At 72.1% G+C, this 57,671-nt stretch carries 49 protein-coding genes and 1 riboswitch (1 of these 50 cut by a window edge); of the genes, 17 read left to right on the top strand and 32 right to left on the bottom strand.

Annotated elements, in window-relative coordinates:
• The 3 genes from AZE13_RS17535 to AZE13_RS17525 form a co-directional block, all read left to right on the top strand.
• Positions 1-670 carry the 3' portion of a thioredoxin domain-containing protein gene (locus AZE13_RS17535; protein WP_066932291.1) on the top strand. The gene continues 188 nt to the left of window position 1, outside the view, so 670 of the gene's 858 nt are visible here — the last part of the coding sequence; its start codon lies off the left edge, out of view; the stop codon is at positions 668-670.
• Positions 671-813: 143 nt separating this feature from the next.
• Entirely contained in the window at positions 814-1,761 is a 948-nt protein-coding gene (locus AZE13_RS17530) for a thioredoxin domain-containing protein (RefSeq protein WP_066932288.1), read from the top strand.
• A gap of 141 nt (positions 1,762-1,902) precedes the next feature.
• Entirely contained in the window at positions 1,903-3,546 is a 1,644-nt protein-coding gene (locus AZE13_RS17525; RefSeq protein WP_066932286.1) for an alkaline phosphatase D family protein, read from the top strand.
• 70 nt (positions 3,547-3,616) lie between these two features.
• Here AZE13_RS17525 and AZE13_RS17520 read toward each other — a convergent pair whose 3' ends face one another.
• The 5 genes from AZE13_RS17520 to AZE13_RS17500 form a co-directional block, all read right to left on the bottom strand.
• Entirely contained in the window at positions 3,617-4,186 is a 570-nt protein-coding gene (locus AZE13_RS17520) for a dienelactone hydrolase family protein (protein ID WP_066932710.1), read from the bottom strand.
• A gap of 98 nt (positions 4,187-4,284) precedes the next feature.
• The gene (locus tag AZE13_RS17515) at positions 4,285-5,883 is read right to left on the bottom strand and encodes a Na+/H+ antiporter (RefSeq protein WP_066932159.1); all 1,599 of its coding nucleotides are present in this window, start codon (positions 5,881-5,883) and stop codon (positions 4,285-4,287) included.
• 79 nt (positions 5,884-5,962) lie between these two features.
• Positions 5,963-6,904 (bottom strand): RluA family pseudouridine synthase, encoded by a 942-nt coding sequence (locus AZE13_RS17510; protein ID WP_066932156.1) that lies wholly within the window; start codon positions 6,902-6,904, stop codon positions 5,963-5,965.
• Between the two features lie 87 nt (positions 6,905-6,991).
• On the bottom strand, positions 6,992-7,600 hold the full coding sequence (gene lspA, locus AZE13_RS17505) for a signal peptidase II (RefSeq protein ID WP_066932151.1): 609 nt from the start codon (positions 7,598-7,600) through the stop codon (positions 6,992-6,994).
• Positions 7,601-7,733: 133 nt separating this feature from the next.
• The gene (locus AZE13_RS17500) at positions 7,734-8,492 is read right to left on the bottom strand and encodes a TraR/DksA family transcriptional regulator (RefSeq protein ID WP_066932149.1); all 759 of its coding nucleotides are present in this window, start codon (positions 8,490-8,492) and stop codon (positions 7,734-7,736) included.
• Between the two features lie 548 nt (positions 8,493-9,040).
• Between AZE13_RS17500 and ileS the strand changes: the two genes are divergently transcribed.
• Complete coding sequence (gene ileS, locus AZE13_RS17495) at positions 9,041-12,202, top strand: isoleucine--tRNA ligase (RefSeq protein WP_066932147.1); 3,162 nt, start codon at positions 9,041-9,043, stop codon at positions 12,200-12,202.
• Between the two features lie 271 nt (positions 12,203-12,473).
• On the opposite strand, the gene AZE13_RS17490 is transcribed toward ileS, so the two are convergent.
• The 16 genes from AZE13_RS17490 to rsmH all read right to left on the bottom strand — a co-directional run bounded on the left by AZE13_RS17490 (position 12,474) and on the right by rsmH (position 30,422).
• Complete coding sequence (locus tag AZE13_RS17490; RefSeq protein ID WP_066932145.1) at positions 12,474-13,571, bottom strand: DivIVA domain-containing protein; 1,098 nt, start codon at positions 13,569-13,571, stop codon at positions 12,474-12,476.
• Positions 13,572-13,620: 49 nt separating this feature from the next.
• Complete coding sequence (locus AZE13_RS17485; protein ID WP_030415214.1) at positions 13,621-13,914, bottom strand: YggT family protein; 294 nt, start codon at positions 13,912-13,914, stop codon at positions 13,621-13,623.
• A 73-nt stretch (positions 13,915-13,987) separates the two neighbouring features.
• On the bottom strand, positions 13,988-14,608 hold the full coding sequence (locus AZE13_RS17480) for a cell division protein SepF (protein ID WP_066932143.1): 621 nt from the start codon (positions 14,606-14,608) through the stop codon (positions 13,988-13,990).
• 123 nt (positions 14,609-14,731) lie between these two features.
• Positions 14,732-15,457 (bottom strand): YggS family pyridoxal phosphate-dependent enzyme, encoded by a 726-nt coding sequence (locus AZE13_RS17475; RefSeq protein WP_066932141.1) that lies wholly within the window; start codon positions 15,455-15,457, stop codon positions 14,732-14,734.
• Complete coding sequence (gene pgeF, locus AZE13_RS17470; RefSeq protein WP_066932140.1) at positions 15,454-16,194, bottom strand: peptidoglycan editing factor PgeF; 741 nt, start codon at positions 16,192-16,194, stop codon at positions 15,454-15,456. The genes AZE13_RS17475 and pgeF overlap by 4 nt, the downstream gene beginning before the upstream one ends.
• Before the next feature lie 13 nt (positions 16,195-16,207).
• A complete protein-coding gene (gene ftsZ, locus AZE13_RS17465; protein ID WP_066932138.1) occupies positions 16,208-17,455 on the bottom strand; it encodes a cell division protein FtsZ in 1,248 nt (415 codons plus the stop codon).
• Between the two features lie 282 nt (positions 17,456-17,737).
• Complete coding sequence (locus AZE13_RS17460) at positions 17,738-18,553, bottom strand: cell division protein FtsQ/DivIB (protein WP_066932136.1); 816 nt, start codon at positions 18,551-18,553, stop codon at positions 17,738-17,740.
• Positions 18,554-18,575: 22 nt separating this feature from the next.
• Entirely contained in the window at positions 18,576-19,667 is a 1,092-nt protein-coding gene (gene murG / locus AZE13_RS17455; RefSeq protein WP_066932133.1) for an undecaprenyldiphospho-muramoylpentapeptide beta-N-acetylglucosaminyltransferase, read from the bottom strand.
• Positions 19,668-19,673: 6 nt separating this feature from the next.
• Positions 19,674-21,062: a putative lipid II flippase FtsW gene (gene ftsW / locus AZE13_RS17450; protein ID WP_066932131.1), complete on the bottom strand. Its 1,389-nt coding sequence runs from the start codon at positions 21,060-21,062 to the stop codon at positions 19,674-19,676.
• Between the two features lie 57 nt (positions 21,063-21,119).
• Positions 21,120-22,595: a UDP-N-acetylmuramoyl-L-alanine--D-glutamate ligase gene (gene murD / locus AZE13_RS17445; RefSeq protein ID WP_066932129.1), complete on the bottom strand. Its 1,476-nt coding sequence runs from the start codon at positions 22,593-22,595 to the stop codon at positions 21,120-21,122.
• The gene (mraY, locus tag AZE13_RS17440; RefSeq protein ID WP_066932705.1) at positions 22,592-23,656 is read right to left on the bottom strand and encodes a phospho-N-acetylmuramoyl-pentapeptide-transferase; all 1,065 of its coding nucleotides are present in this window, start codon (positions 23,654-23,656) and stop codon (positions 22,592-22,594) included. Before mraY ends, murD begins: the two co-directional genes overlap by 4 nt.
• 5 nt (positions 23,657-23,661) lie before the next feature.
• On the bottom strand, positions 23,662-25,104 hold the full coding sequence (locus tag AZE13_RS17435; protein ID WP_066932128.1) for a UDP-N-acetylmuramoyl-tripeptide--D-alanyl-D-alanine ligase: 1,443 nt from the start codon (positions 25,102-25,104) through the stop codon (positions 23,662-23,664).
• 98 nt (positions 25,105-25,202) lie between these two features.
• The gene (locus tag AZE13_RS17430) at positions 25,203-26,963 is read right to left on the bottom strand and encodes a UDP-N-acetylmuramoyl-L-alanyl-D-glutamate--2,6-diaminopimelate ligase (protein WP_066932126.1); all 1,761 of its coding nucleotides are present in this window, start codon (positions 26,961-26,963) and stop codon (positions 25,203-25,205) included.
• An 18-nt stretch (positions 26,964-26,981) separates the two neighbouring features.
• A complete protein-coding gene (locus AZE13_RS17425; RefSeq protein ID WP_066932124.1) occupies positions 26,982-28,991 on the bottom strand; it encodes a peptidoglycan D,D-transpeptidase FtsI family protein in 2,010 nt (669 codons plus the stop codon).
• A 7-nt stretch (positions 28,992-28,998) separates the two neighbouring features.
• On the bottom strand, positions 28,999-29,457 hold the full coding sequence (locus AZE13_RS17420; protein WP_079124101.1) for a septum formation initiator family protein: 459 nt from the start codon (positions 29,455-29,457) through the stop codon (positions 28,999-29,001).
• A complete protein-coding gene (gene rsmH / locus AZE13_RS17415; protein ID WP_079124100.1) occupies positions 29,454-30,422 on the bottom strand; it encodes a 16S rRNA (cytosine(1402)-N(4))-methyltransferase RsmH in 969 nt (322 codons plus the stop codon). Before rsmH ends, AZE13_RS17420 begins: the two co-directional genes overlap by 4 nt.
• 447 nt (positions 30,423-30,869) lie before the next feature.
• Here rsmH and AZE13_RS17410 point away from each other — a divergent pair, with 447 nt between their 5' ends.
• The 4 genes from AZE13_RS17410 to AZE13_RS17395 all read left to right on the top strand — a co-directional run bounded on the left by AZE13_RS17410 (position 30,870) and on the right by AZE13_RS17395 (position 36,801).
• The gene (locus tag AZE13_RS17410; RefSeq protein ID WP_066932119.1) at positions 30,870-31,442 is read left to right on the top strand and encodes a beta-class carbonic anhydrase; all 573 of its coding nucleotides are present in this window, start codon (positions 30,870-30,872) and stop codon (positions 31,440-31,442) included.
• A gap of 339 nt (positions 31,443-31,781) precedes the next feature.
• Complete coding sequence (locus AZE13_RS17405; protein ID WP_066932117.1) at positions 31,782-32,792, top strand: AAA family ATPase; 1,011 nt, start codon at positions 31,782-31,784, stop codon at positions 32,790-32,792.
• Complete coding sequence (locus AZE13_RS17400) at positions 32,792-34,390, top strand: DUF58 domain-containing protein (RefSeq protein ID WP_066932702.1); 1,599 nt, start codon at positions 32,792-32,794, stop codon at positions 34,388-34,390. Before AZE13_RS17405 ends, AZE13_RS17400 begins: the two co-directional genes overlap by 1 nt.
• On the top strand, positions 34,387-36,801 hold the full coding sequence (locus tag AZE13_RS17395) for a transglutaminaseTgpA domain-containing protein (RefSeq protein WP_066932115.1): 2,415 nt from the start codon (positions 34,387-34,389) through the stop codon (positions 36,799-36,801). Before AZE13_RS17400 ends, AZE13_RS17395 begins: the two co-directional genes overlap by 4 nt.
• A gap of 307 nt (positions 36,802-37,108) precedes the next feature.
• Here the strand turns inward: AZE13_RS17395 and AZE13_RS17390 are convergent, their stop codons facing one another.
• The 3 genes from AZE13_RS17390 to AZE13_RS17380 all read right to left on the bottom strand — a co-directional run bounded on the left by AZE13_RS17390 (position 37,109) and on the right by AZE13_RS17380 (position 39,253).
• On the bottom strand, positions 37,109-37,534 hold the full coding sequence (locus AZE13_RS17390) for a DUF3040 domain-containing protein (RefSeq protein WP_066932113.1): 426 nt from the start codon (positions 37,532-37,534) through the stop codon (positions 37,109-37,111).
• A gap of 269 nt (positions 37,535-37,803) precedes the next feature.
• Positions 37,804-38,559 (bottom strand): methyltransferase, encoded by a 756-nt coding sequence (locus AZE13_RS17385; protein ID WP_066932111.1) that lies wholly within the window; start codon positions 38,557-38,559, stop codon positions 37,804-37,806.
• A gap of 208 nt (positions 38,560-38,767) precedes the next feature.
• Positions 38,768-39,253 carry an SAV_6107 family HEPN domain-containing protein gene (locus AZE13_RS17380; RefSeq protein WP_066932109.1) on the bottom strand — a complete coding sequence of 162 codons (486 nt, stop codon included), beginning with the start codon at positions 39,251-39,253 and terminating at the stop codon, positions 38,768-38,770.
• A gap of 215 nt (positions 39,254-39,468) precedes the next feature.
• Here AZE13_RS17380 and AZE13_RS17375 point away from each other — a divergent pair, with 215 nt between their 5' ends.
• The 3 genes from AZE13_RS17375 to AZE13_RS17365 all read left to right on the top strand — a co-directional run bounded on the left by AZE13_RS17375 (position 39,469) and on the right by AZE13_RS17365 (position 42,764).
• Positions 39,469-40,083, top strand: coding sequence for a TetR/AcrR family transcriptional regulator (locus AZE13_RS17375; RefSeq protein ID WP_066932698.1), 615 nt, complete (start codon positions 39,469-39,471; stop codon positions 40,081-40,083).
• 383 nt (positions 40,084-40,466) lie between these two features.
• Positions 40,467-41,090 carry a DUF4126 domain-containing protein gene (locus AZE13_RS17370; protein WP_066932106.1) on the top strand — a complete coding sequence of 208 codons (624 nt, stop codon included), beginning with the start codon at positions 40,467-40,469 and terminating at the stop codon, positions 41,088-41,090.
• Between the two features lie 153 nt (positions 41,091-41,243).
• Positions 41,244-42,764 carry a phytoene desaturase family protein gene (locus AZE13_RS17365; RefSeq protein WP_079124099.1) on the top strand — a complete coding sequence of 507 codons (1,521 nt, stop codon included), beginning with the start codon at positions 41,244-41,246 and terminating at the stop codon, positions 42,762-42,764.
• A gap of 126 nt (positions 42,765-42,890) precedes the next feature.
• On the opposite strand, the gene AZE13_RS39280 is transcribed toward AZE13_RS17365, so the two are convergent.
• The 5 genes from AZE13_RS39280 to AZE13_RS17340 all read right to left on the bottom strand — a co-directional run bounded on the left by AZE13_RS39280 (position 42,891) and on the right by AZE13_RS17340 (position 47,843).
• Complete coding sequence (locus AZE13_RS39280; protein ID WP_066932104.1) at positions 42,891-44,240, bottom strand: hypothetical protein; 1,350 nt, start codon at positions 44,238-44,240, stop codon at positions 42,891-42,893.
• Positions 44,241-44,292: 52 nt separating this feature from the next.
• Positions 44,293-45,210 (bottom strand): methylenetetrahydrofolate reductase [NAD(P)H], encoded by a 918-nt coding sequence (metF, locus tag AZE13_RS17355; protein WP_066932102.1) that lies wholly within the window; start codon positions 45,208-45,210, stop codon positions 44,293-44,295.
• A gap of 124 nt (positions 45,211-45,334) precedes the next feature.
• Positions 45,335-46,009, bottom strand: a complete 675-nt coding sequence (gene thiE / locus AZE13_RS17350) for a thiamine phosphate synthase (protein ID WP_066932100.1) — start codon at positions 46,007-46,009, stop codon at positions 45,335-45,337.
• A 118-nt stretch (positions 46,010-46,127) separates the two neighbouring features.
• Entirely contained in the window at positions 46,128-46,493 is a 366-nt protein-coding gene (locus AZE13_RS17345) for an Rv2175c family DNA-binding protein (RefSeq protein ID WP_066932098.1), read from the bottom strand.
• Positions 46,494-46,577: 84 nt separating this feature from the next.
• Positions 46,578-47,843, bottom strand: a complete 1,266-nt coding sequence (locus AZE13_RS17340; protein ID WP_066932096.1) for an NAD(P)/FAD-dependent oxidoreductase — start codon at positions 47,841-47,843, stop codon at positions 46,578-46,580.
• Between the two features lie 259 nt (positions 47,844-48,102).
• Positions 48,103-48,215, top strand: a riboswitch (TPP riboswitch).
• Positions 48,216-48,359: 144 nt separating this feature from the next.
• Here AZE13_RS17340 and thiO point away from each other — a divergent pair.
• The 5 genes from thiO (at position 48,360) to AZE13_RS17315 (ending at position 54,004) form a co-directional block, all read left to right on the top strand.
• On the top strand, positions 48,360-49,622 hold the full coding sequence (gene thiO / locus AZE13_RS17335; RefSeq protein WP_066932093.1) for a glycine oxidase ThiO: 1,263 nt from the start codon (positions 48,360-48,362) through the stop codon (positions 49,620-49,622).
• A gap of 8 nt (positions 49,623-49,630) precedes the next feature.
• A complete protein-coding gene (gene thiS, locus AZE13_RS17330; protein WP_258527851.1) occupies positions 49,631-49,852 on the top strand; it encodes a sulfur carrier protein ThiS in 222 nt (73 codons plus the stop codon).
• A gap of 48 nt (positions 49,853-49,900) precedes the next feature.
• Positions 49,901-50,740 (top strand): thiazole synthase, encoded by an 840-nt coding sequence (locus AZE13_RS17325; protein ID WP_066932090.1) that lies wholly within the window; start codon positions 49,901-49,903, stop codon positions 50,738-50,740.
• A gap of 68 nt (positions 50,741-50,808) precedes the next feature.
• Positions 50,809-52,806, top strand: a complete 1,998-nt coding sequence (gene pknB / locus AZE13_RS17320; protein ID WP_066932088.1) for a Stk1 family PASTA domain-containing Ser/Thr kinase — start codon at positions 50,809-50,811, stop codon at positions 52,804-52,806.
• Positions 52,807-53,104: 298 nt separating this feature from the next.
• A complete protein-coding gene (locus AZE13_RS17315; protein ID WP_066932086.1) occupies positions 53,105-54,004 on the top strand; it encodes a deoxyribonuclease IV in 900 nt (299 codons plus the stop codon).
• Between the two features lie 281 nt (positions 54,005-54,285).
• Here AZE13_RS17315 and AZE13_RS17310 read toward each other — a convergent pair whose 3' ends face one another.
• On the bottom strand, positions 54,286-54,909 hold the full coding sequence (locus AZE13_RS17310; protein WP_066932084.1) for a sulfite oxidase-like oxidoreductase: 624 nt from the start codon (positions 54,907-54,909) through the stop codon (positions 54,286-54,288).
• Positions 54,910-55,065: 156 nt separating this feature from the next.
• Here AZE13_RS17310 and bfr point away from each other — a divergent pair, with 156 nt between their 5' ends.
• Complete coding sequence (gene bfr, locus AZE13_RS17305) at positions 55,066-55,542, top strand: bacterioferritin (RefSeq protein ID WP_066932082.1); 477 nt, start codon at positions 55,066-55,068, stop codon at positions 55,540-55,542.
• A gap of 205 nt (positions 55,543-55,747) precedes the next feature.
• On the opposite strand, the gene AZE13_RS17300 is transcribed toward bfr, so the two are convergent.
• Both AZE13_RS17300 and AZE13_RS17295 read right to left on the bottom strand, forming a co-directional pair.
• Positions 55,748-56,035, bottom strand: a complete 288-nt coding sequence (locus AZE13_RS17300; RefSeq protein WP_066932080.1) for a bacterioferritin-associated ferredoxin — start codon at positions 56,033-56,035, stop codon at positions 55,748-55,750.
• Positions 56,036-56,292: 257 nt separating this feature from the next.
• Positions 56,293-57,642: a class II 3-deoxy-7-phosphoheptulonate synthase gene (locus AZE13_RS17295; protein ID WP_066932078.1), complete on the bottom strand. Its 1,350-nt coding sequence runs from the start codon at positions 57,640-57,642 to the stop codon at positions 56,293-56,295.
• Positions 57,643-57,671 lie beyond the last annotated feature (29 nt).

The raw sequence follows: 57,671 nt of genomic DNA, 5'->3' as shown, positions 1-57,671 counted from the left end.
GGCGGCGAACGCCGCGGGCGGTGACGCCGCCTGGACGAAGGCCGCCAAGGCCGAGCTGGTCAAGCCGGCCCACACCACCGGGGACAAGGGCACCACCATCGTCGTCGGCAAGGCGGACGCCAAGAACACCGTCAGCTTCTTCGAGGACCTGCGCTGCCCCGGCTGCGCGAGCCTTGAGCAGAACATCGGCGGCACCGTCGAGAAGGACCTCAAGGACGGCAAGTACAAGGTCTCGTACCACCTGGGCACGTTCCTCGACGCCAACCTCAAGGGCACCGGTTCCAAGAACGCGCTGAGCGCACTGGGCGCCGCCCTCAACGTCAGCACGGACAGCTTCCTGAAGTACAAGTCCGCGCTGTTCGCCAAGGAGTTCCACCCGGACGAGATGGGTCCGGACAAGTTCGCCGACGACGCCTACCTGCTGAAGGTCGCCGACACCGTCCCGGAGCTGAAGGGCAACGCCGCCTTCCAGAAGGCCGTCTCGACCGGCACCTACGACCGGTGGGCCCTGGAGATGTCCGACGCGTTCAACGGGTTCAAGGACGTCACCAGCACCCCGACCGTGAAGGTCAACGACACCGTGATCGGCACGGACACGCCGCGGGGCAAGGCCGCGCCGTCCACCCCGGAGGCCTACACCTCGATGGTCGACAAGGCCCTCAAGAAGTAACCCGCCCTCCCCGAGGTACCCCTGAGGCATCGGCCGGTCCGCACCCCGCGGGCCGGCCGATGCCAAATCTTGACCCGGCCGCATGCCATGCCCATGGCAGACTCCGGGCCACCAAGGCGACTCCGTGAGGAACGGGACCCCCCATGAGCAATCGCAACAGTCAGGCCGCCAAGTCCTCGGCCCGCGAGCGGATCCGTGCCGAGCGCGAGCGGCAGAAGAAGCGGGACAGGACGCGCCGCCAGCTCGTCGTCGGCGCCTCCGTGGCCGGCGGCCTGGCGGTCGCCGGAGCCGTCGGCTTCGGCATCGTGAAACTGACCGAGCCGACCGGCTGGGAGGCCGCCGCCCAGGCTCCGTTGGTCAAACCGGCCCACACCCAGGGCAAGAACGGCACCGAGATCCTCATCGGCGACCCGAAGGCCAAGGAGACCCTGGAGGTCTTCGAGGACGTCCGCTGTCCGTCGTGCGCGTCGTTCGAGCGGACCACCGGCGACGAACTGCTGAAGAACGTCAAGGACGGCCGGTTCAGGGTCCGTTTCACGATGTACACGTTCATCGACGGGATGGCGGGCGGTGAGGGCTCGAAGAACGCGCTCAGCGCGCTCGGCGCGGCGCTGAACGTCAGTCCGGAGGCGTTCCTGAAGTACAAGTCGGCGCTGTACTCCGAGAAGTACCACCCCGACGAGCGCGAGGACCTCTACGCCAAGGACTCCGAGCTGCTCAAGGCCGCCGCCGAGGTGCCGGAGCTGAAGAACAACGCGGCGTTCGAGAAGGCGGTCAGGAACGGCACGTACGACCGCTGGACGATGGACATGACGGCGCTGTTCGGCCGCAAGGGCGTCGAGGGCACCCCGACCTTCCTGCACGGCGACAAGAAGCTGGTGATGGACGAGATCCCGCGGCGCCGGATGACGCGGGCGGAGTACCGCGAGCTCGCCGTGCGGAACTTCCGGAAGATGCTCGACAAGGAGTTCGGCCCGGCGAAGGGCACCGGCGCCGGGAAGGACGCGGAGCGGGAGCCGGGGAAGGGCTCCGGCACGGGCGGGGAGAAGGGCATCCGCGAGGGCGAGAAGGACCCGTCGGGCGCCCACTGAGCGGCGTGGCGGGCGGGCACGCTCCCGTACCTTGAGGCAGGGGGAAGGGAGGGCGAACTCTCGGGAGTTCCAGGGGAATTCCGGGATTTCCCCGGACGAAGCCCTCCCGCATTCCCCTACCGCCCAGTAGGGTGGGCGGCCGTGAATGATCATGAAAAGATCTCGCGCCGCACAGCCGTTACGGCCGTAGCCGCCACCGCCGCCCTCCTGCCGCTCGCCGGCGCCCCCGCCGCGTACGCCCAACCGGACCCGGACCAGGGCCGGTTCTTCCTGCACGGGGTCGCCTCCGGTGACCCGCTCCCGGACGGCGTCCTGCTGTGGACCCGGGTCACCCCGGCCCCCGCGGCCACCCCGGGTTCCGGCCGCGGACCGGCCACCGAGGTCGGCTGGCAGGTGGCGCGCGACAAGGACTTCGCCACCGTCGTCGCCCGGGGCGGCCTGACCACCTCGGCGGCGACCGACCACACCGTCAAGGCCGATGTCCGCGGCCTGCGTCCGGCCACCGACTACTACTACCGCTTCACCGTCGACGGGCAGCACTCCCCCGTCGGCCGCACCCGCACCGCCCCCGCACACGACTCCACGGCCGACCACGTCCGCTTCGGCGTGGTCTCCTGCGCCAACTGGGAGTCCGGCTACTTCTCGGCGTACCGGCATCTGGCCGACCGCACCGACCTGGACGCGGTGCTGCACCTCGGCGACTACCTCTACGAGTACGAGTCCGGCAGGTTCCCGTCCTTCCGGCACACCGTCCGCCCGCACTCCCCCGCCCACGAACTGCTCACGCTCGCCGACTACCGCGTCCGGCACGGCGTGCACAAGACCGACCCGGACGCGCAGGCCCTGCACGCCGCCCACCCGGTCATCGCCATCTGGGACGACCACGAGTTCGCCGACAACGCCTGGAAGGACGGCGCGGGGAACCACTCACCGGACACCGAGGGTTCGTGGTCCGCACGGATGGCCGCCGCGAAACAGGCGTACTTCGAGTGGATGCCGGTGCGCCCCTCGACCGCCGGCACCACCTACCGCCGGCTGCGCTTCGGCAGCCTCGCCGATCTGCACCTGCTGGACCTGCGGTCGTTCCGCGACGAGCAGGTCAGGCCGGGCAGCGGCGCGGTCGACGACCCCGGCCGGACGCTCACCGGACGGGCCCAACTGGACTGGCTCAAGGCCGGACTCGAGCGCTCGGACACCGCCTGGCGGCTGGTCGGCACCTCGGTGATGATCTCGCCGGTGGCCTTCGGCGCCCTGCCCGCGCACCTGCTCGGCCCGCTCGCCGAGGTCCTCGGGATACCCAAGGAGGGCCTGGCGGCCAACACCGACCAGTGGGACGGCTACACCGACGACCGCCGCGAACTGCTCGGCCACCTCAGCGACCGCGCCATCGGCAACACCGTGTTCCTGACCGGCGACATCCATATGGCCTGGGCCAATGACGTACCGCTGCGGGCGGCGACCTACCCGGCCACGCGTCCGGTGGCGACGGAGTTCGTGGTCACCTCCGTCACCTCCGACAACGTGGACGACTACCTGCACGTCGCCCCGCACACCGTCTCCCTGGCCGGCGTCGCCGCCATCCGGGCCACCAACCGGCATGTGAAGTGGCTGGACATGGACTCGCACGGCTACGGGGTACTGGACGTCGGCGCCGAGCGTACGCAGATGGACTACTACGGCATCTCCGACAAGACCGACCCCCACGCGACCAGCACCCACCTGCGCTCGTACCGCACCCGCAGCGGCAGCCAGCGGGTCGAGCGGGCGGACGGGCCGGTCGTCTAGAGCCGGTCGACCGGGGCGGTCGTCCAATGGCGGTCGTCCAGCGGCGGTCGTCCAGGGCCGGTCCGGTGGGTCAGAGCCCGGCCAGGAAGCCCAGCGCCGTCCGCCAGGTGCGCTCCGCCGCCTCGGCGTCGTAGTCCGGCAGATCCGGGTCCGTGAAGAGGTGGCCGGCGCCGGCGTAGCGGTACACCTCCACGTCCGCGCCGGCCCGGCGCATCCGCAGGTACCAGGCGTTCAGCCAGTCGTGCGGCTCGTACGGGTCGGGGTCGGCGACATGCAGCTGAACCGGCAGGTCGTCGACGGCCGCGTCCTCCGCGATGTCGGACGTGCCGTGCAGGAGGAGCAGCCCGCGGGCCTTCTCGTCGCCCAGCGCGAGGTTCTGCGCGACCGCGCCGCCGAAGGAGAGACCGGCGTAGACCAGACGGCGGTCGGAGTACGGTGCGACGGCCGTGATGGCGCGCTTGAGCAGCTCCTCCTTGCCGATCTCGTCCTTGATCAGCATGCCGTCCGGCGCCGATGCGGCGGTCCGCCCGTCGAACAGGTCGGGGACGACCACCTCGTGTCCCGCGGCGCGCAGCCGGTCCGCCGCGGCGTGCACCGCGGGACGCAGCCCGTACACGGAGTGGAACAGGGCAATCGTCAAGGGCCCGCCGGTCGCGGGCTCGGTGGAGGCCGGCACTGCATCACTTCCCTGGTTCGGATCGTTCTGGCCCCATCGTGCCAGGTACGGCACTCCGGCGGTCAGCCGGCGCCGCCCCGCAGGCTGCGCATGTCCAGCTGCCGCAGCACCCGGTCCACGACCTCCGGGTCCGCGCCCGGCTCGTTGCGCGCCGCCAGCACCTCGTGCCGGGCGGCCGAGAGCATCTCGCCGTGGATGCGCTGGACCTTCTTCATCCGGGTGAGACGCTTTTCGAAGAGCTCGCGCCGCTCGTCGTCGACGATGTCCGGCGCGATCCGGGCGCCGAGGTCATAGGCCCGGCGCGACAGCTGGTCGCCGACGTCCTCGGACACCTCCTCGACCGCGAGGATCTCCTTCAGCCGGCGCTTGGACGCCTTGACCACCCGGAGCGCCAGCTCCCGTTCCTGGGCGTCCAGGGCATCGGTGTCGGCCCGCACCCGGAGCCTGCGCACCAGCCAGGGCAGGGTGAGGCCCTGGACGAGGAGGGTGGAGAGCACCACCGCGAAGGCGACGAAGAGGATCTCGTCGCGGGCGGGGAAGTCGCCGCCGCCGTCGACGGTGTACGGGATGGCCAGGGCCAGCGCCACCGAGGCCACTCCGCGCATCCCCGACCACCACATGACGATCGTCTCCCGCCAGCTCATCGGGATGTCCTCGTCGTAGTCGCGGCGCTTGTGCATCCGCTTGGCGAGCCAGGCGGCGGGCAGCAGCCACACCAGGCGGACGCCGACGACCACCGCGATGACCGCGGCGGCGGCGCCGAGCAGCTCGCCCCAGCGGTGTGCGGCGATACCGAAGACCCGGTGCAGCTCCAGGCCGATCAGCCCGAAGGCGACGCCGGTGACGAGGGTGTCGACGATCTCCCAGAAGCTGAATCCGGTGAGCCGGCCCATCACGTCGTCCGGGTCCGCCGCGTACTTCGCCAGGAAGAGCGCGCAGGTCAGCACCGCCAGCACCCCGGAACCCCGGAACTCCTCGGCCAGGACGTACGCGACGAACGGCACCAGCAGCGTCAGCCCGGTCTGCAGCGTCGGATCACCGAGCAGCCCCATCAGCTTGTTGGCCGCCCAGCCGATGACCACGCCGACCGCTATGGCGACCACCGCGGACAGCACCAGCGAGCCGAGCGCCCCGGGCACCGAGAAGGTGCCGCTGACCGCCGCGGCGAGCGCCACGTGGTAGAGCACGATCGCGGTGACGTCGTTGAACAGGCCCTCGCCCTCCAGGATGGAGACCATCCGGCGGGGCAGCCCGAGCTTGCCGGCGACGGCGGTCGCGGCGACCGGGTCGGGCGGCGCGACCAGCGCGCCGAGCACCACCGCGGCGGCCAGCGGCAGCCCGGGCACCACGGCCTGGGCGACCGCGGCGACCGCGGCGGTGGTGGCGAAGACCAGCGCCACGGCGAGCAGGAAGATCGGCCGGAGGTTGGCGGTGAACTGCCGCCAGGAGGTGCGCTGCACCGCCGCGTAGAGCAGCGGCGGCAGCACCACCGGCAGAATGAACTCCGGCGGCACCTCGACGTTGGGGACGAACGGCAGCAGCGCCAGGACAGCGCCGACCAGGGTCATCAGCACCGGCGCCGGCAGCCCCAGCCGGTCGCCGGCCGGAACCACGACCACGGCTCCGAGGAGAAGAACGAACAGCAGAGCCAGCTGGTCCACGGTGGCTACGCTCCGGATGGTCGGATTCGATCACTTTCCGCCCAAGAGTGCCACGTATGGCCGGAAAACCCGGCCGGGGTCAGCTGCTCTCGTCGCGCACGGTGTCGAGGGCGCGCTGCAGATCGTCCGGATAGGCGCTCTCGAACTCGACCCAGCGGCCGTCGGAGGGGTGCTCGAAGCCCAGCCGGACCGCGTGCAGCCACTGCCGGGCGACGCCCAGCCGCTTGGCGAGGGTGGGGTCCGCACCGTAGGTCAGGTCGCCGACGCAGGGGTGGCGGTGCGCGGCCATGTGCACCCGGATCTGGTGGGTGCGCCCGGTCTCCAGCTTGATGTCGAGCAGGCTGGCCGCGCGGAACGCCTCGATGAGGTCGTAGTGGGTGACGCTCGGCTTGCCGTCGGCGGTGACCGCCCACTTGTAGTCGTGCTGCGGATGCCGGCCGATGGGCGCGTCGATGGTGCCGCTCATCGGGTCCGGGTGGCCCTGGACCAGGGAGTGGTAGCGCTTCTCGGGGACGCGCTCCTTGAACTGCCGCTTCAGGGACGTGTACGCCCGCTCGGACTTGGCGACCACCATCAGGCCGGAGGTGCCGACGTCGAGGCGGTGCACGATGCCCTGGCGCTCGGCGGCGCCGGAGGTGGAGATGCGGTAGCCGGCCGCGGCCAGCCCGCCGATGACGGTGGTGCCGGTCCAGCCGGGGCTCGGGTGGGCGGCGACGCCGACCGGCTTGACGATCACGACGATGTCGTCGTCGTCATGCACGATCTCCATGCCCTCGACGGGCTCGGCGACGATCTCCACCGGCGGCGCGGCCTGCGGCATCTCGACCTCCAGCCACGCGCCACCGCGCACCCGCTCGGACTTCATCACCTCGGCCCCGTCGACCCGGACCTTTCCGGCGGCGGCCAGCTCGGCGGCCTTCGTGCGGGAGAAGCCGAACATCCGGGCCAGCGCGGCGTCGACACGCTCGCCCTCCAGGCCGTCCGGTACGGGCAGGGTGCGGATCTCGGGAATCGTGCTCACCTTATGGAGTATGGCAGCCCTGGCGCCCCGCATCGGGGCGGGGCGGGAGCCGTGGGGGGGGGCTGCGGCTTATGGGGGGCGGCGCCGTCAGTCCTTGTGGAGCGTCCCGTCGGGGTCGAGGCCGCGGAAGGACAGGATCACGATCAGGATGCCGCCGCAGACGATCGCGGAGTCGGCGAGGTTGAAGACCGCGAAGTGCGCGGGGGCGATGAAGTCGACCACCGCGCCCTCGAAGATGCCCGGCGAGCGGAAGACCCGGTCGGTGAGGTTGCCGAAGGCACCGCCGAGCAGCAGCCCCAGCGCGATGGCCCAGGGCAGGCTGTAGAGCTTGCGGGCGATCCGGGCGATCACCACGATCACCGCGGCGGCGATGATCGTCAGGAAGATCGTCAGCGCCTCGCCGATGCCGAAGGCGGCCCCGCGGTTACGGATCACCCGGAGCTGCAGCAGCGTCCCGACGATCTCGATGGGGTCGTGGTGCTCCAGCTTGGCCACGACGAGCACCTTGCTGACCAGGTCCAGCAGGTACACGAAGCAGGCGACCAGCAGCAGCGCGGCGATCCGCCGCTTGCCGCGGCCGGCGCCGCGCTCCCGCTCCTGCCCGGCCGCCCCTCCCCCGTCGGAAGCCGGTGTCGGCTCCGCTCCGGATCCCTGCCCGGGTTCCGGCGTACCGGTGATGCGCTCCGCCTCTGCCACGTGTGAGTCCCTCAGCCCGTTGTGTCCGCGACCAGGCCGTGCCTGGCTGAACCACGAGAGTACGGCACACACGTACGGCGCCGGGCGCTACGGGTACCGCCCCGCGACCGGCCGGGTCCGGTGGCCGGCCGGCTCAGCGGCGCTCCTGCTGCTGTTTGCACTCCACACACAGCGTCGCCCGGGGGAAGGCCTGCATCCGGGCCTTGCCGATGGGGTTGCCGCAGTTCTCGCAGAGCCCGTAGGTGCCGGCGTCGAGACGGCCGAGGGCCCGCTCGGTCTGGTGGAGCATCTCGCGGGCGTTGGAGGCGAGCGCCAGCTCGTGTTCCCGGGTGATGTTCTTGCTGCCGGTGTCGGCGTCGTCGTCGCCGGCGCCGTCGCCGGAGTCGCGCATCATCCCGGCGATGGCGTCCTCGGCCGAGACGATCTCCAGGCGCAGCCGCGCCGCCTCGTCCATCAGCTCGGTGCGCGCCGCGGCGACCTCGGCCGGGGTCCAGGGGTCCTCGCCGGGCCGTACGGCGAGCTCGTCCGGCGCCGCGGCCATCGGGGCCGTGGCGAGCGCGGGACCACCGCCGTGCGCTTCGGCCGTCGCGGCCGCCGTCTTCTTCGCCACCACCGTCTTGGCTCCCGTCTTCCTCGCGGGCACCGCGGCCTTCTTGGCCGGAGCCTTCTTCGCGGTCTTCTTCGCGGCTGTCTTCGCGGCCGTCTTCTTCGCCGCCGTCTTCTTCGGAGCGGCTTTCTTCTTCTCCGCCGGCTTCTTCTCCGCCGGCTTCTTCTCCGCTGCCTTCTTCGCTGCGGCCTTCTTCGGAGCGTCGTTCTTCGGGGCAGGCTGCTTCGCGACGGCCTCGTCGGCAGGCGTCGTGCTCTTCTCCGCGGCGGTCTTTTTCGCCACCATGACCGCGCCCCTTTACGTATGTGACGTTGTTCGCGAATCGTGACGGGAACGATAAATCTCCGCACGGCGGGCGGCAACGGGACGCACCGCCCCGAAAGGCCCTGCCACCCGGCCCGGACGTGCGGTATGCCTCGGTTGTGCCCCGCTGCCCGGCCGGTAATCCGCCGGGCGGGCGGCGGGGACGGCTCCTGGCCATTCGGGTCACACCGGAATTCGGTCGGCCGCTGTCGGCGGGGCCCCGTACACTGTGGGGACAGCGACAGGCATTGATGGGACGAGTAGCGTCGTACGCAGCCGGCAGCGACCCGGGGATGGTGGAAGCCCGGGGGCGTGCACGACGTGAAGATCACCCGGAGCCGCCGGAAGAAAGTTGTGGACAGTGGGCTCCGCCCACGGGCTCGGGCCATCCAGGGCGAGTAGAACCGGCAGCGCGACCCCAATGAGGGGGCGGTGCGGCGCGCACCGCCAAGGAGGGTGGTACCGCGGGAGCCAGCGCTCTCGTCCCTCCGGACGGAGAAGCAGCAGGTGTCCGCCGGAGGAAGCCCCCGATGAGTGAGCAGCCCCTGTACCGCCAGGTACCCGCCCAGGTAGACCTCCCCGCTCTGGAGCACGCGGTGCTCGAGTTCTGGCAGGAGCAGAAGGTCTTCGCCCGTACCCTCGAGCAGTCCGGGGGACGGCCCGAGTGGGTCTTCTACGAGGGCCCCCCGACCGCCAACGGCATGCCCGGTGCCCACCACATCGAGGCCCGCGTCTTCAAGGACGTCTTCCCCCGGTTCCGCACGATGCAGGGCTACCACGTCGACCGCAAGGCCGGCTGGGACTGCCACGGCCTCCCGGTCGAGCTGGCCGTGGAGAAGGAGCTGGGCTTCAACGGCAAGAAGGACATCGAGGCGTACGGCATCGCCGAGTTCAACGCCAAGTGCCGCGAGTCGGTGACCCGCCACACCGACGCCTTCGCCGAGCTCACGACCCGCATGGGGTACTGGACCGACCTCGACGCCCCGTACCGCACGATGGACCCCGACTACATCGAGTCGGTCTGGTGGTCGCTGAAGGAGATCTTCACCAAGGGCCTGCTCGTCCAGGACCACCGCGTCGCCCCCTGGTGCCCGCGCTGCGGCACCGGCCTGTCGGACCACGAGCTGGCGCAGGGCTACGAGACCGTCGTCGACCCCTCGGTCTACGTCCGCCTGCCGCTGACCTCCGGCCCGCTCGCCGGCGAGGCGTCCCTCCTCATCTGGACGACGACCCCCTGGACACTGGTCTCCAACACGGCCGCCGCCGCGCATCCGGACGTCACCTACGTCGTCGCCACCGACGGCGAGGAGCAGCTGGTCGTCGCGGAGCCGCTCCTGGAGAAGGCCCTCGGCGAGGGCTGGACCGCCACCGGCCGGTCCTTCACCGGCCGCGAAATGGAGCGCTGGTCCTACGAGCGCCCGTTCTCCCTCGTCGAGCTGGAGGGCGCCAACTACGTCGTCAACGCGGAGTACGTCACCACCGACGACGGCACCGGTCTCGTCCACCAGGCCCCCGCCTTCGGTGAGGACGACCTCAGGACCTGCAAGGCGTACGGCCTCCCGGTGGTCAACCCGGTCCGCCCGGACGGCACCTTCGAGGAGCAGCTGGGCCTCGTCGGCGGCCAGTTCTTCAAGAAGGCCGACGAATCCCTGGTCGCCGACCTCCAGGCCCGGGGCCTGCTCTTCCAGCACATCGCCTACGAGCACAGCTACCCGCACTGCTGGCGCTGCCACACCGCGCTGCTCTACTACGCCCAGCCGTCCTGGTACATCCGCACCACCGCGGTCAAGGACGCCCTGCTCCGCGAGAACGAGAACACCAACTGGTTCCCCGAGTCGGTCAAGCACGGCCGCTTCGGCGACTGGCTCACCAACAACATCGACTGGGCGCTGTCCCGCAACCGCTACTGGGGCACCCCGCTGCCCATCTGGCGCTGCGAGGAGAACCACCTCACCTGCGTCGGCTCGCTCGCCGAGCTGACCGAGCTGACCGGCACCGACCAGTCCGGCCTGGACCCGCACCGCCCGTTCATCGACGAGATCACCTTCACCTGCACCGCCGAGGGCTGCTCGCTGGACGCCACCCGCGTCCCGGAGGTCATCGACGCCTGGTACGACTCGGGCTCGATGCCGTTCGCGCAGTGGGGCTACCCGTACCGCAACAAGGAACTGTTCGAGAAGCGGTACCCGGCGCAGTTCATCTCCGAGGCGATCGACCAGACCCGCGGCTGGTTCTACACCCTGATGGCCGTCGGCACCCTGGTCTTCGACAAGTCGGCGTACGAGAACGTGGTCTGCCTGGGCCATATCCTCGCCGAGGACGGCCGGAAGATGTCCAAGCACCTGGGCAACATCCTCCAGCCGATCCCGCTGATGGACCAGCACGGCGCCGACGCGGTCCGCTGGTTCATGGCCGCCGGCGGCTCCCCGTGGGCCGCCCGCCGGGTCGGCCACAACACCATCCAGGAGGTCGTCCGCAAGACCCTGCTGACCTACTGGAACACGGTCGCCTTCCAGGCGCTGTACGCCCGTACCTCCGGCTGGGCGCCGTCCGCCGCCGACCCGACCCCCGCCGACCGCCCGCTGCTGGACCGCTGGCTGCTCGGCGAGCTGAACACCCTGGTCGAGCAGGTCACCGACGCCCTGGAGTCGTTCGACACCCAGCGCGCGGGCAAGCTGCTGTCGGCCTTCGTCGACGACCTGTCCAACTGGTACGTCCGCCGGTCCCGCCGCCGCTTCTGGCAGGGCGACGCGGCCGCGCTGCGCACCCTCCACGAGGTCATCGAGACGGTCACCCGCCTGATGGCGCCGCTCACCCCCTTCATCACCGAGCGGGTCTGGCAGGACCTGGTCGTCCCGGTCACTCCGGACGCGCCGGACTCGGTCCACCTGTCGTCCTGGCCAGTGGCCGACCCGGCGGCCGTCGACCCGGCCCTGTCCGGGCAGATGCTGCTGGTCCGCCGACTGGTCGAGCTGGGCCGTGCCACCCGCGCCGAGTCCGGCGTCAAGACCCGTCAGCCGCTGTCCCGCGCGCTGGTCGCGGCCCATGGCTTCGCGGACCTGTCCGAGGACCTGCGGGCGCAGATCGCCGAGGAGCTCAACGTCAGCTCCCTGGCCTCCCTCACTGAATCCTCCGCTGGTCCAGCGGGCGGCGGCTCGCTCGTCGACACCACCGCCAAGGCCAACTTCCGCGCCCTCGGCAAGCGGTTCGGCAAGGGCGTCCAGGCGGTCGCCAAGGCCGTCGCCGCCGCGGACGCCGCGGCCCTCTCGCTCGCGCTGCGCGACGGCGAGGCCACGGTCGAGGTCGACGGCGAGACGATCACCCTCACGCCCGACGAGGTCATCATCACCGAAACCCCCCGCGAGGGCTGGTCGGTGGCCTCCGACGCGGGCGCCACAGTCGCCCTCGACCTGGAGATCACCCCGGAACTGCGCCGCGCGGGCCTGGCCCGTGATGCGATCCGGCTGATCCAGGAGGCCCGCAAGAACAGCGGGCTGGACGTCGCCGACCGCATCGAGCTGCGCTGGCAGTCCACGGACGACGAGGTCCGCACGGCCCTCACCGACCACGCCGGCCTGATCGCCGACGAGGTCCTCGCCACGGCCTTCGCCTCCGGCGAGCCGGACGGAGACTACGGCCCCGCCTTCACCGACGAGGCACTGGCACTGACATTCCACCTCCGTAAGGCGTAATCCCGCGGTTCGCACACCTGCCCCGGCGTCACTCGCGCCGGGGCACAGTGCTGCGCCCGTACGGTACGAACGAGCGCAGCCACCGCGTCAAAAACGGCACACACCACACACAAGGAATTCACCGCACACACGGAATGCACCGCACAAGGCGGAGGCTTCCCGGGCTTCCTGGGCTTCCTGGGCTTCCCGCGCAACGACACAAAAGGGCCGGGCCCCGAGGAAATTCCTCGGGGCCCGGCCCTGATTGCCGACGGTACGCGCTAGGCGGACCTCAGTTGTCGTCCTCGTCGATGAGGAATCCCCGCATCGGCGACGGCGTCTGCATCGGCGACGGGCTCTGCGGCCGCACCGGAGCCATCGGCTGGGTCATCGCCGGCGACATCTGCTGCTGACCGCCGTAGGACGGACCACCGCTGGACTGCCCGGCCATGGAGTGGTTGCCGCCCATCGACTGGCCGCCGCCCATGGTGTGGTTGCCGCCCATGGTGCCGGCACCGGCCGACGCCATCGACGGGGACGGCGGCAGCGAGGCGGTCGCCGGGGTCCGCGGCGGAGCCAGCGAGTCGTCCGACTGGTTCTCCAGCTGGCGCAGCTGGCTCTCCAGGTAGGACTTCAGCCGCGTACGGTACTCGCGCTCGAAGCCGCGCAGGTCCTCGACCTTGCGCTCCAGCGTCGCGCGGGCCGACTCCAGCGAGCCCATCGCCACGCGGTGCTTCTCCTGCGCGTCCCGCTCCAGCGCGTCGGCCTTGGCGCGGGCGTCCCGCTCCAGGCCCTCGGCACGGCTGCGCGCCTCGCCGACGATCTTGTTGGCCTCGGAACGGGCCTCCGCGATCGCCTGGTCGGCGGTCTGCTGTGCCAGCGACAGCACGCGGGCCGCGCTGTCACCGCCGGGGCCGCCCTGCTGGCCGCCGCCGAGCTGCGGTCCGCCGGGGCCCATCGGGCCGCCCATCGGACCGCCGGGGCCCATCGGACCGGGGCCGTGCGGGCCCTGCGGACCGGGGCCGTGGCCACCGGGACCTGGAGGCAGCTGCGGTGCACCACCGGGCAGTTGGGGCGGGCCACCCATCCCCTGCTGCTGCGGCGGGACCGGCTGCGGACCGGATATGGCGGCGGGTACCGGAGCCCCGGGACGCTGCTGCTGCTCCTGCTGCTGGTCCGGTCCCTTGCGCAGGCCCTGCTGCTGGTTCTGCGCCGCGGCACGGGTGGCGGCGGCCAGCTTGGCGCGCAGATCCTCGTTCTCCCGCAGGAGCCGGGTCAGTTCGGCTTCGACCTCATCTAGGAAGGCATCGACCTCGTCCTCGTCATAGCCTTCTCGGAGGCGGACGGTTGTGAACTGCTTGTTCCGCACGTCCTCGGGGGTCAACGGCATCTCTACTTCACCTCAACGTAGTCGTCGGCAATCGGCAAGACCGTATCGTTCACACCAACAACACCGACCTCACGACGGTGATCAGGATGTATACGATGATCATCAATACGAAGAAGGACAGGTCGAGCGCCACGCCCCCGAGACGCAGCGGCGGAATTACCCGCCGCAGAAGCTTGAGTGGCGGATCAGTGACAGTGTAGGCGGCCTCAAGAATGACCACCATCGCCTTGCCGGGTTGCCATGAACGGGCGAACTGGAACACGTAGTCCATCACCAGCCGGAAGATCAACACGATCAGGAAGCAGTACAGCGCGATATAGATCACCTGACCAGCGACACTCATCTCGCGCTTCCCTCTCCCCTTTGTCCTGCTGCTGTGTTGGCCTGTCGGCCGTGGTGTTGCCCGGTGTTGCGTCTCAGCTCTGGTTGAAGAACCCGCCCTCTGCGATACGGGCCTTGTCCTCCGCCGTGACATCGACGTTAGCAGGCGACAACAGGAACACCTTCTGCGTCACCCGCTCAATGCTGCCGTGAAGACCAAACACCAAACCGGCCGCAAAGTCGACAAGTCGCTTCGCGTCCGTGTCATCCATCTCCGTGAGATTCATGATCACCGGAGTGCCCTCACGGAAGTGTTCCCCGATGGTACGGGCTTCGTTGTAGGTCCGCGGGTGCAGCGTGGTGATGCGGTAGGGCTCCCGCTCGGACACAACCTTGGGCATGATCACCGGTGCGTTCTTCTCCAGATTCGGGCGTTCAGGTGTGATGGATGCCACGGGGGCAATTCGGGCGGGTCGTCCGCTTTCTGACGCGAGCGGGGCTGGTTCGCGCGGCGCCGGGGGCGTCACCGCCCGGACGGGTTCGTCCCGTTCCGGGAGTGTTTCGGCCTGCACTTGGTGCTGCTGCCGCCGTCCCCGATCGGGCTCCGGGTCAAGCTCGGGCTCGAACTCGTCGTCGGGGTCGAACCCCCGGCCGTCGTACCCATCGTCCTCCACGAGGCCGAGGTAGACCGCCATCTTGCGCATCGCGCCGGCCATTCTCTGCGTCCTCCGCTCTGTGGTGGATCGGCTCCGTCACCAGGGGCCTTGGATCCACGTGGCATCCCCGCTTTCTGCGGAAATGACCATATTTTGTGCTGTGGTCCGACCTGCTTGGCGACGTTACCCGAGCCGTGGTCGGACTCCGAGTACCGCAGTGCCGACGCGCACATGTGTCGCACCGGCCGCCACCGCGTCCTCGAGGTCCGCGCTCATCCCTGCGGACACCATGGTGGCAGCAGGATGGGTGGCGCGCAGGTCGGTTGAGATTTCCATGAGTCGTTCGAAAGCGGCGAGTTGGCGTCCGGCATACGGCCCGGCCAGCGGCGCGACCGTCATCACACCGTCCAGACGCAGCCCTTGGGCCGCCGCGACCGCCTCGGCGAGCGCCTCGACACCGTCGGGAGCCACCCCGCCGCGCGCCCCCTGCCGGCCCGACTCCGCGTCAAGTGCCACCTGGATCAGGCACCCCAGCTCGCGCCCGGCGCGCACCGCCTCCCTGGAGAGCGCGGTGACGAGTCTGGCCCGGTCGACCGATTGAACAATCCCGGCATAACCGGCCACGGACCGCACCTTGTTGGTCTGCAGTTGTCCAACGAAGTGCCAAGTAAGGGGCAGATCAGCGCAATCGGCGGCCTTGGGTGCCGCTTCCTGATCGCGGTTCTCCGCGACCTGGCGCACCCCCAGTTCCGCGAGCAGCCGGACATCGCTCGCGGGGTAGGTCTTGGTGACCACGATCAGTTCCACGTCGTCACGCGGCCGCCCGGCCTTGGCGCAGGCCGCGGAGATACGATCCTCCACCCGCGCCAGATTGTCCGCCAGCTGCGTTCTGCGGTCGTCGTCCGTCACCGTTCCGTCTCTCCCAGCCACACATAGCTCGCGAGCCGTCCGGTCGTACGGTCGCGCCGGTAGGAGAAGTGGTCGGCGGATTCCCGGGTACAGATGTGGGAATCCTCACGCACCACCATCCCCGCCGCGGCGAGTTGGGCCCGTACCCCCGCGGTGACGTCCACCGCCGGGGTGCCCCAGCTCGTCGTCGCGTACGCCTCGGGCACCACCGCGCTGACGTCGGCGCGCATCGCCTCCGGCACCTCGTAACAGCGCCCGCAGATCGCGGGTCCGGTGTACGCCAGGATCCGGGACGGCTCGGCGCCCAGCTTCCGCATCGCCTCGACGACCGCCGGCACCACCCCGGCGACCAGGCCGGGCCGGCCGGCATGCGCCGCCCCCGCGACCCCGGCGACCGGGTCGGCCAGCAGGACCGGGGTGCAGTCGGCGGTCAGCACGGCCAGTGCCAGGCCCCGGCGGGCCGTCACCACCGCGTCCACACAGGGGATGTCCGCCTCCCGCCACGGTCCGTCGACCACCGCCACATCCCGGCCGTGGACCTGGTTCATCCAGACCACCGCGGCCGGGTCGAGGCCGAGGGCGCCGGCCGCGCGGGCCCGGTTGGTGCGTACGGCGCGCGGGTCGTCGCCGACCGCGCCGCCCAGGTTGAGCTGCTCATACGGAGCGGCGCTCACCCCGCCCCACCTGTCGGTGAAGGCGAAGTGCGCGCCGCTCTCGTGGTGCTGTTGCCCTATCACTTCGGTGCTTTTGTCACTTCAGGAAGTCGGGAACGTCCAGTTCCTCGGCGGAGTCGGTGTACGGGCGGGCCTGGGGGACCTGGGGGGCGGCCGCGGGGGGCGCCGGTACCTCGCCCAGCGAGGAGGACTCGGCCGGGGCCGACTCCCCCGCCCGCTCGGCGGGGGCGGTCCCCGCGTCCCGGACCGGGACCGAACCCAGGCCGCCGAAGGACGAGGACGTCCGCGGCTCCGGCGGGGCGGCCGGACGGGCCGGGGCCGGTGCGGGCTCCTCACGCTTCGGGAGCGAGGCCTGCGCGTCGCGGCGGGCCGGCGGCTGGCCACCGTCGAAGCCCGCGGCGATGACCGTGACCCGGACCTCGTCGCCCAGCGCGTCGTCGATGACCGCGCCGAAGATGATGTTGGCTTCCGGGTGCGCCGCCTCGCTGACCAGCTGCGCGGCCTCGTTGATCTCGAAGAGACCGAGGTCGGAGCCGCCGGAGATGGAGAGCAGCACGCCGCGGGCGCCGTCGATGGACGCCTCCAGGAGCGGCGAGGAGATCGCCATCTCTGCGGCCGCCACCGCGCGGTCGTCGCCGCGCGCCGAGCCGATGCCCATGAGGGCCGAGCCGGCCTCCGACATCACGGACTTGACGTCCGCGAAGTCGAGGTTGATCAGGCCGGGGGTGGTGATCAGGTCGGTGATGCCCTGGACACCCGACAGCAGTACCTGGTCCGCGGACTTGAACGCGTCGAGCACGCTCACCTGGCGGTCCGAGATGGACAGCAGTCGGTCGTTGGGGATCACGATGAGGGTGTCGACCTCTTCGCGCAGCTGGGCGATGCCGTCCTCGGCCTGATTGGCGCGACGGCGGCCCTCGAAGGTGAACGGCCGGGTGACCACACCGATCGTCAGGGCGCCCAGCGAGCGCGCGATGTTGGCGACGACGGGTGCGCCGCCGGTGCCGGTGCCGCCGCCCTCGCCCGCGGTCACGAAGACCATGTCGGCCCCCTTGAGGACCTCCTCGATCTCCTCTCGGTGGTCCTCGGCCGCCTTGCGCCCCACATCCGGGTTGGCGCCGGCGCCGAGGCCGCGGGTCATTTCGCGGCCGACATCGAGCTTGACGTCGGCGTCGCTCATCAGCAGCGCCTGCGCATCGGTGTTGATCGCGATGAACTCGACGCCCTTGAGCCCGACCTCGATCATCCGGTTGATGGCGTTCACGCCACCGCCGCCGATGCCGACGACCTTGATGACTGCGAGGTAGTTCTGCGGTGCTGCCACGTCGAAGGCCTCTCGCCTCGAGTTACGTGTCGTCGCCGCACTTGCGTGTGGACGCCGACTGATGCCGATGGGACGGTCCGTGTCGCCGACCCGAACCCTAACGTTGAAGTTTAGGGTTACCTGTGTCTGTGGTCCTGGGGTCCATAGTCCCTTTGGAACGAGACACTAAGTCGACAAGGCGCGCGCGTTCAACGAACACGCCGAACCTCCCGTTTTTCTTTTCACCCTATGTGATCACCCATAGTCGTAGCCATCCAGGGTGCTGGCCTGCGACTCGGTACGTCAACTCCGCGACGCCGCCGGGGCGCTGGGGACGGAGACATCGAAGTGGCGCGCGTCACGTGCCGCTTTCAGCAGCGCGGTGAGCACCTTCGCCTTCTCGGCGCCCTGTTCGCTGCTGCCCCAGGCGACCCTGCGCCCGCCGGTCAGCTCAAGGGTGATCGAGTCGTACGACCGTACCCGGACCGTGCGGACGTCCCGGTGCACGGCCGCGGACAGATCCCGGGCGGCCTCGGCCCCGGCGCGCCGCAAACGGTCGTTTCCGAACCGGCGCGGACCGGGGAAGTCCGAAACGGCCAGTTCCAGCAGCGGAACGCCCTGGGGCGCGGTGGCCACGGTGGCGAACCGGACGCCCTCGATGTCCACTTCGACGAACTTTCCGTCCTCGCGCATCACGAGTTCCGGCGTTCTCTCGGTCACCTTCAGACCGATCGTGTCCGGCCAGGACCGTTCGACGTCAACGCTCTTGACCCGTGGCAGCCGGGACGTCACCCGGCGCGCCATCGCATCCGTATTCACCGAAATGAGCGGTGTGTCCATCGGGGCGTCCGCGGCGGCCACGACCTCACGCGGGGTCAGCACATCGGTGCCGGTGGCCTCGACGCGCGCCACCCGGAACCAGTCCGAGGCGTACAGGGCCCAGGCCCCGAACCCGCCCAGCAGCACCGCGAGGACCGTGATGATGATCAGACCACGACGGCCCGGCGCGCGGAACCGGACGCGCGCCCACCGGAGTCTTCGTCCGGTGGGCGCCCCGGCGGAGGGCGGGCCGGGCCGTGACTTCTTCTCGCCGCGCCGGGCGGTCGTCGGTCCGGCCACGCTCCCTGCCCTCTCTCGCGCGCTACTTGCGGTGCTGCTCGATCGCCTCGTACACCATGCCGACCAGCAGCTCGTCGGCGTCCCGGCGGCCGAACTCCGAGGCCGCGCGGGACATCTCGTACAGCCGGTGCGGATCCGACAGGACGGGGAGCACGCTGCTCTGCACCCAGTCCGGGGTCAGCTGGGCGTCGTCGACCAGCAGGCCTCCGCCGGCGTTGACCAGCGGCTGGGCGTTCAGCCGCTGTTCGCCGTTGCCGATGGGCAGCGGGACGAAGGCGGCGGGCAGCCCGACGGCGGACAGCTCGGCGACGGTCATCGCGCCCGCGCGGCAGAGCATCATGTCGGCCGCGGCGTAGGCGAGATCCATCCGGTCCACGTACGGTACCGGGACATAGGGGGGCATGCCGGGCATGTTGTCCACATGCGGCAGTTCGTTCTTCGGGCCGACCGCGTGCAGCACCTGGATCCCGGCCCGCTGCAGCGCCGGAACGGTGGCCTGGATGACCTCGTTCAGCCGGCGGGCGCCCTGGGAACCGCCGGACACCAGGAGCGTCGGCAGGTTGGGGTCGAGGCCGAACGCGGCGCGCGCCTCGGGGCGGACCGCGGCCCGGTCGAGGGTGGCGATGGTGCGGCGCAGCGGGATGCCGACGTACCGGGCGCCGCGCAGCTTGCTGTCCGGCGTGCTGACGGCGACGAACTTGGCGTACCGCGAGCCGATCTTGTTGGCCAGGCCGGGGCGGGCGTTGGCCTCGTGGACGACGATCGGCACGCCGAGCCGCTTGGCGGCCAGGTATCCGGGCAGCGCCACGTAGCCGCCGAAGCCGACCACGCAGTCCGCCTTGGTGCGCTCCAGGATCTGCTCGGCGGCCTTGATGGTGCCGCGCAGCCGCCCGGGGACGGTGATCAGTTCGGGCGTGGGCTTGCGCGGCAGCGGTACGGCCGGGATGAGACCGAGCTCATAGCCGCGCTCCGGGACGAGCCGGGTCTCCAGGCCCCGCTCCGTGCCGAGTGCCGTGATCCCCACGGTGGGGTCCTGCCTCCGCAGGGCGTCCGCGAGGGCGAGCGCGGGCTCGATGTGGCCGGCGGTCCCCCCACCGGCGAGTACGACATGCACCGAAATTCACCGCTCTCCGGACGGCCGCTTCTTGACGCGCCGTCTCATCGTCTTCCATCTCACCCCAGCCGGTTTTCTGCCGAAGACCGGCTGCCGCATGGCCAACGCCGCCCGTGCGGCGGGCTCGTCACGCGCGAAGGCGATCAGCAGCCCGACGGCGAACATCGTCGGCAGCAGGGCGGAGCCTCCGTAGGAGAACAGCGGGAGCGGGACACCGGCGATCGGCAACAGGCCGAGCACCGCACCGATATTGATCACGGCCTGGGCCGTGATCCAGGTGGTCACGCCGCCCGCGGCGTACCGTACGAAGAGGTCCTCCGTGCGTCCGGCCACGCGGATACCCGCATAGCCTAGAGCCGCGAAGAGGGCGAGCACCGACAGCGTCCCCGCCAGCCCCAGTTCCTCCCCGGTGATGGCGAAGATGAAGTCGGTGTGCGGTTCAGGGAGTTCACCCCATTTTTCCATACTCGCGCCGAGACCGGAACCGAAGAATCCGCCTGAGGCCAGGGCGTAGATCCCGTGCACGGCCTGCCAGCACTGGTCACCGGGCCCCGGATCGGTCGCGCCGATACAGGCCAGCCGGGACATCCGGTTGGCGCTGGTCGCGATCAGCAGCGCGCCGATCACCGCGGCCGAGCCCAGCACCCCCACGAACAGCCGGGTCGGCGCACCGGCCAGCCACAGCAGCCCGAAGAGGATCGCCGCGAGGATGATCGCGGTGCCCATGTCACCGCCGAGCATGATCAGCCCGAGCAGCAGGAAGGCCACCGGGACCAGCGGCACCAGCAGGTGCTTCCACTGCCCCAGCAGCTTCTTGTCGTGCTTGCGGGCCAGCAGGTCGGCGGCCCACAGGACCAGCGCGAGCTTGCCGAACTCGCTCGGTTGCATCTGGAAAGGCCCGCCGATGCTGAGCCAGTTCCGGTTGCCGTTGACCGTGACCCCGACGTCCGGGATCTGCACCAGGACCATCAGGAACACCGTGACCGCCAGCAGCGGATAGGCCAGCGTACGGTGCACCCGTACCGACCCCCGCGCGGCGAACAGCAGCAGCACGCCCCCGAGCACGGCGGCGATCAGCTGCTTGCGGAAGAAGTACGTCGGGGCGAGACCGGACTGCAGCGCCTTGATCTGGGACGCCGAGTAGACCATCACCAGTCCCAGGACCGTGATCAGCAGACTGCCGCCGAGGATGAGGTAGTACGCGGTCAGCGGACGGTCCCAGGCCCGCCGCAGCCGGGTGTGCAGCCTCCGGGGGCCGCCGCGCGGCGGGCGGGCGCCGGCGGTCCGGCGCGGCGGACGGGCCGGAGCCCGGCCGGCTCTGGAGGTCTTCCCCCCGCCCGCCCGCGCTGACTGGTTCCCGCCCGCCCGCCCCGTCTTCGCCGATCGGGCCGTCATCCTCGTCCCTCCAGGGATCCGCGCCGTCGGGTCACGGCGGCAGCGGGGAGAAACCGGCTAGTGATCCTGTGCGGTCAGGGCAGTGACCGCGGCGGCGAAGGCGTCGCCCCGCTTGTTGTAATTGACGAACATGTCCATCGAGGCACAGGCCGGAGCCAGCAGCACGGTGTCCCCGGGCTCGGCCAGGCGGGTCGCTTCCCGTACCGCCTGAGACATCGCCCCAGTGTCGGTCCGGTCGAGGTCGGCCACCGGCACATCGGGGGCGTGTCGCGCCAGGGCTTCGCGAATCAGCGCCCGATCGGCGCCGATCAGCACCACTCCGCGCAGCCGGTCCGCCGCCCCGCGCACCAGGTCGTCGAAGGTCGCGCCCTTGGCGAGCCCGCCGGCGATCCACACGATGCGCTCGTACGCCGCCAGCGACGCCTCGGCGGCGTGCGTGTTGGTGGCCTTGGAGTCGTCGATGTACGTGACGCCGCCGACCTCCGCGATGTGCTGGATGCGGTGCGCGTCCGGGCGGAAGGCGCGCAGTCCGTCGCGTACCGCGCTCGCCGGCACCCCGAAGGCCCGGGCCAGCGCCGCCGCCGCGAGGGCGTTGGCGATGTTGTGCGGTGCCGCCGTGCCCGACGGGGGCGCGAGGTCCGCGACCTCGGCCAGCTCCTGCGCCTGCTGGTGCCGGTTCTCGACGAAGGCGCGGTCGACGAGGATGCCGTCCACGACGCCCAGCTGGGAGGGGCCCGGCGTGCCGAGGGTGAAGCCGATGGCCCGGCAGCCCTCCTCGACGTCGGCCTCCCGGACCAGGTCCTCGGTCGCCGGGTCGGCGACGTTGTAGACGCAGGCGACGGTGTTGCCCTCGTAGATCCGGCCCTTGTCGGCGGCGTACGCCGCCATCGAGCCGTGCCAGTCGAGGTGGTCGGGGGCGAGGTTGAGGACCGCCGCGGAGTGCGCGCGGACCGACGGCGCCCAGTGCAGCTGGTAGCTGGAGAGCTCGACGGCGAGCACGTCGTACGGCTCGTCGGAGAGCACGACGTCGACCAGCGGGACGCCGATGTTGCCGACCGCGGCGGTGCGCAGACCGGCCGCTTCCAGGATCGACGCCAGCATCCGGACGGTGGTGGTCTTGCCGTTGGTGCCGGTGACCGCCAGCCAGGGGGCCGCGCCGGGTCCGCGCAGCCGCCAGGCCAGCTCCACATCGCCCCACACCGGAACGCCGGCCTGCTCGGCGGCGAGGAACAGCGGGCTGGTGGGCTTCCACCCGGGGGTGGTGACGACCAGCTCCGTGCCCTCGGGCAGCCCCGCGGCGGAGCCGCTGTCAGATGCAGTTCCGTTGCCGAGGCGGACGGTCACCCCGAGCGCCTCCAGCTCGGCGGCCTGGGCGCGCTCGCGCTCACCGTCGCCGCTGTTGACGACGGTGACACGGGCGCCGAGGCCGGCCAGGGCGCGGGCGGCGGGCACACCGCTCACGCCCAGGCCGGCGACGGTGATCCGCCGGCCGGCGAACTCCGCGGGGGTCCGGATCGGGTCGTACGTGGTCACTTCGCCGCCTGCCAGCCGCCGTAGAAGATGCCGAGTCCCACGATGACGCACATGCCCTGGATGATCCAGAACCGGACCACCACAAGGACTTCCGACCACCCCTTGAGTTCGAAGTGGTGCTGGAGCGGCGCCATCCGGAAGACCCGCTTACCGGTGAGCCGGAAGGATCCGACCTGGATGACCACGGACATCGTGATCAGGACGAAGAGACCGCCGAGGACGGCCAGCAGCAGCTCCGTACGGGAGCAGATCGCCAGACCCGCCAGCGCGCCGCCGAGGGCCAGCGAGCCGGTGTCGCCCATGAAGATCTTGGCGGGCGAGGTGTTCCACCACAGGAAGCCGAAGCAGGCGCCCATCAGGGCGGAGGCGACCACCGCGAGGTCGAGCGGGTCACGGACCTCGTAACAGCCCGGGCCCGCGGTGGGCACGTTGGCGCAGGACTCCTGGTACTGCCAGATGCCGATGAACGTGTACGCACCGAAGACCATCACCGAGGCGCCGGTGGCCAGGCCGTCGAGGCCGTCGGTGAGGTTCACGCCGTTGGACATCGCCAGGATCATGAACAGCGCCCAGATCACGAAGATCACCGGGCCGATCTGCCAGCCGAAGTCCTGGGTGAAGGACAGCCGGTCCGAGGCCGGGGTCTGTCCGCGGGTGTCGGCGAACTGCAGCGAGAGCACCGCGAAGGCGATACCGACGATCAGCTGACCGGCCATCTTCGCCTTGGCCCGCAGGCCCAGCGACCGCTGCTTGACGATCTTGATGTAGTCGTCGAGGAAACCGACCAGGCCCATCCCCGCGAAGAGGAAGAGCACCAGCACACCGGAGAAGGTCGGATCGCTGGAGGTGATCACCTTCGTCAGGGCGTACGCGATGATCGTGGCCAGGATGAAGGAGATACCGCCCATGGTGGGCGTGCCCTTCTTGCTGCCGTGGGTCCGCGGGCCGTCATCGCGGATGAACTGCCCGTACCCCTTCTTGGCCAGCAGCTTGATCAGCAGCGGGGTGCCGATCAGGGTCAGGAAGAGCCCGATCATTCCGGAGAAGAGGATCTGCTTCATCGAGTTCATCGGGACGCGGCTCCGCCCTCAGCGCCCATCGGGCCCCCGTCGTCCAGCAATGCCGCGGCGACCCGCTCCAGCCCCACCGACCTGGACGCCTTCACCAGCACGACGTCTCCTGGCCGCAGCTCGCTGCGCAACAGGTCGACCGCCGCCCGCGTGTCGGACACGTGCACCGACTCCTCACCCCACGAACCCTCGTTCTTGGCGCCCATGTCGAGCCAGGCCGCTTCCCTGCCGCCGACCGCCACGAGCTTGCTGACGTTGAGCCGGACGACCAGCCGTCCGACCGCGTCGTGTTCGGCAAGTGACTCCTCGCCGAGCTCGGCCATCTCACCGAGCACCGCCCACGTACGGCCGCCCCCCGCCTTGCCGGCGGCGCCCATGGCGACCAGCGCGCGCAGCGCCGCTCGCATGGACTCGGGGTTCGCGTTGTAGGCGTCGTTGACGACCGTCACACCGTCCGCGCGCTCGGTGACCTCCATCCGCCAGCGGGAGAGCGTGCCGGCTTCGGAGAGCGCGGTGGCGATCTCGTCCACGGGCATGCCCAGCTCATGGGCGACGGCGGCCGCGGCGAGCGCGTTCGACACGTGGTGCTCACCGTACAGCCGCATGGTCACATCACCGCACCCGGAGGGTGTGTGAAGCGTGAAGGCGGGCTGTCCGCGCTCGGTGAGCCGGACATTCCCGGCGCGTACGGCGGCGTCCGCGGCCTCGCCGAACAGGACCGTGCGGGCCTTCGTCCGCGCGGCCATGGCGCGGACGTACGGGTCGTCGGCGTTGAGTACGGCCACTCCCCCGTCCTCGGCCGGGGGCAGCGACTCGACGAGTTCGCCCTTTGCCTCGGCAATCCGCTCACGGCCGCCGAACTCGCCGACGTGCGCGGAACCGACGTTGAGCACCACGCCGATCCGCGGTGGGGTCAGCTCGGCGAGGTAGCGGATGTGGCCGACACCGCGGGCGCCCATCTCCAGCACCAGGTGCCGGGTGGCCCCGTCGGCCCGCAGCGCGGTCAGCGGCAGCCCGATCTCGTTGTTGAGGTTGCCCTCCGGCCAGACGGTCGGGCCGTGCCGCTGCAGCAGCTGCGCGATCAGGTCCTTGGTGCTGGTCTTCCCGGCCGAGCCGGTCAGGCCGACGACGGTGGTGCCCAGCCGCCCGACGACGGCGCGGGCGAGTGCGCCGAGCGCGGCGGTGACGTCGTCGACCACGATCGCGGGGACGCCGACGGGGCGGGCGGCCAGTACGGCCACGGCGCCCGCCTCGACGGCACCCGGCGCGAAGTCATGGCCGTCGGCGCGTTCCCCGGCGAAGGCCACGAACAGGCCGCCGGGGCGTACCGCCCGGGAGTCCGTGACGACCGGACCGGTGACCTGGCGGCCGGGGTCCGGTATGTCGTGCTGCTGCCCGCCGACGATGCTCGCGATCTCGGCGAGGGAAAGGGAGATCACAGCTCACCCCCGGGGAGGGGACGAGGGGCCCGAAGGGCTTCCACCGGAGGGCGGTGGGCGATGGGCGGGCGGAAGGATTGTGCGCGCATGGCGGTGTGTCATCCCTGGTGGTTCGGCTGCGGTGACGCGTGCGACGACTGCGGCCGCGGCGACCGCAGCGAGTCCTCGATGGCGTCGCGCAGCACCTGGCGGTCGTCGAAGGGGCGGACCACTCCGGCGATGTCCTGGCCCTGCTCATGGCCCTTGCCCGCGACGATCACGGTGTCGCCGGGCTCGGCGCGGGCGACGGCCGCGGCGATGGCGGCGGCCCGCTCCTCCTCGACCAGCACCGTGCCGCGTTCGTGGACCGGCACCTCCGCGGCGCCCGCCAGCATCGTGGCGAGGATCGCGAGCGGGTCCTCGTTGCGCGGGTTGTCGGAGGTCAGGATGGCCGTGTCGGCGAGGCGCGCGACCGCGGCGCCCATGGGGGCGCGCTTGTGCGGGTCGCGGTCGCCGCCGCAGCCGAGCACGGCGTGCAGCTTGCCGTCGGTGACCTTGCGCAGGGCGCGCAGGACCGATTCGACGGCGTCGGTCTTGTGGGCGTAGTCGACCACCGCCAGGTAGGGCTGGCCGGCGTCGACGCGCTCCAGCCGGCCGGGCACGCCGGGCACCGCGGCCACACCGTCGGCGGCGGTCTGCGGGTCGACGCCGGCGACGACCAGCGAGACGATCGCGGCGAGCGCGTTGGCGACGTTGAACGGGCCGGCGATCGGGGACGCGGCGCGCAGCGTCCGCCCCTCCGGGCCGTGCACGGTGAAGGTCGAGCCGAGCGCGCCGACCTCGACGTCGGCGGCGCGCCAGTCGGCGTCCGGGTGGCCCTCGGCGGAGAAGGTGGTGACCGGGACCTCGGACTCGCCCGCGGCCAGCCGCTTTCCGTACTCGTCGTCGAGGTTCACCACTCCGGCCCGGCTGCGGGCCTTGGTGAACAGCTGGGCCTTGGCCTGGAAGTAGTCCTCCATGCCGGAGTGGAACTCCATGTGTTCCGGGCTGAGGTTGTTGAAGATCGCCACGTCGAAGACGCAGCCGTCGACCCGGCCCAGCACCAGGGCGTGGCTGGAGACCTCCATGGCCAGGGCACGGACGCCGCGCTCGCGCATCACCGCGAAGAGCGCCTGCAGGTCGGTGGCCTCGGGGGTGGTCCGCTCGGACTTGATGCGCTCGTCGCCGATCCGCGTCTCGACGGTGCCGATCAGGCCGGTGAGTCCCCCCTCGGGCCGCTGCGCCGCCGCGGCCCGCAGCCCTCCCTCGATGAGGTACGCGGTGGTGGTCTTGCCGGATGTGCCGGTGATGCCGATCTGGAGCAGGTCCTCACCCGGGGTGCCGTAGATCGAGACGGCCAGGGCGCCCATCCGTGCCCGCGGGTTCTCGACGGCCAGGACCGGCAGTCCGGTCGCGGCGGCGCGCTCGGCGCCCGCCGGGTCGGTCAGGACCGCCGCGGCGCCGAGGTCGGCGGCCTGGGCGACGAAGTCGGCGCCGTGCAGACGGGCTCCGGGCAGCGCGGCGTAGACGTCACCGGGGCGGACCGCCCGGGAGTCGTGGGTGATGCCGGTGACGGAGACCTCCGCACGGGGTGCCGCGGGGGCCGGGATCCCCAGCTGCTCGGCGAGGTCCGCCAGGGGGGTGGGGCGGACCTGCTCGGGGCGCGGCGCTCCGGGGTATGTGCCGGGGCCACCTCGCTCAGCGGGCTGGGTTTTCGGGGACTGATCAGAGCGTGACACGGCGGTGAGCGTACCGGGCCGGTCGGTCCCGGGGCGAAGTGAGGGCCGGTTGGAGGTGCGGTCGAGCGGTTCCGGGGGGCCGTCGGGAGTGATGGTCGTCACGGCGGAATTGCCTCGATTTCATTGGCCTGGCGTGAAGGTGACCGGCAGCCGCGGGGGCTTGGCGCCGGTCGGCGGTACCTGGAGGGTTTTCAGCGCGAACGCCATGACCTGCTGGTAGATCGGGCCGCAGACCTGGCCGCCGAAGTAGCTGCCCCTGGTGGGGTTCTGGACGGCACAGTAGACCGTGATCCGGGGCTTGTCGGCGGGTGCGAACCCGGCGAAGGAGGCGGTGTAGCCGTGGTAGCGGCCGGTCCTGGGGTCCACCCGGTTGGAGGTGCCGGTCTTGCCGCCGACCCGGTAGCCGTCGATCTTCGCCTTCGTGCCGGTGCCCTCCTCGTCGTCCACCACCGACTCCAGCATGGTGGCCAGCGTGCGCGCGGTCTCCTGGCTGACCACGCGGTTCCGGTCGGGGCGGGGCGCCGGTGTGTAGTGGCCGTCGGGCCCGGTGGAGCCGCGGACCAGGGTGGGGGCGATGCGCTCGCCGCCGTTGGCGATCGTGGAGTAGACGGAGGCGGCCTGCACGGCGTTCAGGGACAGCCCCTGGCCGAACGGGATGGTGTACTGCTGCGAGGTGTTCCACCTGCCCGGCTGGGCCAGGATGCCGGCGGTCTCGCCCGGGAAGCCCAGCCCGGTCGGCTTTCCGATGCCGAATTTGCGCAGGTAGGAGTAGAGGATCTGGTTGGACTCGGCCTGGCTGCGGCCGAGCTGGCCGGTGGCGAGGATCGTGCCGATGTTGCTGGACTTGGCGAGCACGCCGTTGAGGGTGAGGTGCCAGGTGGGGTGGTCCACGTCGTCGGCGAAGAGCCGGTCGCCGCGGTGCAGCCGGTTGGGCACGGTGACCCGGGTGAGCGGGGTGGCGACGCCCTCCTCGAGGACCGCGGCCATGGACATCAGCTTGCTGGTGGACCCGGGCTCGAACGCGTCGGACAGCGCGGGGTTGCCCAGCGACTCCGGGTCGGCCCGGGAGATGTCGTTGGGGTCGAACGCCGGGGAGTTGGCCAGCGCCAGGATCTCCCCGCTGCGGGTGTCCTGGACGACGACATAACCGCGGTCGGCCCCTGACGCGGCGACCTGCCGGCTGATGGCCTTCTGGGCCGCCCACTGGATGTCGCGGTCGAGGGTCAGCTCGACGTCCGTACCGGGGACCGCGGGGTGCACCTGGGTGTCGGCGGTGGGGACCCGCCGGCCGCCGGACTGGGCGTAGACGAGCTTGCCGTCCTCGCCGGCCAGCCGCGCGTCGAGCTTCCCCTCCAGACCGCCGAGCCCCTTGCCCTCGCCGTTGACGAAGCCGAGGACGCCGGAGGCGAGGGTCTTGCCGGGGTAGAGGCGCTTGCTGTGTTTGTCGGCGAAGATCCCGACCAGGACGTTGGGGCGGGGCGCGTTCCTGGGCGCGGCGGCCGCCTTGGCGTCGAGGGTCTTGCGGAGGTCTTTGATCCGCTTCCACACCTGCGGGCTCTGCTGCCGGGCGAGCAGGACGTAGCGCGACGTGGGCCGGTCGAGCTTCTTGGCGAGGGTGACCCGGTCCACGTGGAGGATGGGCGCCAGCAGCTCGGCGGCCCGCCGCGGGGCGTCACCGGTCTTGATCTTGTCGGGCGCCAGCAGGCTCGGGTCGGCGGTGATGTCGTACGCGTCGACGGTGGTGGCGAGGTTCACGCCGTGGCGGTCGGTGATCGCACCGCGCTCGGCGGCCAGCTTGACCGGGACGTAGCGGTTCTCGTTGGCCTTGGCGGCGTACGCCCCGGCGTCCACGGCCTGCACCTGGAAGAGCCGCACGACGAAGGCGAGCATCACCACCGTCAGCCCGAGGGCGACCAGCCGCAGCCGGGGGCGTGGGCTGGCGAGCCGGAGCGGCGGGGTACCGGAGCGGGGGCGGCCCTGGCCCTGGGCGGGGCGGCGGGCGGCGGGCCGGGCGGTGCCCCGCTTCGGCGCGGGCCGCTTGGCGGCGGCCGGGCGGCCGGTGCGCTGCGGGGCGCGGGCGCCGCGCTGGGCGGGACGCGGTACCCGGCGGGGATCCCTGGGCTCGGTCATGCCGCGGTCACCTGCTGGAGGTCGTCGGGGAGGGGGCGGGCGCCGGGCGGGCGGGCGCGCCCCGCTTGGCGGGGGTGCTCAGCCGTGCCCCCTGGGAGGTGGCCACCCCCGGCTTGCCGAGCACCCGCCCGTCGGGGAGCAGGAACACCGGGGCGCCACCGGGGACCATCCCCAGCTCGCGGGCGCGCCGCTCCAGCGCACCCGGGGCGGAGGAGGCGTCCACCTCCTGTTGCAGCGCCTGCTGTTCGTCCCGCAGCTCGGCGGTCCTCCGCTCCAGCTCGCTCAGTTCGAACGAGCCCTGGTTGAGGGCGGAGTTGAGCAGCAGCAGCGTGATCAGGCCGGAGCCGAGCAGCACCACGACGAGCAGTACGAAGGGGGTGCGCGCCGCGGTGCCGGGGGCAGCCGAGGAGGGGAACAGCCCGGAGAGCCGTTTCTGCCTGCCTCGCGGCCGCCCCTGGCCTCTCACGCGGTGTCCTGGACGTTCTCGCGGATGCGCTCCGCGCCGCGCAGCCGGGCGGGGGCGGCCCGGCGGTTCTCGGCGATCTCCTCCTCCGTGGGAAGCTCGGCGCCGCGGGTCAGCAGCCTCAGGCGGGGCTGGTAGCGCTCGGGCACGACCGGCAGCCCGGGCGGCGCCGTGCTGCTCGCACCGGCCGCGAAGACCTGCTTGACCAGGCGGTCCTCCAGCGAGTGGTACGCGAGCACGGCGATCCGGCCGCCCACCGCCAGGGCGTCGACGGCGGCCGGAATGGCGCGCTCCACGCACGCCAGCTCCCCGTTGACCTCGATGCGCAGCGCCTGGAACGTGCGCTTGGCGGGGTTGCCGCCGGTGCGCTTGGCGGCCTGCGGAAGCGCGTCCCGGATCAGCTCGACGAGGCGCGCGCTGTTCGTGAACGGCTCCTTGGCGCGCTCCCGGACGATGGCCGCGACGATCCGCTTGGCCTGCTTCTCCTCCCCGTAGGAGCGCAGGATCCGCACCAGCTCACCGGGCGGGTAGGTGTTGAGTACCTCGGCGGCGCTGACACCGGTCGTCTGGTCCATCCGCATGTCCAGCGGGGCGTCCTGGGCGTACGCGAAGCCGCGGTCGGCCTCGTCCAGCTGCATGGAGGAGACCCCGAGGTCGAACAGCACACCCTGGACGTGCGGGATCCCCAGCCGGGCGAGGACGTCGGGAAGCTCGTCGTAGACGGCGTGCACCAAGGTGGCGCGGTCGCCGTAGGGGGCGAGCCGCTCGCCCGCGAGCTTCAGGGCGGCCGGGTCGCGGTCGAGTGCGACCAGCCGGACCGACGGGAACGCGGCGAGCAGCGCCTCGCTGTGCCCCCCGAGGCCGAGCGTGCAGTCGACGACGACCGCACCGGGCTCGGAGAGCGCGGGGGCGAGCATGTCCAGACACCGCTGGAGCATGACGGGTACGTGGCGAGTGTTGCTGCTCATGCGCCTTCCGATGGTGGGCGGCAGGCGGGTCCCCGGCCGCCGGCTGGGAGACGCCGCACGTACCGCTTGGTCCCCGCCCGCTCTGAAGGGGAAGTGGCCCTCCGGCGACGGGGAAGTGACGTCGGAGACCCAAGGGAGCGGGAGGAGGCCGAGCCGTACGTGCACTTCGCGCACGCGAGGAATTCGGTATCCAAGGAGAGCGTCACGCCTCCCACTTCGCGCCACTTTAGTCGACCGGCTGTCGCGGTCAATCAACCGGTCGCGCGCGTCCCCGGGCGGCTTTTCCACGGGCCTTCCGACGGGCTTCTCACCCGGACGGCGCCCGGACGGCGGGACCCGCACGGCCCTGTGGATTACCTCACAACGAGCGTCCTCGCGCCCCCGTCCCGCCCCCGATGTCCGGCGTCGTACCCGGCTGAAACCGGCCAGGACGATTACCGTGAACACATGCCCATACCAGCGTCGCAGCCGCTCCCGCCGTCCGCCGACAGCGCCGCCGCCGGTGCCGGTGACCGTACCGGCACCGCCGTCACCGACAACCTCGTCGAGGCGAACCGGCACTACGCCGCCGCCTTCGAGGACCCCGGAATGGACGCCCGTCCCGTCCTCAAGGTCGCCGTCGTGGCCTGCATGGACGCCCGCCTCGACCTGCACGCCGCCCTCGGTCTCGAGCTCGGCGACTGCCACACCATCCGCAATGCCGGGGGTGTGGTCACCGACGACATCATCCGTTCCCTGACGATCAGCCAGCGGGCGCTCGGCACCCGCTCGGTCGTCCTCATCCACCACACCGGCTGCGGTCTGCTCGACCTCACCGAGGACTTCCGGCACGAGCTCGCGGCCGAGGTGGGCCAGCGCCCCACCTGGGCCGTCGAGGCGTTCAAGGACCTCGACGAGGACGTCCGGCAGTCCATGCAGCGGGTGCGCACCTCGCCCTTCCTCCCTCACACCGACGACGTCCGCGGCTTTGTGTTCGACGTGCACAGCGGTCTGCTGCGGGAGATCGATCCGCGGCCCTGACCCACAGGGGCCGGCCCGGCGAGCGTGACGGGCCGGCCCGCAACGCCGGGTTCGCCGAGGTCGCCGGGGAGATCGGCGCATAACATGGCGAGTTATCCACAGGCTATGACGCGAGGCCGCGCGGGCAGCAAGAATGCGTAGGTGACGCCGTCCCGGCCGTGGCCGGACGCGGCGCGCATTCGGGGAGGGGCCGGGTCCGCCATGGGGGGCGTCGGCCCCCAGCACGGGGCCGAGGAGGGCCGAGTGACGACGTATGACGAACGAGCCAGCCTTGGGGGTCCCCCGGCTCATGGGGGCAACCCCGCCCGAGCCGAGCCGGGCATGGGGGAGGAGCCGGGCATGGGGGACGGAGCCGGCGCGGGGGGCGATCTGATCACCACCGCGGAGCGAGTGCACCGGTCGGTGGAGAGCGTGATCGAGGGCAAGCCGGAGGTCGTCCGGCTCGCGCTGACCGTCCTGCTGGCGGAGGGCCATCTGCTCATAGAGGACGTGCCCGGCGTCGGCAAGACCATGCTCGCCAAGGCGCTGGCCCGCTCCGTCGACTGCTCGGTGCGGCGCATCCAGTTCACGCCCGACCTGCTGCCCTCCGACATCACCGGCGTCAGCGTCTTCGACCAGCAGCGGCGGGACTTCGAGTTCAAGCCCGGCGCGATCTTCTCCCAGATCGTCATCGGCGACGAGATCAACCGCGCCTCGCCCAAGACCCAGTCGGCGCTCCTGGAGTCCATGGAGGAGCGCCAGGTCACGATGGACGGGCAGACCTACGAACTGCCCAGCCCCTTCATGGTCGTCGCCACCCAGAACCCAGTCGAGATGGAGGGCACCTATCCGCTCCCCGAGGCGCAGCGGGACCGCTTCATGGCGCGGGTGTCGATCGGCTACCCCAGCCCGTCGGCCGAGCTGCGGATGCTGGACGTGCACGGCGGCGCCTCGCCCCTCGACGGCCTCCGGCCGGTGGCGCACGCCCACGAGATCGTGAAGCTGATCGACGTGGTGCGCGAGGTCCATGTCGCCGAAGCGGTGCGCCGCTACGCCGTCGATCTGGTGGCGGCCACCCGCGGCCACCCCGAGCTGCGGCTGGGCGCCTCACCACGGGCGACCCTGCATCTGCTGCGCGCCGCCAAGGCGTGCGCCGCGCTCCAGGGGCGGGAGTACGCCCTGCCGGACGATCTGCAGGCGCTGGCGGTGGCCGTGCTGGCGCACCGTCTGCTGCCCACCTCCCAGGCCCAGTTGAACCGCCGTACGGCCGAGCAGATCGTGCTGGAGATCCTGCGGCGCGTCCCGGTCCCCGACCCGTCCGCGCAGTCGTGGCGGACAGCCGGCCGGCCGCCCGGCGTCCGGGAGCTGTGATGACCGGCGGGGGGAGCGGGGCGGACGAGGGCACACCGGAGCGGGGCGGGCTGCGGACGGCCCTCGGGGGGCTGACGACACGGGGCAGGTCGTTCCTGGCGGCCGGGACGGCCGCCGCGGCGTGCTCGTACCTCCTCGGGCAGCCGGATCTGCTGCGGGTCGGGCTGCTGCTCGCCGCGCTGCCGCTGGTGTGCGTCCTGGTCCTGCACCGCACCCGCTACCGCGTCGCGGGCAGCCGTACGCTCTCCCCCGCCCGGGTGCCCGTGGGCGCCGAGTCCCGGGTCCGGCTGCGGGTGGAGAACATCTCCCGGCTGCCCACGGGCGTGCTGATGCTCCAGGACCGGGTGCCGTACGTCCTCGGGCCCCGGCCGCGCTTCGTCCTGGACCGCGTCGAGGCCGGCGGCCACCGCGAGGTCTCCTACCGCGTCCGCTCCGACCTGCGCGGCCGCTATCCGCTGGGTCCGCTGCAGCTGCGGCTGTCCGACCCGTTCGGCATGTGCCGGCTGACCCGTTCCTTCAGCGCCTTCGACACCCTGACGGTGGTGCCCCGGGTCGAGCCACTGCCGGCGGTCCGGCCGGGGGGCGAGGCCACGGCGTACGGCGAAGGGCGGCGGCACTCGCCGGCACTGGCCGGCGACGACGATGTCATCCCGCGCGGCTACCGGCACGGCGACGATCTGCGCCGGATCCACTGGCGGTCCACGGCGCGCCACGGAGAGCTGATGGTCCGCCGCGAGGAGCAGCCGCAGCAGGCCCGCTGCACGGTCCTGCTCGACACCCGCGACACCGCCCACCCCGGGAGCGGCCCCGACGCGGCCTTCGAATGGGCGGTGTCGGCCGCCGCCTCGACCGTGGTGCACCTGCTGGAGCGCGGCGTGTCGGTACGTCTGCTGACCGACACCGGCGACACCGTGCCGGGCCCGGACGTCACCGGTGGCTTCGCGAGCGGCACGACGTCCGCCGATGCCGTGGGCCTGGTGCTGGACACCCTCGCTGTCGTGGAGCACTCGGCGGAGGACGGGCTCTCGGCCGCGCACGACGTGCTGCGCGGCGGCGAAGGGCTGCTGGTGGCCTTCTTCGGCGATCTGGACGAGGAGCAGGCCGCGGTCGCCGGCCGGATGCGCCGCGGCAGTGGCGCGGCGATCGCCTTCGTCCTGGACGGCGACGCCTGGAGCCGGGGCCCCGGCGGCATCAGGTTCTCCGCCGGGCAGGTCCCGGTGGCGGAGCGGCTGCGGCTGCTGCGCAGGGCCGGCTGGACGGCCCTGCCGGTCCGGCCCGGCGATGCCCTCGCCGACCTGTGGCGGACGGCGGCGGACCGCCCGGGCGACGGGCCCGGCGGAGGCGACGGACCCGACCGGCGGCCCGGGAACCGCCCCGCGGCGGATGGCCTGGAGGCGGCCATGAAGAGGAGCGGGAACGGGAGCGTGGATGGGAACGTAGGCGGAAACGTGGGCGGAAACGTGGGCGGAAACGTGGACGCGACGGGCGTCCACGGGACGTACGGAGACGCGGCGTACGGGCACGCGGGGTACGGGGATGCGGCGTACGGGCACGCTGCGTACGGGCACGGCTCCAAGCCAAGCAAGGGTGCACTATGAGTGGCCGGGCGCGGCTGGCGCTGTGTGCGATGGCGGCCACTCTGTGTGCCGCCAGTGCGCTGCTGCCGCTGGTGAACCCGATCACCTGGATCTTCCAGGCGGCGGCGCTGCTGGCGGTCGTCACCGGCGTGGGCGCACTGGCCCGCCGGGCCCCGCTCTCCGCGCCGCTCACCATCGCCGCCCAGGTCCTGGTCGCCCTCCTGCTGGTGACCGTGCTCTTCACCCCGGCCGAGGCGATCCTCGGCCTGGTCCCGGGCCCGGACGCGATGGCGGAGTTCGGCCGGCTGCTGCAGAACGGCGTCCGGGACGTCGGCCGCTATGCCATCCCCGCCCCGCTCACCCCCGGTATCCGGCTGCTGCTGGTGGCGGGCGTCCTGGTCATCGGCCTGATCGTGGACGCGCTGGCGGTCACGTACCGCAGCGCCGCGCCCGCCGGGCTGCCACTGCTCGCGCTGTACTCGGTGGCGGCGGGGCTCTCCCGGGGCGGCGCGGGCTGGCTGTGGTTCCTGGTCGCGGCGGCCGGCTACCTGCTGCTCCTGCTGGCCGAGGGCCGGGACCGGCTCTCCCAGTGGGGCCGGGTGTTCGGCGGCGCCGACCGGCCGGGAGGCGGGCCGGGTTTCGCCGCCGGGGCCGCCGGGCCGGCGCTCGCCCCGGTACGTACGGGCCGCCGGATCGGCGCCCTGGTACTCGGCATCGCGGTGGCGGTGCCCGCCCTGCTGCCCTCCCTGGGCGGCGGGCTGATCGGGGGCCCCGGCGGCGGCCGCGGCCCGGGAGGCGGGGGCGGCACGATCTCCGCGGTCAACCCGCTGGTGTCGCTGCAGGACAGCCTCAACCAGCCCGAGGACCGGCAGGTCCTCAACTACCGCACCACGGCCGCCGACACCCGCGACCTGTACCTGCGGATAGTCGCCCTCGACCAGTTCGACGGCGTGGCGTGGAAACCGTCCGAGCGCACGGTCACCGACGTCCCCGAGCAGCTCCCGGAGCCGGCCGGTCTGAGCTCCGCGGTCGACCGCGACCGGATCACCACCTCCCTCTCCACCGCACCGTGGTACGCGCAGAACTGGCTGCCGCTCCCCTACCCGGCGTCCCGGGTGGACATCTCCGGCCGCTGGCGCTACGAACCCCAGGGCCGCACGCTCGTCGGCGACCGGGGGCAGAACACCCGTGGACTGCAATACCAGGTCGAGAGCCTGCAGGTGCGGCCCACCGCCCGGCAGCTGGCCGGTGCCCCGGCACCGCCCGAGGACCTGCTGCGCGAATACACCAAGGTCCCGGATTCGCTGCCCGCGGTCGTACGGACCACCGCCCGCGAGGTGACCCGGGGCGCGCGGACCGCGTACGCCAAGGCCGTCAAGCTCCAGGACTGGTTCGCGCTCGACGGCGGGTTCCGCTACGACACCGAGGTCGAGGCCGGCAGCGGTGCCGAGGCCATCACCCGGTTCCTCCGGGACAGGGAGGGTTTCTGCGTCCACTTCTCGTTCTCGATGGCGGCGATGGCCCGGACTCTGGGGATACCCGCCCGGGTCGCGGTCGGCTTCACCCCGGGCACCAGGCAGCCCGACGGCACGACGTCGGTCGGCCTCAGGGACGCGCATGCGTGGCCCGAGCTGTACTTCCAGGGCGTCGGCTGGACGCGTTTCGAGCCCACCCCGAGCCGGGGCAGTGTCCCGGACTACGCCTACCCCGACACCTCGGGCACGACCGATCCCAGCCGCCCGGCGCCCGCCCCCTCCCGGGCCGAGCCCCCCGAGGACAGCCCGTCGGCGGCTCCCTCCTGCGGCCCCGGTGAGCAGCGCTCCGGCACGTCGACGACGTGCGCAGCACTGCCCGCGGAGTCCGCCGCTCCGCCCACGGACGGCGGCCTGTCCCCCTGGGTGGTGGCCGCCCTCGCATCGGCCGCGCTGCTGCTCCTGCTGCTGCCCGCGGTCCCGCCGCTGTGGCGGCTGCGCCTGCGCTCCCGGCGGCTGGCGGGCGGCGGACCGGGCGGCGACACCACGACGGGCACTCTCGCCGTCTGGCAGGAGCTGCTCGACACCGCGTGGGACTTCGGCATCGCGCCGGACGAGTCGCTGACCCCGCGCGGGGCCGCCGAGCGGATCATTCGCATCGGCCAACTGCAACCCGGTCCCGCCGCCGCGGCACACCGCCTTGCGGCGGCGGTCGAGCAGGTCCTGTACGCCCCCCGGCCCCGGCCGGTGCCGGGCCTCGCCCAGGACGTCCGCCAGGTGCGGGTCGGCTTGCGCTCCGGCGCGCCCCGTTCCCTGCGCCTGCGCGCCACACTCGCCCCGCGCTCCGCCGCCCGCCTCCGCCGGTCCTGCTCCGCCCGCTGGACATCCCTGCTGCTCCGCTGCCGCACAAGCCGCCCCGCCACCGCGATACGCCGCGCCACCTCGGCCCTCCGGGCATAGCACCGGCGAACACCGGGCCACAGGAGTATCGGTGGAGTATCGGTACCGCCACCCCGGTCCCGCCTGTGATGTGCTGCGGCCGCCCGACAGGATCGGGCGGCCGCAGCACGCAGGAATCAAGGCAATTCCGAAGACGCCGGGACGCAAGCTGCCCGGCAGCCGAGCAGCCGGGTAGCGAGGCAGGGCGACGACAACGGACAACGAGAGTGGTGCGCGAGGACGACGGACAAGGGCGGAGAGGACGCCCAGGAACGGCTGGAAGCGGCTGGAAACGGCCAGGAACCGAGAGGGGGACGTGTGTCCGGGCTCAGTGGCCCTGCTGCTCGTCCCGGCGGCGCTGCCAGCGGTCCTCGATACGGTTCATCATCGAGCGGCGTTGCTTGGGCTGACGTGCCTGCACGCCTGCGCCACCGCCTGGCCCCGCGCCACCGCGCTGCTCACCGGCTCGCTGCTCACCGGGCTTGGGGGCCTTGCGCCAGCCGGTGACGGCCAGCACGGCACAGCCGAGCATGACGAGGAAGCCCACCACGCTGATCCAGATCTGCTGCGCGACCATTCCGGCCATGAGCAGGGCGATACCCACCAGGAAGCCCGCGACCGCTTGGTAGACCCGTCGCCGGGTGTACGTACGCAGCCCGCTTCCCTCAAGCGCTGTCGCGAACTTGGGATCTTCGGCGTACAGCGCTCGCTCCATCTGCTCGAGCATGCGCTGCTCGTGCTCCGAGAGCGGCACGGAGTCCTCCTACTCGTCGGTCGCGGGGGACGACCGGGATGCGACCCTTTCAGGATAAGCAGCGAATCGCCCCCGTGAAACCCGCCCCTCGACGCCAATCCACTGTCCAGGCCGCCGCGCCGGCCGGTGGTGATGGTGCCTGCATTCCCCACCCGCCGGTCCGTCATGCCGGGACGTCGTACCCCGATCATACGGGGAGAATCGGCTGATCGGGTGGCCTGGGGCCGACCGCACGCGGGGACCGGCGCGGGGACCGGGGTGCCGCGTGGTCAGTCGCGCTCGGCGAGCACGTGCAGCTGAGTGGCCACGGAGTGGAACGCGGGCTGCTCGGCGGCGGCCGCCTCCAGCTTCAGCAGCGCGTCCACGGCACCCGGCTCGGTGTCGACCAGCACGCCGGGAACCAGGTCGGCGAAGATCCGTACGCCGTGCACCGAGCCGACCTGCAGGCCGGTGGCGGAGACCAGGTCGGTGAGCTGGTCGGCGGTGAACCGGCGAGGCATCGGGTCACCCTCGCCCCAGCGTCCGGCGGGGTCGGTGAGGGCCCGGCGGGCCTCGGTGAAGTGGCCGGCGAGGGCACGGGCCAGCACCGCGCCGCCCAGGCCCGCGGCGAGCAGGCTGAGGGTGCCGGCCGGGCGCAGGGCGTCGACGGCGTTACGGACCCCCTCGGCCGGGTCGTCGACGTACTCCAGCACGCCGTGGCAGAGCACGGTGTCGTAGCCGCCGCGCTCGACGACGTCGAAGAGGCCGCGGGCGTCGCCCTGGACGCCGCGTACCCGGTCGGCGACGCCGGCCTCGGCGGCGCGGCGCTCCAGGGCGAAGAGCGCGTTGGGGCTGGGGTCGACAACGGTGACGCGGTGTCCGAGGCGGGCGACCGGCACGGCGAAGTTGCCGGTGCCGCCGCCGGTGTCGAGGACGTCCAGGGCGTCGCGCCCGGCCGCCTTGCCCCGGCGCTCCAGGGCGTCCTTGAGGACCTCCCAGACCACGGCGGTACGAAGGGATGCGCGCGGGCGCAGCAGGTCAGACACGGCGGGTGGCTCCTCGCGGGGGCATGAACATCCAGTTGCCCACCACCCTATTCCGTCCCGCGCCATCCGCCGATCGCGGAGCGGTCCGGGGAACCGTCCGAGGGAACGGGAGGCGCATGGCCGGGCACTCTTCCCCTTTCCTTCCCCTTCTCCCCGCGGGACCCCCGCTCCGTGCTTCCGGTCACGCCGCTCAACCCGCTCATCCCGCTCACCCCGCCCGCTGAGGCGGCAGGGACGGCTGGAGGAGCAGCATGCGCTCCGCCAGGCGCAGGAACAGCGCGGCGTCACGGAGGAGATCGTCGGCATCGCGGCGGCCGGCCGCGCCGGCTATGCCGGCCTCGGCCCTGGCGCGACGCCCGGCGCCGGCGGCGAACAGGGCGCTCCACTCGGCGAGTTCGGGAGCGACCTCGGGGAGGACCTCCCATGCACTGCGGATACGCTGCCGGCCGCGCGCGGTGGCCTCCGGCCGGCCGCGCACGGCCAGGACCGCGGCGGCGGTGCGCAGCGCGGCCAGATGCGCCGTGGCGAACCGCTCGTTGGGGGTTTCGAGATGCCGCGCTTCGTCGAGGCCCTGCTGGGCCTGGGCGAGCAGATCGAGGGCGGCGCGTGGTGCGGTCGCTCTGCGCAGGACGGGGTGGACATCGCTCGGGGGACCGTACGCAGCGGAGCTGCCCCGGTGGGGACGAGCTGCCATGACGAACCTCCTGTCGTCGCATGCCGGTTCGGGGCCGAACGGCGATTCAGGATCGAATGCCGATCCGGACCGTTGCCCCCATCGTGAGGCACGCCACTGACAATCGGTCCTGACCTGCACGTCGGCGCGCGAGGCGGCGGCGGGCGGCGGCCACGGCAGCCGGACGACGAGGAGCTGTGCACACACGCTCCGCGGTGACCGGCACAATCACCCACATGGACAGCTCCACTACACGCCGCGACGCCACCCGGCGCAAGCTCTTCGAGGCCGCGGTCACGCTCATCGCCGAACAGGGCTTCTCGTCCACCACCGTGGACGAGATCGCCGAGCGGGCGGGCGTCGCGAAGGGCACCGTCTACTACAACTTCGCGAGCAAGAACGTCCTCTTCGAGGAGTTGCTGCGGCACGGCATCGAGCTGCTGGCGACCTCCTTGCAGACGGCCTCGGAGGAGGTCGCCGCGCGCGGCGGCGGCCGGATCGACGCGCTGGACGCGATGATCCGGGCCGGCCTGGACTTCATCTCCCGCTACCCGGCGCTCACCCAGCTGTACGTCGCCGAGCTGTGGCGCACGAACCGGGCCTGGCAGTCGACGCTGATGGTGGTGCGCGGACGGGCCATCACGGTGGTGGAGGACGTGCTGCGGGAGGCAGTGGCCGACGGGGAGCTGAGCGAGGAGATCGACATCCCGCTGACCGCCTCGGCGCTGTTCGGGATGGTGCTGGTGGCCGCCCTGGACTGGCAGTCGTACCAGCCGGACCGGTCCATCGACGAGGTGCACGCCGCGCTGTCGAGGCTCTTGCAGGGGCGGGTCAGCGGCCGCCCCTCGTAGGGCCCTCACGGCCGGGCAGCGGCCGGGTACCGGGGGGCGCGCTCTCATGGGCCCGCGCCGGAAAACCGCGAAGAAAGCGCGCTGCCCTGGCGCGGATCGTTCCCCCATCGATCCGACCAGGACAGCGCTTCCCCCGTGCTCCCCCGTACTCCCCCGTGGAGCCCCCGTACTTCCCCCGTGCTCCCCCGTCACGGACGGGAACCGCGCCGTTCCGCCGCCCCGTGCCGGCGGTGCGGTGCCGCTTCCCTTCCGTGGCTCCCACTCTTCCGTCCGGGCCGCTGCCGGCCCATCCGCGTACCTACTCATCTGGGCGTCTGAGTACGGATACTCAAACCTGAGCACCGGGCACCAAGAGGGCCGCGGCGCGGCCTACGATCTCCGTCGTGTCCGTACTTCCTTTGGTCTTCACCAGTGGCTGGGCGAGCGGGATCAACGCCTATGCCGTGGTCCTGCTCTTCGGTGTGCTCGGCGTGACCGGTGTCAGCGACGAGGTGCCGGCGGCGCTGCAGCGCCCCGATGTGCTGATCGTGGCCGGGGTGCTCTTCCTGTGCGAGGCGGTCGCCGACAAGGTCCCCTATGTGGATTCGGTCTGGGACGCCGTGCACACGGTGATCCGGCCGGTCGCCGGCGGGGTGGTGGCGGCGCTGCTCGCCGGGCACCAGGGCTCGCTGCCCGAGCTGGCGGCGGGTGCCGTGGGCGGCTCCACGGCGCTGCTGAGCCACCTGGTCAAGGCGGGTATGCGGATCGCGGTGAACACCTCGCCGGAGCCTGCCAGCAACATCGTGGTGAGCGTCCTCGAGGACCTGGGCGTCGCCGGGATCATCGCCTTCGCGGTCTTCCATCCCGTGGCCGCCGCGGTCATCGCGGGCGTACTACTGGCCGCCGGCATCACGCTGGTGATCGTGCTGTGGTCGCGGATCCGCCGGTACCTGCGGCGCCGTCGGGCGCGGCGGGCGGAGAAGCGGTCGGCCGCGGTCGGCGGAGCCACGGTGCCACCGACGGGCTGAGGCCGCGCACACGGGGCGGTACCGGACGAGGCCGGACAGGGCAGGGCCGGGCGGTACCAGGCCGGGCGGTACCGGACCAGGCCGGGCCGGGGGCCGGTACCGGACCAGGCCTCCGGGCGGGCGTTGTCAGTGGCGCCGGATAAAGTCGCAGGCATGGCACGGATTGCGGTGATCGGCGCTGGGATGGGCGCCATGGCGGCCGCCGCCCGGCTGGCCGTCGCGGGCCACCGGGTGGCGGTGTTCGAGCGCGGCGCGACGCATGGCGGCGGGGTGCGGCGGCTGGCGCGGGACGGCTTCACGTTCGACACCGGCCCGGGTCTGCTGCATCTGCCGGCGGTGTACCGCGATCTGTTCGTCAAGACCGGCCGGGAGCCCCTGGAGAGCTGCGTAGAGATGGCGCAGGTCGATCCGGCGAGCCGTCATGTCTTCGCCGACGGGACGGCGGTCTCGCTGCCCAACGCCTCGCGCGCCGGTGTCCTCACGGCGCTGGACGAGGCGCTGGGCGCCGGTGCCGGTGAGCGCTGGAGCGCGCTGGTGGGCCGGGCCCGCGAGGCCTGGGACGCCACCCGCCGGCCGCTCCTGGAGGAGCCGCTGTGGCAGGACTGGCGGGTGCTGGGGCGCGATCCGTACCCCGCTGTGCACCGGCGGCGCGCGCTGTTCGGCCGGAGCAAGCGGCCCACGACCGCCACGCTCGCCGAGGTCGCCCGCCGTGAGCTGGCCGAACCCCGGCTGGTGGCGCTGCTGGAGAGCCACGCGCTGGCGTACGGCTTCGACCCGCGCGGCGCCCCGGCGAGCGCGGCGGTCCTGCCGTACATGGAGCAGACCTTCGGGAGCTGGTACGTCCGCGGCGGAGTGCGGGCGCTGGCCGACGCGCTGTACGAGCGCTGCCTGGCCCGGAAGGTCGAGTTCGGCTTCGGTGCCGAGGTGACCGGGATCGTCGAGAAGGCCGGCCGGGCGGCGGGCGTCGAACTGGCCGACGGGCGGGTTCATGAGGCGGAGTTCGTGGTCGCGGGGGTGGATCCGGCCCGGCTGCCGGCGCTCCTCGCGGGACGGCAGCCGTATGGGGAGGACGATGTGCGGCCGCAGGACGGCCCCGGCCAGGGGGCGGCGGGACGGCTCACGGTCTGTCTGGCGCTGCGCGGGGCCCAGGAGCCGGGCGCGGCGCATCGGACCGTCGTCCATGCGGCGGACCGCGCCGCGGAGCTGGCGGGCGTGTTCGGGGACGGTCCCGGTCCGCGGACGCCGTGCGCGCGGCCGACGGTGACGGTGCTGCGCCCGGACGACCCCACCACCCGGCCGGACGAGGGCCATGAGGCCGTGACGCTGACCGCGACGGTGGCCCCGCAGGGCCCGGTGGACTGGCGGGAGGCTGCCACTGCCGAGGCGGCGGCGGACCGGCTGACCGAGGTCGCCGAGGCGGCGGTCCCGGGGCTGCGGGAGCGGATGCTGTGGCGGGAGGTTCTGCCGCCCGCGGACAGCGGTGCGGCGGCGGGGCCGGCACTGGCGGGCCGGGACGGCCGCTTCCTGCGGCCCGGCAACCGCACGCGCATACCGGGGCTCTACGCGGTCGGCGGCCGGTCGCATCCGGGCGGCGGGCCGGCGCATGCGGGGATGTCCGGCGCCCTGGTCGCAGGCCTGATCGTGAACGGCGACGACTGGCACGGCTCCACGTAACGACCACTGGGCGGCCACTGGACGCCACTGGCAGGGCTCTCCACGCAGACACGTGGAACGGCCCTGCGTTGGCTAGAACGGCCCTGCGGTGAGTAGAACGGCCCTGCGTCGGGCGGCCCGCGCAGCTCAGTAGCGGTACTGCTGCCCGTCGTAGCCCTGCTGCTGGTACGGCGGGTAGGGCGGCTGCTCGGGCGGGATGTCACCATCGCGCTGCTGGGGGACCCAGGAGCCGCCGGGCGCCGTCTCCCCGTAGCCCTGGCCGGGGCTCTGGTCGAGCGGTCCGCCCTGGCCCCCGTAGGGGTCCGCTCCGTAGGGCGCCTGGGTGTACGGGTCAGGCTGTGCGTAGGAGCCGTGCTGCGCGTAGGAGTCGTACGGCGCGGTGTGCTGCGGGGTGTCGGTGTACGGGTCGGCGTACGCCGACTGCTGCTCCCGGCCGTCGCCGTACGCCGCGTAGGGGTCGGCGTAGGCGTCCTCACCGGCCGCGGGCCGACCGTAACTTCCCCCGTATACATAGCCGTTGCCGTCACCCCCCGAGCCGCCGGCGCCTTCGGCGGCCGTGCTGCTGCCGTAGCCGTCGTGGTCCGGATAGCCGGTCCGCAGGCCGCGGGCGTCGGTGCTGTAGATGCCGTACTGGCCGGTCTCCTCGGGCAGCGGCTCCGGGGCGTAGACGGCGGTGGCGTCGGCCCGCGCCGGGGAGCCCCCGCTTGCGGTGGACAGCGCGTCGTACGGTGCGTCGTAGGGCGGCATGGGGAAGGCCTGGGTGGCGAAGACGCTCTGGTCCTGCGGGTCCTCGTACGGGTCCTGACCGCGGTGGGTGCCGCTCGTCCGCTGGTCGCCGGACTGGTGGCCGTAGGCGCCCTGACCGGCGTAGGTGCCCTCACCGGCGTAGGTGCCCTGGTCCGCGAAACCGCCGTCGCCCCGGAAACCCCCATCGCCCCCGAAGCCACCGTCGCCCGCGTAACCGCCATTGCCCGCGAAACCGCCGTCGTTCCGGAAGCCCCCGGTGCTCTCGAAGGTGTCCTGACCGGCGGCCTCCGGCCCGAAGGGACCGGCGGCGTCCGGCCCGAAGGCGTCCTGGCCGCCCCCGCCGGGGCCCGGGCCCGAGGCGCCGACGGGCGCGTCGCCGGCCGGTACCGGCTCGACCTCCGAAACCTGGAGGATCGGTTCGGCGGCGGCGGGCGGGGCGGACGGCCGGGCCCGGCGGCGCCGGCTCTCGCCGGGCTTGCCCCCCAGGGCCCAGCCGGTGGTGAAGCCGCGCTTGAAGGAGAGCGTCACCAGGGTCTGGCCGGTGGCGAAGGCGATCAGGCCCACCCCGATCACGATCACCGAGGGGATGATGACGCCGACGACCACACCGAGGAAGCCGGTGAAGGCGAGCAGCCGCCAGCGCAGCCGGGCCTTGTACTGGAGCAGCACCTCACCCAGCAGCCACAGGGCGACCAGGCCGAACGCGATATAGAGGATCGTCCAGCCCATATCCGCCCCTACTTCCGCCGCTCGCCGGCCAACCGTGACCGGCCAACCGTGATCAGGACCGCTGGTGCAGTCCCAGATTCTTGTAGATCTCCAGGGTCGCCGTGGAGTGGTTCAGGGTAATGAAGTGCAACCCGGGAACGTCCTCGGCCATCAAACGCGCGCACAGGTCCGTGGCGTACTCGATGCCAATGGAGCGTACCGCCGCCGGATCGTCCTTGACGGCGAGGATCCGCTCGGCGAGCTCGGGCGGGAAGGCGGCGTTGCTGAGCTGCGCGAACCGCTCGATCTGGCGCACGTTGGTGACCGGCATGATCTCCGGAATGATCGGTGTCGGGCAACCTGCGGCCCGGACCCGGTCCCGCAGCCGGAAGTAGTCCTCCGGGTAGAAGAACATCTGGGTGATCGCGAAGTCCGCGCCGGCCCGGCACTTGTTGACGAAGTGGGCCACATCGGTGTCCCAGTCCGTCGAGCGCGGGTGCATCTCGGGGAAGGCGGCGACGCCGACGCAGAAGTCACCGGACTCCTTGATCAGCTCGACCAGGTCGGCGGCGTAGCCGAGGCCGTCGGGGTGTTTGACCCATTCGCCCATGGGGTCGCCGGGCGGGTCGCCGCGCAGCGCGAGCATGTTGCGGATCCCGGCGTCGGCGTACTGGCCGATGATGTTGCGCAGTTCCGCCGTGGAGTGGTTGACCGCGGTCAGGTGGGCGACCGGAGTGAGGGTGGTGTCGGTGGCGATGCGCTCGGTGGCGCGTACCGTGCCGTCACGGGAGGTGCCGCCGGCGCCGTACGTCACGGAGACGAAGGTCGGGGCGACGGCCTCGATCCGGCGAATGGCGTTCCACAGGGTCCGCTCGCCCTTCTCGGTCTTCGGGGCGGCGAACTCGAATGAGTAGGACTGCTTGCCTGAGGCGAGCAGTTCGCGCACCGTGTGCGCGCGATCAGTCCTGGTGGAAGCTGTACCTAGGGCCATACCGGCAGGTTAACCAGCGGCCGGGCACACACCAACCGGCTTCGACGTAATGCCTGGTTGATCCGCTTCCTTGTCCACTGGCTGGACATCTCCCGGCCCATGGCGCCGTCACCAGGCCAGATCTCTAGGTGTGCCAGGTGCGGATGCGCCGGGACAGGGCGGCGGCCGCGGCGGCCGGGTCGTCGGCGTCCGTGATGGCCCGGACCACCACGACGCGGCGGGCACCGGCCTCCAGCACCTCGTCCAGATTGCCGGCGTCGATTCCGCCGATGGCGAACCAGGGGCGTTCGGGAGCGCGCTTCGCGGCGTAACGGACCAGGTCGAGGCCGGGAGCATGACGGCCCGGTTTGGTGGGCGTGGGCCAGCACGGGCCGGTGCAGAAGTAGTCCACGCCGGCTGCGGCGATCGCGGCGTCCACCTCGGCCTCGGCATGGGTGGAGCGGCCTATGAGGACGTCCGGGCCGAGGATGGCGCGGGCGGCCGGGACCGGCAGATCCCCCTGCCCGAGGTGCAGCACCTCGCTGCCGATGGCATGGGCGACATCCGCGCGGTCGTTCACCGCGAGCAGGGTGCCGTGCCGGCGGCAGGCGTCCGCGAACACCTCCAGGTGCCTCAGCTCCTCGCCGGCCTCCATGCCCTTGTCGCGCAGCTGGACGATGTCCACGCCCGAGGAGAGCACCGCGTCGAGGAACTGCGGGAGGTCGCCCTGGGCCGTTCGGGCGTCCGTGCAGAGGTAGAGGCGGGCGTCGGACAGGGCCTGTCGTGCGGTGGTCGTCGGGGCCTGTCGTGCGGTGGTCATCGGGCGGAACCCCCCAGGTCGGGGGTGCACGGACCGGGCCTTCCGGTCCGTACACCCCTCGGATGTGGTCACGAATGGCGGTGCGGTCGCGTTTCCGGAGTGCGCCGCACCGTGCGGGTCAGACGGCGAGCGCCTGGGCCCGGCGCTTCACCTCCGTGCCGCGGTTCTCGCGCAGCGCCTGCGCCGGGGTACCGGGCAGGGTCTCATCCGCGGTGAACAGCCACTCCAGCATCTCCTCGTCGGTGAAGCCGTCGTCCTTGAGGAGCGTGAGCGTACCGACGAGGCCCTTGACCACCTTGTCGTCCTTGATGAAATCGGCGGGCACCTGGAGCGCCCTGTTCTCGCCGCGGCGCACCGCGATCAGCTGGCCCTCCTTGACCAGCTGTCGCACGCGGGTCACCTCGACGCCGAGCTGTTCGGCGATGTCAGGGAGGGTGAGCCAGGCGGGGACGAGTCCATCGATCTTTGCGTCAATCTCGGTCACAGGACAAGCCTGCCACCTCGCACTGACAGTCGGTAGCCGGGCATCGCCATCAGGGGCGGTGGGCACCCCGGAGAGTGACCACGGCTACCGGACGGCGTCCTTCAGCGGTACGGCCGCGTCCGCCGCCTGGTCCCGGTCGAGGAGTGCGCCCCGCTCGATCAGCTTGCGGCCCTGGGCGAGGTCCCGCGGCCGCCCCACCGCCAGCAGCGCGACCAGGCGTCCGCCCGCCCGTCGCCCGCCACCGCCCCGATCCGGCTCCGCTTCGCCCGGGCCCGCTTCGCCCGGGCCCCCTTCGCCGCGCAGCCAGAGCACCGACCAGGCGGCGGTGTCCGGATCACCGCGCCGGACCAGTTCGTCGGCGTCCCCGTGATGGCCGGCGTACTGCACGAACCGGCCGAACTGCTCGGACCAGAAGTACGGCACGGGGTCGTAGACCGCTCCCCCGGCCTCGCCCCGGGTGATGGTCCCGGCGACCGCCCGGGGGCCCTGCAGTGCGTTGTCCCAGTGGTGGACCAGCAGACGGGTGCCGTAACGGGCGGACGGGAAGGAAGCGCAGTCGCCGACCGCGTACACATCGGGAGCGGAGGTGCGCAGCCGCTCGTCGGCGAGCACGGAGCCGTCCTCGGGCGAGATCTCCACGCCGGAGCCGGCCAGCCAGGCGGTGGCGGGCCGGGCGCCGATCCCGACGACCACGGCATCGGCGGGCAGCGTGGTGCCGTCCGCGAGAGTGACCGCCCCGGCGGTGACGGAGGCGACCCGGGCGCCGGTCCGCAGCTCGGCACCGGTGTCCGCGTACCAGGCGGTCATCCGGTCGGCGACCTCGGCGGGCAGCGCACCGGCCAGCGGCCGGTCGGCGGCCTCGACGACGGTGACCGCGCAGCCGGCCTCGCGCGCCGCGGTCGCGAACTCGGCGCCGATCCAGCCGGCCCCGACGACCACGATGCGGCGCCGGGCGGCGAGCACCGGCCGCAGCCGCTCGGCGTCGTCGAGGGTGCGGAGCAGGTGGACGCCGGGCAGACCCTCGCTGCCGGGCAGCGTGATCGGGACGGCGCCGGTGGCGATCACCGCGTGGTCGTAGCGGACCGGGCCCTCGGCCGTCTCCACCCGGTGGTCGTCCGGCACCAGAGCCGTCACCCGGCAGCCGAGGCGGAGGTCGATGCCGAGCCCGGCGAAGTCCACGTCGAAGGCGGAGCCGTCGGCCTTGCCCAGCAGCACCGACTTGGACAGCGGGGGCCGGTCGTAGGGCTGGTGGGGCTCGTCGCCGAACAGAGTGATCTCGCCGCGCCAGCCCTGTTCGCGCAGCGCGACCGCGGTCTGCACCCCCGCGATTCCGGCGCCGACGATCACCACCCGCGGCGGCTGGTCCGGGGACGGGGAGGGCGTGCTCCGGCCAGTGCTCGGACCACTGCGCTGCTCGCTGCTCTGCTCGCTCACCCGATCACTCTAGGCCGGTGCGCCGGACCGCTCACGCGGCACGCAAGGAGATCTCTGACACACCGTCACGCCCCTGCCGCGGGGCGCGGAACCGTATCCCGCACGCCGGGGCGCCCGCACGCGCCCCCGGACGTCGCCTTACGACACCTCGCGCCCCCGTACTAGGGTGACGGGCACACGCACTCGCGGGAGCCCGGACGCACCGGGCTGAGAGGGAGGCTGACCGGCCTCCGACCGTACGAACCTGATCCGGGTCATGCCGGCGAAGGGAGGGGCTGAACGCCCATGCATCCACTTGCAACCGCACCTGCAACCGCACCTGCCGTCACGGTCACACCGTCCACCGGGCAGCCGCCTGCGGTGACAGCCACACCGTCCGACGCACAGCCGCCTGCGGTGACCGTCACACCGTCCGCGGCACAGCCGCCTGCGGTGACTGTCACACCAGCCACCACCGCACCACCGCCGTCCGTGAGCGGGCACCCCGATGTGCTCGTCATCGGGGGCGGCGTCATCGGCCTGGTCACCGCCTGGCGGGCGGCCGGCCGCGGACTGACCGTCGCGCTGGCCGACCCCGCGCCCGGTGGCGGCGCCACGTATGTCGCCGCCGGGATGCTGGCCGCGGTCACCGAGCTCCACTACGGCGAGCAGACCCTGCTGGGCCTCAACCTCGTCTCGGCACGCCGCTACCCGCGGTTCGCCGAGGAGCTGGAGGAGGCGAGCGGGCAGCGGATCGGCTACCGGCGGTGCGGCACCCTGGCCGTCGCGCTGGACGCCGACGACCGCGCCCACCTGCGCGAACTGCACGCCCTCCAGGTCCGCTCAGGCCTAGACTCGCAGTGGCTCACCGGCCGCGAGTGCCGCCGTCTGGAGCCGATACTGGCCCCCGGTGTACGCGGCGGCCTGCGGGTCGACGGCGACCACCAGGCCGACCCCCGGCGGCTGGCGAGCGCCCTGCTGACGGCCTGTGAGCGGGCCGGGGTGGTCTTCCACCGGAGCCGGGCCGAGCGGCTGATGGTCGACGGCGGCCGCGCGTCGGGCGCCCGGCTCGCCGACGGCACACGGGTACCGGCCGGGCAGACCGTACTGGCCGCGGGGAGCCACAGCGGCCGGCTGGCCGGTGTGCCCGAGGAGCTGCGGTCGTTGGTGCGGCCGGTCAAGGGCCAGGTGCTGCGGCTGCGGCTGCCGGACGTGCCTCCCGGTTCCCCCGCCTTCCTGTCACGCACCGTACGGGCCGTCGTCCGCGGCAACCCCCTCTACCTGGTGCCGAGGGAGAACGGCGAACTGGTCGTCGGGGCCACCAGCGAGGAGCTGGGCTGGGACACCACGGTCACCGCCGGCGGGGTCTACGAGCTGCTGCGGGACGCCCATGAACTGGTCCCCGGCATCACCGAGCTGCCGCTCGTGGAGAGCTGTGCCGGGCTGCGCCCCGGCTCCCCCGACAACGCCCCGCTCCTCGGGCCGGCCGAACTGCCCGGCCTCCATCTGGCCACCGGCCACTTCCGCAACGGTGTGCTGCTGACGCCGGTCACCGGTGAGGCGATGGCCGAGGTGCTGGCCACCGGGAGCCTGCCCGAGGAGGCCCGTCCCTTCACCCCCGCGCGCTTCTCCCCCACGCCCGAACGGCTCGGGGGCACCCCCGTCACCGCTCCGGGGACCGAGCGCCCCCGCTTCCTGGAGGAACAGTCCGTATGAGTTCCCGCGTGAGTCCCCCTCTCCCCGCCCTGTCGGTGTCCGTCAACGGCGAGCCCCGCGAGATCCCCGGCGGGCTCACCCTCGACCGGCTGGTCGCGACGCTGTCCACGGCGCCCTCCGGGGTGGCCGCGGCGGTGAACGATGTCGTCGTACCGCGCGCCCAGTGGTCCGCCACCCCGCTCGGCGACGGCGACCGCGTCGAGGTACTGACCGCGGTCCAGGGAGGCTGACCCTCCGATATGCCCGATAAGACTCTGCCCGATATGGCTGATACAACGATGTCCGATGCGGCGATCTCCCCGGGGACGGTCCCCGCGCCCTCCGCGGCCCCCGACCCCCTCACCCTCGCCGGCACCGCCTTCACCTCCCGCCTGATCATGGGCACCGGCGGCGCGCCCAGCCTCGACGTCCTCGAACGCGCCCTGCTCGCCTCCGGCACGGAGCTGACGACCGTGGCCATGCGGCGCCTGGATCCGACCGTGCGCGGCTCGGTGCTGTCCGTACTGGAACGGCACAGCATCCGCGTGCTGCCCAATACGGCGGGCTGCTTCACGGCGGGCGAGGCGGTGCTGACCGCCCGGCTCGCCCGGGAGGCGCTCGGCACGGACTGGGTCAAGCTGGAGGTCGTCGCCGACGAGCGCACCCTGCTGCCGGATCCCGTCGAGCTGCTGGACGCCGCCGAGACGCTGGTGGACGACGGTTTCACGGTGCTGCCCTACACGAACGACGACCCCGTGCTGGCCCGCAAGCTGGAGGACGTGGGCTGCGCCGCGATCATGCCGCTGGGCTCGCCGATCGGCTCCGGCCTGGGCATCCGCAACCCGCACAACTTCCAGCTGATCACCGAACGGGCCGGTGTCCCGGTCATCCTGGACGCCGGCGCGGGCACCGCCTCGGACGCCGCCCTCGCCATGGAGCTGGGCTGCGCGGCGGTGATGCTGGCGTCCGCGGTGACCCGCGCCCAGGAACCGGAACTGATGGCCGGCGCGATGCGCCAGGCGGTGGCGGCCGGCCGCCTGGCATACCGGGCGGGGCGAATTCCCCGTCGCCATTTCGCGGTGGCGTCCTCACCGGCGGAAGGAGTGGCCGACCTCGACCCCGAACGGCCCGCCTTCTAGCCCCGTGTAAGCGCTGCCACCTCCGGCCACTACGGCGCCACGGCGACCTACGAATAGACTCCCCTTCCGTGGATACGACGCTCCAAGACCCCCTCGTGGGCCGACTGCTCGACGGCAGGTACCACGTCCAGGCGCGCATCGCCGCGGGCGGGATGGCCACGGTCTACCGGGCCGTGGACACCCGTCTCGACCGTGTGCTCGCGCTGAAGGTGATGCACCCCGGCCTGGCCACGGACGGGGCGTTCGTGGAGCGCTTCATCCGGGAGGCGAAGTCGGTCGCGCGGCTGGCGCACCCGAATGTGGTGGGCGTCTTCGACCAGGGCACGGACGGGACGTACGTCTATCTGGCGATGGAGTACGTCGCCGGCTGCACGCTGCGCGACGTGCTGCGCGAGCGGGGCGCGCTGCAGCCGCGGGCCGCGCTGGACATCCTGGAGCCGATACTGGCCGCCCTGGGCGCCGCACACCGCGCGGGGCTGGTGCACCGGGACATGAAGCCGGAGAACGTGCTGATCGGCGACGACGGCCGGGTCAAGGTCGCCGACTTCGGCCTGGTGCGTGCGGTGGACACCAACACCACCGCGACGACCGGCTCCGTCCTGGGGACCGTCTCGTATCTGGCGCCCGAGCAGCTGGAGCACGGCACCGCGGACGCCCGGGTCGACGTCTACGCCTGTGGCGTGGTGCTCTACGAGATGCTGACCGGCGGCAAGCCGCATACCGGCGGCTCGGTGGCACAGGTGCTCTACCAGCATCTGCACGAGGACGTGCTGCCGCCCTCCGGGCTGGTGCCCGGGCTCGCGCCCCAGCTGGACGCCCTGGCAGCGCTGGCCACCGCCCGCGATCCGCAGCAGCGCGCGCAGGACGCGGTGGCACTGCTGTCCTCGGCGCGGGAGGCCCGTGCCGGGCTCACCGACGAGCAGCTGGACGTGGTACCGCCGCAGGCCAGGGAGGTGCCCGCGGACGGCCCCGGTGCCGCGGGGGCGGGCGACGGGTCGGAGCCCACGGACGTGATACCGCGACAGCTGCCGCTGCCCGGGACGGACGAGGCCGAGCTGAACCGCACCAGCGTGCTGGAGGTGCCGCCGGCGGAGCAGACGACCCGGCTGCGCCCGCCGCCCGCTTCCCCGGCCTCCCCTGTCTCCCCTGCCTCCCCGGCGGCTCTCGGCGGGCTGCTGCAGCGGCACCGGCTGGCCACCGTCATCGCGGCTGTTCTGCTGGTCCTCGGGGTGGGCACGGGGGTCTGGTACATCAGCGCCGGGCAGTTCACCAGCGTTCCGGCGGTACTGGACATGCCGCAGGCCACGGCCGAGAAGACACTGCGGGACGCGGGGCTGGGGGCCAAGGTCGAGCGTGACTTCAGCGCCAACGTGGCGCGCGGTCATGTGATGCGTACCGAGCCGGGGACCGGTCAGCGGATCCGTGGTACGGGCACGGTGACGATCGTGATCTCCCGCGGTCCGGAGATCGTCGGCGTCCCGGACCTGTCGGGCACACCGCTCGCGGACGCCAAGCGCAGGCTGCGCGACCACGGTCTGGTGCCGGGCACGGTGAGCCGGGAGTTCAGCGATGAGGTCGCCAAGGGGTCGGTGATCCGTACGGACCCGGTGGCGGGCAGCAAGCGGCAGCCCGATACGGCGGTGGCACTGACCGTCAGCCGGGGTTCCGCGGTCCAGGTGCCGAGTGTGATCGGCAGCGGCCGCGCGGACGCCGAGGCCACGCTGCGCGCGGCCGGCTTCCAGGTGCGGTTCGCGGACCAGCCGGTCTTCGCGCCGCAGGACAAGGGCACCGTGGCCCGGCAGAGCCCGGGTGCGGACGGCAGGCTCGGCAAGGGCGAGACGGTCACGCTGACGCTGTCGAAGGGCCCGGAGATGGTCACCGTCCCGGACGTCACCGGCAAGCACACCGAGGACGCGAAGCGGGAGCTGACCGCGCTCGGTTTCCGGGTCGAGGTGCGGAAGCCGTGGCTCTTCCCCCAGGACGAGGTCGACTCGCAGTCGGTCGAGGCCGGCCAGCAGGCACCGAAGGGCGGCACGATCACCATCAAGCTCAAGGGCGCTCTCTAGCCCCCCGCCGCCCCCAGGCCCTCCGCCGTCACCCAGGCTCGAAGGAGACCTCTCCCCCTGCCGCCACGCCCACCCTGTGTAGTCACGGCTAGCCCACCCTGTGTGTCGTCACGGCTAGCCCACCCCGTGTCGTCACGGCATCGCGAGACTCCGGGAATACCTCCCACCCCCATCCGGTTGTGGCCCCGCAGGGGGCCCTCGCTCCCCTTAGGGGATCTGTTCGACCGCCCCCTAGGGGGACCCCAGGAACCACCGGGTGCCCCGGCAGCCGCCGTCAGGGGCCTGGCACCCTGGGAGGGTGAGCAGATCCCCCTTCCCCGAGGGCGCCGAGCAGCGCGCCCGTGCCCGTAATCCGGTCGGTGGCCATGTGCCGGTGGCCGGCGGTCTGGCGAAGACCGGTATTCCGTACGCCCGCGAGATGGGTGACGAGGCCGTGCAGGTCTTCGTCGCGAACCCGCGTGGCTGGGCGACGTTGCCGGGCAGCCCCGGGCAGGACGAGGCGTTCCGGGCGGCCTGTGCGGAGCAGGGGATGCCGGTGTACGTCCACGCTCCCTATCTGATCAACTTCGGCTCGCACACCGGGGAGACGGTCGACAAGTCGGTCGCCTCGCTGCGCCATTCACTGCGGCGCGGCCGGGAGATCGGCGCACTCGGGGTGGTGGTGCACACCGGGTCGGCGACCGGCGGCCGGCCCCGGGACGTGGCGATGGCGCAGGTCAGAGAGCGGATGCGGCCGTTGCTCGACGAGCTGGAACACCCCGATGACCCCTGGCTGCTGCTGGAGCCCACGGCGGGGCAGGGCGCGTCACTGTGCGCGCGGGCCGAGGACCTCGGGCCGTACTTCGACGCGCTGGACCGGCATCCGAAGCTCGGGGTGTGCCTCGACACCTGTCACGCGTTCGCGGCCGGGCACGACATGGCGGCGCCGGGCGGGACGAAGGCGCTGCTGGACGAGTTGGTGGAGGTCACCGGCGCGGGACGGCTGAGGCTGATCCATGCCAATGACTCCAAGGACGTGGTGGGCGCCCACAAGGACCGGCACGAGAACATCGGCGCGGGTCACATCGGTGCCGAAGCGTTCGCGGAGCTCTTCACGCACCCGGCGACGGACGGGGTGCCGCTGATCGTGGAGACGCCGGGCGGCAAGGAAGGGCATGCGGCGGACGTGGCCCGCCTCAAGCAGCTGCGAGGTCGCTGAGGCCCGACCCGTAGGGGACGCTCGAACAGATCCCGTAGGGGTCACGAGGCCCCCCTGCGGGTCCACAACGCGGCGGGGGCGGGAGGTATTCCGATCTCCGGGAGGTATTTCGCCCCCGGCAAGTACTCCGAACCCCCGGGAGGCATTCCGACCCTGGCAAGTACTCCGAACCTCGGGAGGTATTCCGACCCCGGGCAGGCATTCCGAACCCGGGCAGGCATTCCGAACCCGGCAGGTATTCCGTACCCCGGCGAGGGGCGGCGTCCGGCTGGAGGCCCTCGCTAGAGCTCGGGGCCCTCGCCGGGCTCCTCCTGGTAGGAGTAGCGCTGTTCACTCCACGGGTCGCCGAGGTTGTGGTAGCCGCGCTCCTCCCAGAAGCCGCGGCGGTCGGCCCGCATGTATTCGATGCCGCGGACCCATTTGGGGCCCTTCCAGGCGTACAGGTGCGGGACGATCAGGCGGACCGGGAAGCCGTGCTCGGCGGTGAGCAGTTCGCCGGAGCGGTGGGTGGCGAAGATGCACTTCTCCGCGGCGAAATCCGCGAGCCGCAGATTCGAGCTGAAGCCGTATTCGGCCCACACCATGACATGGGTGGCATCCGGCGCGGGCGGCGCGAGATCCAGGATGGTCTTGGTGAGCACCCCGCCCCATTCGGCCCCCAGCATGCTGAATTTCGTCACGCAGTGCATATCGGCGACGACCGTGGCATACGGCAGTGCCGTGAATTCCTCGTGCGACCAGCAGCGCTTCTCGCCGTCCGCGGTAGCGCCGAAGACCCGGAACTCCCAGCGTTCGGCGCGGAACTTCGGCACCGGACCGTAGTGCGTCACCGGCCAGCCCCGCTGGAGCCGCTGCCCCGGAGGCAGCTGAGGATGCTCCTTTTCGCGGCTTTCCGGCTGACCCATGCCCCCATGTTGTCAGACCGGCAGGGGTGCCGATGACCAGGGATGGAGCGAATCAGACAACTCGTACTAAGCGTGAACTTACTGGACGTCTCGCTCCGCCCGGTGCGAGGATGCGCGGCACCTGCCCAGTTACTCGCGTGGAAGGAGCCCGCAGCCATGCAGGGCGACCCCGAGGTCCTCGAATTCCTCAATGAGCAGCTGACCGCCGAGCTGACCGCGATCAACCAGTACTTCCTGCACGCCAAGATGCAGGAGAACTTCGGCTGGACGAAGCTCGCGAAGTACACCCGCGCCGAATCCTTCGACGAGATGAAGCACGCGGAGGTGCTCACCGACCGGATTCTCTTCCTCGACGGCCTGCCGAACTACCAGCGGCTGTTCCACGTACGGGTCGGCCAGACGGTCACCGAGATGTTCCAGGCCGACCGGCAGATCGAGGTCGAGGCCATCGACCGGCTCAAGCGCGGGATCGAGCTGATGCGCAACAAGGGCGACATCACCTCGGCGAACATCTTCGAGAGCATCCTCGCGGACGAGGAGCACCACATCGACTACCTCGACACCCAGCTGGAGCTGGTCGACAAGCTCGGCGAAGCGCTCTACATCGCCCAGGTGATCGAGCAGCCGAGCTGAGCGACGACGCACACGATGGCCGCGACGGCGGGACCCGGCAGCACACCCCTGGGAACACCCCTGGGAACACCCCTGGGGACAACATCCCGGCTCCCCCCGGCGGCTCCCCGGACACCCCCGGCGACTCCCCGGGCCGCCCGGAAGGCTACGACCCCGACGGCTACGGCCCTGAGGGTTACGACTCCGAGGGCTACGGCCCTGGGGGCTACGCGGCCTCCGAGAGCGCCGCGGGCGCCTCTGCGCCCACCTCCGCGCCCCGCGGCCCGAGCGGTGCCGCACCCTCCGGCGCCAGCGGGTCGGACGCGCCCTGGTCGATGAGTTCGCGGCGGGGGCAGCTGCCCCGGCCGAGCAGCGCCTGGATTCGGCGCACACAGTTGCCGCAGTCGGTGCCGGCCTTACAGGCGGAGGCGATCTGACGAGGCGTGCAGGCGCCGGATTCCGCGTGCTCGCGGACCTGCTGCTCGGTGATCCCGAAGCAAGAGCAGACGTACACGCGGTGTCACCTCTTCGGAGCGGCTCGGGGAGGGATCTTCCAGGACTCGTTGATCTGTCGACCTGTCGATCTGTCGATCAGAGACTCACCGATCAGGCCGGCTGATCTTGAGTGAGGTTACCCTTACCTTACCTGGCCCGGAGCGGGGTCTCAACGCCCGGCCGCCCCGGACAGCACAGTGGGGCGCGGATCACAGGATCCACGCCCCACTCTCACTCCCGTCTCACTCCCGCTCGGCCACTCCGCTCAGCCGACGGTCACTGGTCGCGGTACATCTCCGCCACCAGGAACGCCAGGTCCAGCGACTGGCTGCGGTTGAGCCGCGGGTCGCAGGCGGTCTCGTAGCGCTGGTGCAGGTCGTCGACGAAGATCTCGTCGCCGCCGCCCACGCACTCGGTGACATCGTCGCCGGTCAGCTCGACGTGGATGCCGCCCGGGTGGGTGCCGAGGCTCTTGTGGACCTCGAAGAAGCCCTTGACCTCGTCCAGCACATCGTCGAAGCGCCGGGTCTTGTGGCCGGAGGCCGCCTCGAAGGTGTTGCCGTGCATCGGGTCGCTGATCCAGGCGACCTGCGCACCGGAGGCGGTGACCTTCTCGACCAGCTCGGGGAGCTTGTCGCGGATCTTGTCGGCACCCATGCGGGTGATGAAGGTCAGCCGGCCCGGCTCACGGTCCGGGTCGAGGCGGTCGATCAGCGTGAGCGCGTCCTCGGGCGTGGTCGTCGGGCCGAGCTTGACGCCGATCGGGTTGCGGATGCGCGAGGCGAACTCGATGTGGGCCCCGTCCAGCTGACGGGTGCGCTCGCCGATCCAGACCATGTGGCCGGAGACGTCGTAGAGGTTGCCGGTTCGCGAGTCGACGCGGGTCAGCGACGACTCGTAGTCCAGGATCAGCGCCTCGTGCGAGGAGAAGAACTCGACCGTCTTGAACTCCTCCGGGTCCACCCCGCAGGCGTTCATGAAGTTCATCGCACGGTCGATCTCGCGGGCCAGCGCCTCGTAGCGCTGCCCGGACGGCGAGGACTTCACGAAGTCCTGGTTCCAGGCGTGCACCTGGCGCAGGTCGGCGTAGCCGCCGGTGGTGAAGGCGCGCACGAGGTTGAGGGTCGCCGCGGAGGCGTGGTACATGCGCTTCAGCCGCTGCGGGTCCGGGATCCGGGCCTCGGGGGTGAACTCGAAGCCGTTGACGGAGTCGCCGCGGTAGGTCGGCAGGGTCACCCCGTCACGGGTCTCGGTGGGCTTGGAGCGCGGCTTGCTGTACTGGCCGGCGATCCGTCCGACCTTGACCACCGGGACGGACCCGGCGTAGGTCAGGACGGCGCCCATCTGCAGCAGCGTCTTGAGCTTGTTCCGGATGTGCTCGGCGGACACGGCGTCGAAGGCCTCCGCGCAGTCGCCGCCCTGAAGCAGGAACGCCTCACCACGGGCGACGGCTCCCAGACGCTCGCGCAGCTGGTCGCACTCACCCGCGAAGACGAGCGGCGGATAGGACTCCAGCTCCGCGATCACATCGCGCAGAGCCTCTTGGTCCGGCCAGTCAGGCTGCTGCGCCGCGGGCAGGTCTCGCCAGGTGTTGCCACCGGCGTGGGTTTCAGCGTTCACGGTCACACAGCCAACATTACGGGGTCTTGACAGGG

It is taken from the genome of Streptomyces sp. NBRC 110611 (assembly GCF_001590865.1).
Taxonomy (GTDB): Bacteria; Actinomycetota; Actinomycetes; order Streptomycetales; family Streptomycetaceae; genus Streptomyces.
Note: the sequence above shows the minus strand (reverse complement) of the source record. Positions and strands in the feature narration are given on the sequence as shown.

Excerpts from the sequence above, each read along its gene's own strand:
- AZE13_RS17530 (WP_066932288.1), top strand. The coding sequence starts at position 814 with ATGAGCAATCGCAACAGTCAGGCCGCCAAGTCCTCGGCCCGCGAGCGG.
- AZE13_RS17500 (WP_066932149.1), bottom strand. The coding sequence starts at position 8,492 with ATGGTGGCGAAAAAGACCGCCGCGGAGAAGAGCACGACGCCTGCCGAC.
- ileS (WP_066932147.1), top strand. The coding sequence starts at position 9,041 with ATGAGTGAGCAGCCCCTGTACCGCCAGGTACCCGCCCAGGTAGACCTC.
- AZE13_RS17490 (WP_066932145.1), bottom strand. The coding sequence starts at position 13,571 with ATGCCGTTGACCCCCGAGGACGTGCGGAACAAGCAGTTCACAACCGTC.
- AZE13_RS17485 (WP_030415214.1), bottom strand. The coding sequence starts at position 13,914 with ATGAGTGTCGCTGGTCAGGTGATCTATATCGCGCTGTACTGCTTCCTG.
- AZE13_RS17480 (WP_066932143.1), bottom strand. The coding sequence starts at position 14,608 with ATGGCCGGCGCGATGCGCAAGATGGCGGTCTACCTCGGCCTCGTGGAG.
- ftsW (WP_066932131.1), bottom strand. The coding sequence starts at position 21,062 with ATGACGGCCCGATCGGCGAAGACGGGGCGGGCGGGCGGGAACCAGTCA.
- mraY (WP_066932705.1), bottom strand. The coding sequence starts at position 23,656 with ATGAAGCAGATCCTCTTCTCCGGAATGATCGGGCTCTTCCTGACCCTG.
- AZE13_RS17425 (WP_066932124.1), bottom strand. The coding sequence starts at position 28,991 with ATGACCGAGCCCAGGGATCCCCGCCGGGTACCGCGTCCCGCCCAGCGC.
- rsmH (WP_079124100.1), bottom strand. The coding sequence starts at position 30,422 with ATGAGCAGCAACACTCGCCACGTACCCGTCATGCTCCAGCGGTGTCTG.
- AZE13_RS17410 (WP_066932119.1), top strand. The coding sequence starts at position 30,870 with ATGCCCATACCAGCGTCGCAGCCGCTCCCGCCGTCCGCCGACAGCGCC.
- AZE13_RS17405 (WP_066932117.1), top strand. The coding sequence starts at position 31,782 with ATGGGGGACGGAGCCGGCGCGGGGGGCGATCTGATCACCACCGCGGAG.
- AZE13_RS17400 (WP_066932702.1), top strand. The coding sequence starts at position 32,792 with ATGACCGGCGGGGGGAGCGGGGCGGACGAGGGCACACCGGAGCGGGGC.
- AZE13_RS17395 (WP_066932115.1), top strand. The coding sequence starts at position 34,387 with ATGAGTGGCCGGGCGCGGCTGGCGCTGTGTGCGATGGCGGCCACTCTG.
- AZE13_RS17380 (WP_066932109.1), bottom strand. The coding sequence starts at position 39,253 with ATGGCAGCTCGTCCCCACCGGGGCAGCTCCGCTGCGTACGGTCCCCCG.
- AZE13_RS17375 (WP_066932698.1), top strand. The coding sequence starts at position 39,469 with ATGGACAGCTCCACTACACGCCGCGACGCCACCCGGCGCAAGCTCTTC.
- AZE13_RS17365 (WP_079124099.1), top strand. The coding sequence starts at position 41,244 with ATGGCACGGATTGCGGTGATCGGCGCTGGGATGGGCGCCATGGCGGCC.
- AZE13_RS39280 (WP_066932104.1), bottom strand. The coding sequence starts at position 44,240 with ATGGGCTGGACGATCCTCTATATCGCGTTCGGCCTGGTCGCCCTGTGG.
- metF (WP_066932102.1), bottom strand. The coding sequence starts at position 45,210 with ATGGCCCTAGGTACAGCTTCCACCAGGACTGATCGCGCGCACACGGTG.
- thiE (WP_066932100.1), bottom strand. The coding sequence starts at position 46,009 with ATGACCACCGCACGACAGGCCCCGACGACCACCGCACGACAGGCCCTG.
- AZE13_RS17325 (WP_066932090.1), top strand. The coding sequence starts at position 49,901 with ATGTCCGATGCGGCGATCTCCCCGGGGACGGTCCCCGCGCCCTCCGCG.
- AZE13_RS17310 (WP_066932084.1), bottom strand. The coding sequence starts at position 54,909 with ATGGGTCAGCCGGAAAGCCGCGAAAAGGAGCATCCTCAGCTGCCTCCG.
- bfr (WP_066932082.1), top strand. The coding sequence starts at position 55,066 with ATGCAGGGCGACCCCGAGGTCCTCGAATTCCTCAATGAGCAGCTGACC.